This is a genomic window from Amphritea sp. GJ51-11, from assembly GCF_055808735.1.
Map to the genome: position 1 here is coordinate 4016923 of NZ_CM147881.1, position 57343 is coordinate 4074265.

The 57343-nt window shown below is 50.6% G+C and carries 58 protein-coding genes and 1 pseudogene (1 of these 59 cut by a window edge); 37 read left to right on the plus strand and 22 right to left on the minus strand.

Features of this window, described 5'->3' with window-relative positions; translation table 11 throughout:
• Positions 1-12 precede the first annotated feature (12 nt).
• Both ppnP and serA read left to right on the plus strand, forming a co-directional pair.
• Complete coding sequence (ppnP, locus tag AC0L4K_RS18130) at positions 13-294, plus strand: pyrimidine/purine nucleoside phosphorylase (RefSeq protein WP_417226473.1); 282 nt, start codon at positions 13-15, stop codon at positions 292-294.
• A 221-nt stretch (positions 295-515) separates the two neighbouring features.
• On the plus strand, positions 516-1748 hold the full coding sequence (gene serA / locus AC0L4K_RS18135; protein ID WP_417226471.1) for a phosphoglycerate dehydrogenase: 1233 nt from the start codon (positions 516-518) through the stop codon (positions 1746-1748).
• A 51-nt stretch (positions 1749-1799) separates the two neighbouring features.
• Here serA and AC0L4K_RS18140 read toward each other — a convergent pair whose 3' ends face one another.
• A complete protein-coding gene (locus tag AC0L4K_RS18140) occupies positions 1800-2759 on the minus strand; it encodes an alpha/beta hydrolase (RefSeq protein WP_473267452.1) in 960 nt (319 codons plus the stop codon).
• A gap of 139 nt (positions 2760-2898) precedes the next feature.
• Here AC0L4K_RS18140 and AC0L4K_RS18145 point away from each other — a divergent pair, with 139 nt between their 5' ends.
• The 4 genes and pseudogenes from AC0L4K_RS18145 to AC0L4K_RS18160 all read left to right on the plus strand — a co-directional run bounded on the left by AC0L4K_RS18145 (position 2899) and on the right by AC0L4K_RS18160 (position 9383).
• Positions 2899-6084 carry a mechanosensitive ion channel domain-containing protein gene (locus AC0L4K_RS18145; protein ID WP_473267453.1) on the plus strand — a complete coding sequence of 1062 codons (3186 nt, stop codon included), beginning with the start codon at positions 2899-2901 and terminating at the stop codon, positions 6082-6084.
• 43 nt (positions 6085-6127) lie between these two features.
• The gene (locus tag AC0L4K_RS18150) at positions 6128-6541 is read left to right on the plus strand and encodes an acyl-CoA thioesterase (RefSeq protein ID WP_417226465.1); all 414 of its coding nucleotides are present in this window, start codon (positions 6128-6130) and stop codon (positions 6539-6541) included.
• A 17-nt stretch (positions 6542-6558) separates the two neighbouring features.
• The gene (locus tag AC0L4K_RS18155; RefSeq protein ID WP_417226463.1) at positions 6559-6909 is read left to right on the plus strand and encodes a DUF4870 family protein; all 351 of its coding nucleotides are present in this window, start codon (positions 6559-6561) and stop codon (positions 6907-6909) included.
• 297 nt (positions 6910-7206) lie between these two features.
• Positions 7207-9383 (plus strand): annotated as a pseudogene (locus AC0L4K_RS18160) (malate synthase G).
• Between the two features lie 63 nt (positions 9384-9446).
• Here AC0L4K_RS18160 and AC0L4K_RS18165 read toward each other — a convergent pair.
• Entirely contained in the window at positions 9447-10055 is a 609-nt protein-coding gene (locus AC0L4K_RS18165; RefSeq protein WP_473267454.1) for a DJ-1/PfpI family protein, read from the minus strand.
• 133 nt (positions 10056-10188) lie between these two features.
• On the opposite strand from AC0L4K_RS18165, the gene AC0L4K_RS18170 reads away from it, so the two are divergent.
• The 5 genes from AC0L4K_RS18170 to AC0L4K_RS18190 all read left to right on the plus strand — a co-directional run bounded on the left by AC0L4K_RS18170 (position 10189) and on the right by AC0L4K_RS18190 (position 14508).
• Positions 10189-11523, plus strand: coding sequence for an aminotransferase-like domain-containing protein (locus AC0L4K_RS18170; protein ID WP_473267455.1), 1335 nt, complete (start codon positions 10189-10191; stop codon positions 11521-11523).
• Positions 11524-11593: 70 nt separating this feature from the next.
• Positions 11594-12472 (plus strand): NAD-dependent protein deacetylase, encoded by an 879-nt coding sequence (locus AC0L4K_RS18175; RefSeq protein WP_473267456.1) that lies wholly within the window; start codon positions 11594-11596, stop codon positions 12470-12472.
• Positions 12473-12579: 107 nt separating this feature from the next.
• Positions 12580-13962 (plus strand): ATP-dependent RNA helicase DbpA, encoded by a 1383-nt coding sequence (gene dbpA, locus AC0L4K_RS18180; protein WP_473267457.1) that lies wholly within the window; start codon positions 12580-12582, stop codon positions 13960-13962.
• A gap of 33 nt (positions 13963-13995) precedes the next feature.
• A complete protein-coding gene (locus AC0L4K_RS18185) occupies positions 13996-14274 on the plus strand; it encodes a peptidylprolyl isomerase (protein WP_473267458.1) in 279 nt (92 codons plus the stop codon).
• A 42-nt stretch (positions 14275-14316) separates the two neighbouring features.
• Entirely contained in the window at positions 14317-14508 is a 192-nt protein-coding gene (locus AC0L4K_RS18190) for a hypothetical protein (RefSeq protein ID WP_126157184.1), read from the plus strand.
• 243 nt (positions 14509-14751) lie between these two features.
• On the opposite strand, the gene AC0L4K_RS18195 is transcribed toward AC0L4K_RS18190, so the two are convergent.
• The 4 genes from AC0L4K_RS18195 to AC0L4K_RS18210 all read right to left on the minus strand — a co-directional run bounded on the left by AC0L4K_RS18195 (position 14752) and on the right by AC0L4K_RS18210 (position 17108).
• Positions 14752-15198: a GNAT family N-acetyltransferase gene (locus AC0L4K_RS18195; protein WP_473267459.1), complete on the minus strand. Its 447-nt coding sequence runs from the start codon at positions 15196-15198 to the stop codon at positions 14752-14754.
• A gap of 125 nt (positions 15199-15323) precedes the next feature.
• Complete coding sequence (locus AC0L4K_RS18200) at positions 15324-16040, minus strand: NYN domain-containing protein (RefSeq protein WP_417226445.1); 717 nt, start codon at positions 16038-16040, stop codon at positions 15324-15326.
• Between the two features lie 218 nt (positions 16041-16258).
• A complete protein-coding gene (locus AC0L4K_RS18205) occupies positions 16259-16519 on the minus strand; it encodes a hypothetical protein (RefSeq protein ID WP_473267460.1) in 261 nt (86 codons plus the stop codon).
• Positions 16512-17108 (minus strand): uracil-DNA glycosylase family protein, encoded by a 597-nt coding sequence (locus AC0L4K_RS18210; protein WP_473267461.1) that lies wholly within the window; start codon positions 17106-17108, stop codon positions 16512-16514. Before AC0L4K_RS18210 ends, AC0L4K_RS18205 begins: the two co-directional genes overlap by 8 nt.
• Positions 17109-17323: 215 nt before the next feature.
• Here AC0L4K_RS18210 and AC0L4K_RS18215 point away from each other — a divergent pair, with 215 nt between their 5' ends.
• The 3 genes from AC0L4K_RS18215 to AC0L4K_RS18225 all read left to right on the plus strand — a co-directional run bounded on the left by AC0L4K_RS18215 (position 17324) and on the right by AC0L4K_RS18225 (position 19848).
• Positions 17324-18115, plus strand: a complete 792-nt coding sequence (locus tag AC0L4K_RS18215; protein WP_417226440.1) for a UDP-2,3-diacylglucosamine diphosphatase — start codon at positions 17324-17326, stop codon at positions 18113-18115.
• 177 nt (positions 18116-18292) lie between these two features.
• Positions 18293-19444 carry a cytochrome-c peroxidase gene (locus AC0L4K_RS18220; protein WP_473267462.1) on the plus strand — a complete coding sequence of 384 codons (1152 nt, stop codon included), beginning with the start codon at positions 18293-18295 and terminating at the stop codon, positions 19442-19444.
• 164 nt (positions 19445-19608) lie between these two features.
• The gene (locus tag AC0L4K_RS18225; RefSeq protein WP_473267463.1) at positions 19609-19848 is read left to right on the plus strand and encodes a Rho-binding antiterminator; all 240 of its coding nucleotides are present in this window, start codon (positions 19609-19611) and stop codon (positions 19846-19848) included.
• A gap of 27 nt (positions 19849-19875) precedes the next feature.
• Here the strand turns inward: AC0L4K_RS18225 and AC0L4K_RS18230 are convergent, their stop codons facing one another.
• A complete protein-coding gene (locus AC0L4K_RS18230; protein WP_473267464.1) occupies positions 19876-20733 on the minus strand; it encodes a LysR family transcriptional regulator in 858 nt (285 codons plus the stop codon).
• 107 nt (positions 20734-20840) lie between these two features.
• Between AC0L4K_RS18230 and AC0L4K_RS18235 the strand changes: the two genes are divergently transcribed.
• Entirely contained in the window at positions 20841-21482 is a 642-nt protein-coding gene (locus AC0L4K_RS18235; RefSeq protein WP_473267465.1) for a glutathione S-transferase family protein, read from the plus strand.
• Between the two features lie 69 nt (positions 21483-21551).
• On the opposite strand, the gene fba is transcribed toward AC0L4K_RS18235, so the two are convergent.
• The 5 genes from fba to AC0L4K_RS18260 form a co-directional block, all read right to left on the minus strand.
• Complete coding sequence (gene fba, locus AC0L4K_RS18240; RefSeq protein ID WP_473267466.1) at positions 21552-22592, minus strand: class II fructose-bisphosphate aldolase; 1041 nt, start codon at positions 22590-22592, stop codon at positions 21552-21554.
• Positions 22593-22723: 131 nt separating this feature from the next.
• On the minus strand, positions 22724-23884 hold the full coding sequence (locus AC0L4K_RS18245) for a phosphoglycerate kinase (RefSeq protein WP_473267467.1): 1161 nt from the start codon (positions 23882-23884) through the stop codon (positions 22724-22726).
• A gap of 64 nt (positions 23885-23948) precedes the next feature.
• On the minus strand, positions 23949-24965 hold the full coding sequence (locus tag AC0L4K_RS18250; RefSeq protein ID WP_473267468.1) for a glyceraldehyde 3-phosphate dehydrogenase NAD-binding domain-containing protein: 1017 nt from the start codon (positions 24963-24965) through the stop codon (positions 23949-23951).
• 58 nt (positions 24966-25023) lie between these two features.
• Positions 25024-27018: a transketolase gene (gene tkt / locus AC0L4K_RS18255; protein ID WP_473267469.1), complete on the minus strand. Its 1995-nt coding sequence runs from the start codon at positions 27016-27018 to the stop codon at positions 25024-25026.
• Positions 27019-27022: 4 nt separating this feature from the next.
• The gene (locus AC0L4K_RS18260) at positions 27023-27280 is read right to left on the minus strand and encodes a hypothetical protein (protein WP_417226422.1); all 258 of its coding nucleotides are present in this window, start codon (positions 27278-27280) and stop codon (positions 27023-27025) included.
• A gap of 66 nt (positions 27281-27346) precedes the next feature.
• Here AC0L4K_RS18260 and metK point away from each other — a divergent pair, with 66 nt between their 5' ends.
• Positions 27347-28537, plus strand: coding sequence for a methionine adenosyltransferase (gene metK, locus AC0L4K_RS18265; RefSeq protein ID WP_417226421.1), 1191 nt, complete (start codon positions 27347-27349; stop codon positions 28535-28537).
• Positions 28538-28597: 60 nt separating this feature from the next.
• Here the strand turns inward: metK and AC0L4K_RS18270 are convergent, their stop codons facing one another.
• Positions 28598-28732 carry a hypothetical protein gene (locus AC0L4K_RS18270; RefSeq protein WP_417226420.1) on the minus strand — a complete coding sequence of 45 codons (135 nt, stop codon included), beginning with the start codon at positions 28730-28732 and terminating at the stop codon, positions 28598-28600.
• Between the two features lie 75 nt (positions 28733-28807).
• Here AC0L4K_RS18270 and AC0L4K_RS18275 point away from each other — a divergent pair, with 75 nt between their 5' ends.
• The 8 genes from AC0L4K_RS18275 (at position 28808) to AC0L4K_RS18310 (ending at position 35556) form a co-directional block, all read left to right on the plus strand.
• Positions 28808-29536: a 16S rRNA (uracil(1498)-N(3))-methyltransferase gene (locus AC0L4K_RS18275; RefSeq protein ID WP_473267470.1), complete on the plus strand. Its 729-nt coding sequence runs from the start codon at positions 28808-28810 to the stop codon at positions 29534-29536.
• A gap of 98 nt (positions 29537-29634) precedes the next feature.
• On the plus strand, positions 29635-30597 hold the full coding sequence (gene gshB / locus AC0L4K_RS18280) for a glutathione synthase (RefSeq protein WP_473267471.1): 963 nt from the start codon (positions 29635-29637) through the stop codon (positions 30595-30597).
• Between the two features lie 36 nt (positions 30598-30633).
• Entirely contained in the window at positions 30634-31584 is a 951-nt protein-coding gene (locus AC0L4K_RS18285; protein ID WP_417226415.1) for an energy transducer TonB, read from the plus strand.
• Between the two features lie 74 nt (positions 31585-31658).
• Positions 31659-32240, plus strand: coding sequence for a YqgE/AlgH family protein (locus AC0L4K_RS18290; protein WP_473267472.1), 582 nt, complete (start codon positions 31659-31661; stop codon positions 32238-32240).
• 37 nt (positions 32241-32277) lie between these two features.
• Positions 32278-32754, plus strand: a complete 477-nt coding sequence (ruvX, locus tag AC0L4K_RS18295) for a Holliday junction resolvase RuvX (protein WP_473267473.1) — start codon at positions 32278-32280, stop codon at positions 32752-32754.
• The gene (gene pyrR, locus AC0L4K_RS18300; protein ID WP_417226409.1) at positions 32735-33250 is read left to right on the plus strand and encodes a bifunctional pyr operon transcriptional regulator/uracil phosphoribosyltransferase PyrR; all 516 of its coding nucleotides are present in this window, start codon (positions 32735-32737) and stop codon (positions 33248-33250) included. Before ruvX ends, pyrR begins: the two co-directional genes overlap by 20 nt.
• Positions 33251-33269: 19 nt before the next feature.
• A complete protein-coding gene (locus tag AC0L4K_RS18305; protein ID WP_473267474.1) occupies positions 33270-34271 on the plus strand; it encodes an aspartate carbamoyltransferase catalytic subunit in 1002 nt (333 codons plus the stop codon).
• 4 nt (positions 34272-34275) lie between these two features.
• The gene (locus tag AC0L4K_RS18310) at positions 34276-35556 is read left to right on the plus strand and encodes a dihydroorotase (RefSeq protein WP_473267475.1); all 1281 of its coding nucleotides are present in this window, start codon (positions 34276-34278) and stop codon (positions 35554-35556) included.
• Between the two features lie 301 nt (positions 35557-35857).
• On the opposite strand, the gene AC0L4K_RS18315 is transcribed toward AC0L4K_RS18310, so the two are convergent.
• From AC0L4K_RS18315 to AC0L4K_RS18325, 3 genes are all read right to left on the minus strand, one after another.
• The gene (locus AC0L4K_RS18315) at positions 35858-36853 is read right to left on the minus strand and encodes an IS110 family RNA-guided transposase (RefSeq protein WP_473269250.1); all 996 of its coding nucleotides are present in this window, start codon (positions 36851-36853) and stop codon (positions 35858-35860) included.
• Between the two features lie 151 nt (positions 36854-37004).
• Positions 37005-38270, minus strand: a complete 1266-nt coding sequence (locus AC0L4K_RS18320; protein ID WP_417226798.1) for an inorganic phosphate transporter — start codon at positions 38268-38270, stop codon at positions 37005-37007.
• A 47-nt stretch (positions 38271-38317) separates the two neighbouring features.
• Entirely contained in the window at positions 38318-38998 is a 681-nt protein-coding gene (locus tag AC0L4K_RS18325; protein WP_417226796.1) for a TIGR00153 family protein, read from the minus strand.
• Positions 38999-39286: 288 nt separating this feature from the next.
• Between AC0L4K_RS18325 and glnE the strand changes: the two genes are divergently transcribed.
• Positions 39287-42184 carry a bifunctional [glutamate--ammonia ligase]-adenylyl-L-tyrosine phosphorylase/[glutamate--ammonia-ligase] adenylyltransferase gene (glnE, locus tag AC0L4K_RS18330; RefSeq protein WP_473267476.1) on the plus strand — a complete coding sequence of 966 codons (2898 nt, stop codon included), beginning with the start codon at positions 39287-39289 and terminating at the stop codon, positions 42182-42184.
• A 95-nt stretch (positions 42185-42279) separates the two neighbouring features.
• Here glnE and AC0L4K_RS18335 read toward each other — a convergent pair whose 3' ends face one another.
• Entirely contained in the window at positions 42280-43446 is a 1167-nt protein-coding gene (locus AC0L4K_RS18335; protein WP_417226792.1) for a PilT/PilU family type 4a pilus ATPase, read from the minus strand.
• A 15-nt stretch (positions 43447-43461) separates the two neighbouring features.
• On the minus strand, positions 43462-44496 hold the full coding sequence (locus tag AC0L4K_RS18340) for a type IV pilus twitching motility protein PilT (RefSeq protein ID WP_417226790.1): 1035 nt from the start codon (positions 44494-44496) through the stop codon (positions 43462-43464).
• Between the two features lie 376 nt (positions 44497-44872).
• On the opposite strand from AC0L4K_RS18340, the gene AC0L4K_RS18345 reads away from it, so the two are divergent.
• From AC0L4K_RS18345 to AC0L4K_RS18395, 11 genes are all read left to right on the plus strand, one after another.
• Positions 44873-45577, plus strand: a complete 705-nt coding sequence (locus AC0L4K_RS18345; RefSeq protein ID WP_473267477.1) for a YggS family pyridoxal phosphate-dependent enzyme — start codon at positions 44873-44875, stop codon at positions 45575-45577.
• Between the two features lie 49 nt (positions 45578-45626).
• Positions 45627-46451, plus strand: coding sequence for a pyrroline-5-carboxylate reductase (gene proC, locus AC0L4K_RS18350; RefSeq protein ID WP_473267478.1), 825 nt, complete (start codon positions 45627-45629; stop codon positions 46449-46451).
• Between the two features lie 127 nt (positions 46452-46578).
• Positions 46579-47136, plus strand: a complete 558-nt coding sequence (locus AC0L4K_RS18355; RefSeq protein WP_473267479.1) for a YggT family protein — start codon at positions 46579-46581, stop codon at positions 47134-47136.
• 8 nt (positions 47137-47144) lie between these two features.
• Complete coding sequence (locus AC0L4K_RS18360; RefSeq protein WP_215952080.1) at positions 47145-47438, plus strand: DUF167 domain-containing protein; 294 nt, start codon at positions 47145-47147, stop codon at positions 47436-47438.
• A 138-nt stretch (positions 47439-47576) separates the two neighbouring features.
• The gene (gene metX / locus AC0L4K_RS18365) at positions 47577-48743 is read left to right on the plus strand and encodes a homoserine O-succinyltransferase MetX (protein WP_473267480.1); all 1167 of its coding nucleotides are present in this window, start codon (positions 47577-47579) and stop codon (positions 48741-48743) included.
• Positions 48743-49333, plus strand: a complete 591-nt coding sequence (gene metW / locus AC0L4K_RS18370; protein ID WP_215952078.1) for a methionine biosynthesis protein MetW — start codon at positions 48743-48745, stop codon at positions 49331-49333. Before metX ends, metW begins: the two co-directional genes overlap by 1 nt.
• Positions 49334-49344: 11 nt before the next feature.
• Entirely contained in the window at positions 49345-49824 is a 480-nt protein-coding gene (locus AC0L4K_RS18375) for a DUF4426 domain-containing protein (RefSeq protein ID WP_417226780.1), read from the plus strand.
• Between the two features lie 45 nt (positions 49825-49869).
• Positions 49870-50469: an RdgB/HAM1 family non-canonical purine NTP pyrophosphatase gene (gene rdgB, locus AC0L4K_RS18380; RefSeq protein ID WP_417226778.1), complete on the plus strand. Its 600-nt coding sequence runs from the start codon at positions 49870-49872 to the stop codon at positions 50467-50469.
• 1 nt (position 50470) lies between these two features.
• Positions 50471-51613: a radical SAM family heme chaperone HemW gene (hemW, locus tag AC0L4K_RS18385; protein ID WP_473267481.1), complete on the plus strand. Its 1143-nt coding sequence runs from the start codon at positions 50471-50473 to the stop codon at positions 51611-51613.
• 215 nt (positions 51614-51828) lie between these two features.
• Complete coding sequence (locus tag AC0L4K_RS18390) at positions 51829-52722, plus strand: DMT family transporter (RefSeq protein WP_473267482.1); 894 nt, start codon at positions 51829-51831, stop codon at positions 52720-52722.
• Complete coding sequence (locus tag AC0L4K_RS18395; protein WP_473267483.1) at positions 52715-53596, plus strand: methylated-DNA--[protein]-cysteine S-methyltransferase; 882 nt, start codon at positions 52715-52717, stop codon at positions 53594-53596. Before AC0L4K_RS18390 ends, AC0L4K_RS18395 begins: the two co-directional genes overlap by 8 nt.
• A 78-nt stretch (positions 53597-53674) precedes the next feature.
• On the opposite strand, the gene AC0L4K_RS18400 is transcribed toward AC0L4K_RS18395, so the two are convergent.
• The 4 genes from AC0L4K_RS18400 to AC0L4K_RS18415 all read right to left on the minus strand — a co-directional run bounded on the left by AC0L4K_RS18400 (position 53675) and on the right by AC0L4K_RS18415 (position 56956).
• On the minus strand, positions 53675-54301 hold the full coding sequence (locus AC0L4K_RS18400) for a response regulator transcription factor (RefSeq protein WP_473267484.1): 627 nt from the start codon (positions 54299-54301) through the stop codon (positions 53675-53677).
• Between the two features lie 39 nt (positions 54302-54340).
• Positions 54341-55867, minus strand: a complete 1527-nt coding sequence (locus AC0L4K_RS18405) for a PAS domain S-box protein (RefSeq protein WP_473267485.1) — start codon at positions 55865-55867, stop codon at positions 54341-54343.
• Positions 55868-55964: 97 nt separating this feature from the next.
• Complete coding sequence (locus tag AC0L4K_RS18410; RefSeq protein WP_473267486.1) at positions 55965-56510, minus strand: hydrolase; 546 nt, start codon at positions 56508-56510, stop codon at positions 55965-55967.
• Positions 56511-56515: 5 nt separating this feature from the next.
• Positions 56516-56956, minus strand: a complete 441-nt coding sequence (locus AC0L4K_RS18415; protein ID WP_417226766.1) for a MaoC family dehydratase — start codon at positions 56954-56956, stop codon at positions 56516-56518.
• Positions 56957-57164: 208 nt separating this feature from the next.
• Here AC0L4K_RS18415 and AC0L4K_RS18420 point away from each other — a divergent pair, with 208 nt between their 5' ends.
• Positions 57165-57343, plus strand: the 5' portion of a protein-coding gene (locus AC0L4K_RS18420) for a malonyl-CoA decarboxylase (protein ID WP_473267487.1). The gene runs 1201 nt beyond the window's last position; the window shows 179 of its 1380 coding nt (coding positions 1-179); its start codon is at positions 57165-57167; the stop codon falls past the right edge of the window.

The following is a 57343-nucleotide window of genomic DNA, read 5'->3' on the forward strand; positions in this document are numbered from 1 at the left end:
AGGAGTAATAACATGCTAACCGTGAACGAATACTTTGATGGTGCGGTAAAATCTATCGGCTTTGAAAATGCGGAAGGCAAAGTAACTTCCGGGGTGATGGCTGCGGGCGATTATGAATTTGGCACCTCTGAAAACGAACTGATGAAAGTGATCAGTGGCGAACTCGTGGTCAAACTACCCGGCAGCGATGCGTGGCAATCCTTTCCAAGCGGCAGCGAATTTCGCGTAGCAGCCAATCAGACATTCCAGCTGCAGGTCGCGCAACCGACCGCATATCTGTGTATTTATAGCTGATAGCACGCTTTAATCGGAGGCAAAACATGAATCCGAATCACTCTTTATTTCACTAAGTGATTTTGATTCATGTTTGGTTGAATAAAAATTCACCATCGCGCCGTCCCCAGCCTCACCCTTTTGCGCTAACACTGTGTTAACATAGCGCCCTTTCTTTTATCGGCTAATCCGGGGATACCTGCCACACACAGGGTTATCCCACTTAAAAAGAGATCCATACCATGAGCCCAAAAACCTCTCTGGAAAAAAGCAAGATCAAGATTCTGCTGCTGGAGGGCGTGCACCAGTCAGCACTGGATACCCTGAATGCGCACGGCTACACCAATATCGAATATCTGACCGGCTCCCTGCCTGAAGAAGAACTGCTAGAGCGAGTGAAAGATGTTCACTTTATCGGTATCCGTTCTCGCACCCAACTGACTGACAAAGTATTTGATGCGGCTAAAAAGCTAGTCGCGGTCGGCTGTTTCTGTATCGGCACCAATCAGGTTAACCTAACAGCGGCCACCATGCGCGGTGTAGCGGTATTCAACGCCCCGTTCTCAAATACCCGTTCAGTCGCGGAACTGGTCATCGCTGAAGCGATCCTGCTACTGCGCGGCGTTGCTGAGAAGAACGCTAAAGCACATCGGGGTGAATGGCAGAAATCAGCGAAGAACTCTTACGAGATTCGCGGTAAAAAGCTGGGTATCATTGGTTATGGCAGCATTGGCTCTCAATTGAGTGTAATCGCTGAAGCCATGGGAATGCATGTTTATTTCTACGACATCATCACCAAACTACCACTGGGTAACGCAACTCAGTTGGGGACGATGAAAGAGCTGTTAGCAACCTGTGATATCGTCACTCTACACGTGCCAGAAACCCCATCAACCAAAGACATGATGGGCGCAGCACAGTTCGCAGAGATGAAACAAGATTCAATCTTCATCAATGCGGCGCGCGGTACCGTTGTGGTGATCGATGAACTTTGTAAAGCACTGGCTGATAAACGCCTATTAGGTGCCGCTATCGATGTATTCCCCGTTGAGCCTCGCTCAAATGATGATGAGTTCATCTCTCCTCTGCGCGAATTCGACAATGTTATCCTGACCCCTCACGTGGGTGGATCAACCTTGGAAGCTCAGGAAAATATCGGTTATGAAGTCTCCGAAAAGTTGATCAAATACAGCGATAACGGTTCTTCAATCACCTCTGTTAACTTCCCTGAAGTGGCGTTGCCAGAATATCCTGATGTTCACCGTCTGCTACATGTTCATGAAAATATTCCCGGCGTCATGAGCGCTATTAACAACGTATTTTCTGAAAACGATATCAACATTAGCGGTCAGTACCTACAAACCAACGAAAAAGTGGGTTATGTGGTCATCGATGTAAATGCTGAAACGTCTAAGGTTGCGCTGAGCAAACTAAAACAAGTTAAAGGCACTATCCGCTGCCGTCGCCTTTTCTAATGACATAACGGGTATTCGGATTGATCAAAAGGCAGCCTTAAGCTGCCTTTTTTAATGCGCCTCTGATGGGCTAATCTTCTGCTTAATCAGATCAAACACCTGCAAACGAATATTGGCATCCTCATTGACGAGATGGTGCCTCGCTTTCTGCAATAGCTTAATTTCCAATCCAGGATAAAGTCGCCCGATCACCCCTAAGTTATGCCGCCATTCAACGGTGTCATCATCCACCCCCTGAATACACAACGGTTGCGTAGGCAAACTACCGGACTGCTCTACCTCATTAATCCAGCGCAACATCGCGCCGATCCAGCGCACCGGAATCCGTCGATGCTGTAGCGGGTCTTCATAACGCACAAAATGCAAAAAGGCTTCATCCGCCGAGCTAACCCCATAGGTACGCGGCACCGAACGCAAAACAAACCGTAACCAGCGATATTTACTCACGATCTGCAACCAACCACAGGGACGCACCAACGGTGCTAAAAAAACCTGATGCTTCACTGGCCAGTCACGATGGCCGAATTTTAGTTGTTGCTCCATCAAGATCGCCGCGCCAGTGCTTTGACCTAACAACGCCCAAGGCCCGACTAAGCGCTCCTTGCGACTATCGAGCAACTCGGTTAATTGTCGAGCATAGGTGGTAAAACTATCGATCGATAGAGGCGGCCCTTGCGACAAACCATGCCCCGGTAAATCATAGATCAACACATCCCAACCGATCTCCAGCAGATAGGAGATAAGATGGCGATATAAGCCACTGTGATCAAAATAACCATGCACCACCACCGCCGTCCCTTGGCTTACATCACGACAACAATAATGCTGCACAAACAACGTACACCCCAGCACCGTTTGCCGCGACGCAAATAACTTATGACCAGCATGAATGATCGAGTTTAATTGATAGCCATTGAGATACTCTTCTAGCAACTCACTGCTATTAGCGCCATCTTCATGGTTATACACAGGCAGTCTGCTACGTAAGCATTTAGCATCTAACATCTGCATAATAGATTTCCTTCTGAACCATCGGCCCAGCGCATTTAACATGCGTTACTGCCTATAATTTAGGTCATATTTACAACTTATTCCTTGTGCTAAGGCAATTGCTGTATATAGTAAACTTCATCACCTGAAGGTAAGACCCATGCGACTGTTAATTGTTTTTCTTATCCTTTTCAGCCTTAAAGGGTTCGCCGAAACACCGGACCTTAATGCCGATTTAGATCGTCTTCAGAGCCAATTACAGCAGTTCGATAATGATCCGGACAATCCGCTCAAAGAAACCTATCAGCTCACACTGCAACACTTACAAGACGTTATCTCGCTGAGCCAGCAGGCGCAAAACCTGCGCGCCGAGATAGAAGCGCAACCGCAACAACGAGAACGGGCCCGTCAGCAAACAGCGGCAGCCGACTCACTGCTGTCAAATGCCCCCTTACCTAAAGACGAGCTACAGTCATTACTAGTCAAGGTAAAAGCCCGCCTGATTGACCTGGAAAAAAACCAAGATGAGCTGCGGCAGACGATTCGTGACAACGATAAATTACTGCTGAATCAACGCACCAAACGAGCCTCGCTGGAACAACAACTCAACGGCCCCAGTAAATTGATCGCTACACCGTCCACCGACCTACAGAAGGCTCGCGCCAAAGCCAGCGAATATCAACAAATGGCATTGGAACTCGCACTGGAAGTCAGCGAACTGGAAATCCTTGCCCTACCGGGCCGGGCAGAATTAGCCAGCCTCAATCTCACCAATCTACAAACTCAGATTCAACACTACAATACGTGGATTAACAGCGCAGAGGAACGTCTACAGCAGGAAAACCGTGCCGATGCAGAAAAGACCCTGAGCCAGGTAGAAACCGCCGACACCGACAGCAACCCGATCCTACAGCAGGCGCTAACCCGCAACAGTGAAACCGCCAACCTGATCCGCCAAGGCTTTGTCGAAGCCGAACAAACCAACCAGCAACGCAAGCAGCTAGAACAGCAACTACAGGTCATTCGGCAAACCTATCAAGCCATTCAGGCACAGTTAGAACTCGGCTTTGGTTATACCGGCTCAGAAATTCGTAGACATATCCAAAAGCTACCGAAAACGCTGACATTAGACGGCACAAAAGACCGCCTCAAAGCGTTACGCTTGAGCCAACTTAGCCTCAGCCAACCCATCCTTCAACCGGCCGGCATTGTCGAACTATCACCGGCACAACAGAGCAAACTCAACCAACTCAATCAAAGCTATGTCGAGCTGATTTCTGAACAACGCTCACTGCAACAAAAGCTCATTAGTGAACTGTCACAACTGCTGTTGATGCAGGATCAATTTAACGCTCAGATTATTGATAGTCGGGCACTGTTTAACAAACATCTACTGTGGTTACCTAGCGCTGAACCGATATCGTTCCAATGGCCAGGGGTGATCATTAAAGGTTTTATCGCACTGTTCGATGAACTGCCCCAATTACTGCAGCCCTACCTTGCGCAGTTGAGTAGCAAAATAGAACTGCCACTAGGATTATTCATCCTCTCGCTACCGTTCTCGGTGCTCTGTCGACGCTACCTCACACAGCGCCAGCCCCAGTGGTGCAAACAGATCGGTAATGTCACCCTCGACCATATTCGCCACACCCTTCGCCCACTGCTGTATCAACCAGTGGTTACACTGCCGATCCCGTTATTCATCTATGCTCTCGGTAGGCAGTTTGGTAGCGATGCCCCCTCGATCAGTAACCTATTGTATATTATTGCCTTTATCAGTTGGCTCTACCTAACTGTGATGCGCTGGATGCAGCGCTCCTACGGGTTGATACAGGGGCAGTTTGGCTTACCTGAACAGCTCACCACTACATTGCGCAAACGGCTGCGGATGCTCTTCTGGACCAACACCCCCTTAATTGCGCTGTTATTTATTCTCGACCCCAGCAGCAATGACATGGTGATTGCCGGCCCCACTCGACTCACTCTGTTATGTATTACCCTCACCTTTATCCTATTCTGGCTGAGTCTTTGGCGTGCCATACCCCAACCAAACCTGAATCAGCAACAACCGCGATTCTGGAGTAACACCCGTGCCTGGATCGGCCTGATCATCGGTTTCAATATCGCCATGCTCGGGCTGACCCTATGGGGTTATATGCTCTCCGCCGGCATTTTAACCGGGCTGATGTTCCTGCTGATCTGTATCGCCATCCTCGCCTACCTGATCTTTAGTTTGGGAAGACGCTGGCTATTAATAGAGGAACGTAAACTCTACTTTAATCGGACACTCGCCCGCAGAGCCGAGATTGTTTCCGCCCGGGAAGAACAGAAAGATACTCCGCCGGTAAAAGAAAACTTCATTGATATTCAAACGATCTCTGAACAGGGCCACATGCTCATTAAAACCGTGACCGCCTTGGTGTTTATTAGCCTCGCCTGGCTGGTTCTCGGCTGGACCCTACCAGCCCTCGATGTACTGGATTCGGTGACCCTCTGGTCAACTGGCAGCAGTGATAGTGGCGTGCTCAGTTTTATCACCCTCAAGCAGGTTGTTTTTGCCCTCGCGGCACTCACCATCACCTTTATCGCCGCACGTAACTTACCAGGACTCTTCGAGCTGCTGGTACTGAACTATCTACCCCTAGCGCCCGGCACCGGCTTTGCCATCTCCACCCTGCTGAAATACACCCTGTATATTATCGGCCTTATCAGCTTCCTGAACTTCCTTGGTTTGGAATGGGGCAAACTGCAGTGGTTAATCGCCGCTATGGGCGTCGGTCTTGGTTTTGGTTTGCAGGAGATCGTCGCAAACTTTGTTTCAGGCCTGATTATTCTATTTGAAAAGCCCATCCGTATTGGTGACACCATCACCATCGGTGGTGTCACCGGTAATGTCAGCCGAATTCATATCCGTGCGACCACCATTACCGATTGGGATCGTAAAGAGGTGATTATTCCCAACAAAACCTTTATCACCGACCAGTTGATCAACTGGTCCCTGACCGACCCTATCACCCGTATTATTGTACCGGTGGGGGTAGCCTATGGTTCCGATACCGGATTAGTCACCCAGTTGCTCCTACAGGCCGCGGCGGGCAACAAGAACGTGCTTAGCGAACCGCAACCCTTGGCGTATTTTTTATCTTTCGGCAACAGCACCTTAGATTTCGAGCTGCGAGCCTATATCAGTTCGATGGATAAACGTAATCAGGCCACCCATGACCTACACCGCACCATTGATCTGCTGTTTCGTGAACACGGCATCGAGATCGCTTTTCCCCAGTTGGATCTGCATCTAAGAAGCAACGACAGCGATAAAAACGCCGACCATGATGCGCCAAAATAAGTTAATATCCATCGCTAACCATGACAATTGAGGGAGCTTTGCAATGAGTGACAACCAGAACCGCCGACAACTACATGAATGTCAGATAGCCGTTCGCTGGGGCGATATGGACGCCTACGGTCACGTCAACAACGCACTCTATATGCGCTATTTAGAAGAAGCGCGGGTTCAGTTTCTCGGCGCTATTGGCGCAGCGGTTGATGGCAACGGCACTGATCCGGTGGTCATCAATGTGGGCTGCACCTTTCTCCGACCCATCAGCTATCCGGCTACCGTTAATATTAAAATTTTTGTTGGCGAGATTGGCCGCAGCAGCTTTATGACCTGGTATGAACTCAGTACCACCGATGAGCCTGATTTGATCTGCAGTGAAGGTTATTCCAAAGTCGTCTGGATGGACCATAAGACAGGCCGCTCCGTTCCCCTGCCAGACGCTATCCGTAATAGCATTTCATAACGAGGACCTTTTTCACCATGAACAACGTTACACAACAATCCACAGATAAAGGCAGCAACGCTAAGATTGTCTATATTCTCTATCTGGCCAGTCTCGTCTTCGGCATTACCGGCCTCGTCGGCTTGATCATGGCCTATGTCTATAAAGGCGATGCCCCAGATTGGTTAAAAAGCCATTATCAATGGCAGATCCGCACCTTTTGGATCGCTCTGCTCTATACCGTGATTGGTATCATCACGACCTCGTTCCTGATCGGCTTTCTGATCTTACTGTTGAATGTTGTGTGGTTTATTGTCCGCTGCATCAAAGGCCTGAGTGCGCTGGACAAACAGCAGCCTCTGCCGCAACCCACCAGCTGGCTGTTTTAATAACGGCACTCACAGCCCACTATTAAAGCTGCCGTTGGCAGCTTTTTATTTATTAGCACCCACCGTAGCAGTAACTTTGCGGTGGCCATCCCACGATGTGAAATGAATACCTCGCCTTAGCTTCATACTTTAGCATTGCTATAGGGGACAGGCTTTGCAAAGTGCGATATTGTTGCGACGCACAAGCCGAAATACCAGTTGCGCTGATAGGAGCCACTGGATTGCGGCATACAAAAAATCACCTGTTCCGGTTGCCTCGCACCGGAAGCTGGACGATTACAAATGAGGCAGTACATTATGAGTCAACGGATACAAACAGGCGGCCTGCAGGTTGCTGAAGTTCTCTACAATTTTGTTAACCAGCAGGTTATTCCAGGCACCGGCGTTACCGAACAGCAGTTCTGGTCTGGCCTAGATGCCATCGTCCACGACCTGGCCCCCGAAAACCGTGCCCTGCTGGCAAAACGAGATGCCATTCAAGAACAGATCGACAACTGGCACCGCGAAAACCGCGCCAACGGCTTTGATCTGGCTACCTATAAAGCATTTCTGCAGGAAATCGGCTATCTGCTACCGGAAGGCGAAGACTTCAGCGCCACCACCAGCAATGTTGACCCAGAAATGGCCACCATGGCCGGCCCACAGTTAGTGGTACCCGTCATGAATGCCCGTTTCGCTCTTAATGCGGCGAATGCACGCTGGGAAGCCTATACGATGCCCTCTACGGCACCGATGCTATCGCCGAAGATGATGGCGCAGAGATCACCGCAAGCTACAACCCGGTGCGCGGCGCTAAAGTCATCGAATTTGCCCGTAATGTATTGAATCAAGTGGCTCCGCTAGCCAACGGCTGCCATAAAAACGCGGTCCGTTATAGCATCGACAACGGCAAACTGATCGTCACCCTGACAAACGGTGGCGAAACCGGTCTACAGGATGAATCCCAACTGATCGGCTACAACGGCGAAACCACTGCGCCGGACGCTATTCTGCTAAAACACAACGGCCTGCACCTCGATATCAAAATCGATCGCAATAGCCAAACCGGTGCCACCGATGCAGCTGGCGTGAGCGATATTATCGTCGAAGCCGCTCTTACAGCGATCATGGACTGTGAAGACTCCGTTGCCGCCGTTGACGCGGAAGACAAAGTAGTCGCCTACAAAAACTGGCTGGGACTGATGAAAGGTGACCTCACCGAGGCCGTCACTAAAGGCGGTAAAACCTTCACCCGCCGCATGAACCCCGATCGTCAATATACCGGCGTTGATGGCTCTCAAGTGAGCGTCAAAGGCCGCAGCCTGATGTTTGTGCGTAACGTTGGCCATCTAATGACCAACAATGCAATTCTCGACAAAGACGGTAACGAGATTCCTGAAGGCATCCTCGATGGCATGCTGACCAGCCTGATCTCAATTCACGATGTTAAGGGCACGGGGCAGTTCAGCAACACCACCACTGGCTCCATCTATATCGTCAAACCGAAAATGCATGGCCCCGAAGAAGTTGCCTTTGCCAATACCCTGTTTGGTCGGATAGAAACCGCCCTAGGATTGCCAAACTTCACCATCAAAATGGGCATCATGGATGAGGAACGCCGCACCACGGTTAACTTGAAAGAGTGTATCCGCGCAGCCAAAGACCGGGTGGTCTTTATTAACACCGGCTTCCTCGACCGTACCGGTGACGAGATCCATACCTCAATGGAAGCCGGCCCCATGATCCGCAAAGGTGAAATGAAAGCCGCGGCATGGATCGGCGCGTATGAAGACTGGAACGTCGATAACGGCCTCGCTTGCGGCTTGCAAGGACGCGCACAGATTGGTAAAGGCATGTGGGCTATCCCCGATCAGATGGCCAACATGCTAACCGCTAAGATCGCGCATCCGATGTCCGGCGCCAATACCGCTTGGGTACCATCACCAACGGCTGCTGCACTGCACGCATTGCACTACCATAAGGTTGATGTTTTCGCCCGTCAGGAAGAACTGAAAAGCCGCCCTCGTGCCAGCTTAGATGATATTCTGACTATCCCAGTCGCAACCGACACTAACTGGTCAGCAGAAGAGATTCAGAACGAGTTGGACAACAATGCTCAAGGTATCCTTGGCTATGTGGTGCGCTGGATCGATCAAGGTGTGGGTTGCTCTAAAGTACCGGATATCAACGATGTCGGCCTAATGGAAGACCGTGCAACACTGCGGATCTCCAGCCAGCATATCGCTAACTGGCTACATCACAATATCTGTACCGAAGCGCAGGTCATGGAAACCATGCAGCGCATGGCGGCCGTGGTTGACCGTCAGAATGAAGCTGATCCACTGTACCAGCCGATGGCACCGAACTTCGATGAGAGTGTCGCCTTCCAAGCGGCATTAGAACTCGTCATTCAAGGCCGGATTCAGCCAAATGGTTACACCGAGCCCGTTCTGCACCGTCGCCGCTTAGAAGCGAAGGCCAAGCAGAACGCGTAAGCTCTAGCCCTTCACCGACTAAAAACCGCGCCCCGCGCGGTTTTTTATTGCCAACAATTAAGATTATTCACCCATGATATAAGGGCTGATATTAGCCATTGCTCGGGCAACATAGTCATCTTTTTCTGACACCGGCGCAACATAATGCAATGCCTCTTGCGCCACCTCTATTCCTTCCAACCTAGTCAGCACCCAAGCAGCTAAGTACTGCGAGGCCAAGCAGCCACCGGCAGTGGCGATATTATGCTGTGCAAAAAAGGCCTGCGGTAACACCTCAATCCCCGCCTCTTTAACCCAAGGGGTAGTGGTCAAATCAGTACAGGCGGGTATCCCATTCAATAATCCAAGCGAAGCTAACAGCAACGCTCCAGAGCATTGCGCACCGATTAACTGGCGCGTTGGGTCTAACTCGAGCTGCGACATCAAATCAGCATCGGCCACCACCTCGCGGGTTTTCATGCCACTACCGATTAAGACGACATTCGCCTCGCTGGCTTCACTCAAATCGATATGTCGTTCCAATATGACACCGTTCATCGACTCAACCCTTAATGTCGGGCTGGCGATAGACACTCGCCAACCGGGTCGCTTAACCCGGTTTAAAATTCCCAGTGCGATCAAGGAGTCAAGTTCATTAAAACCATCAAAGGTTAGAATAGCAATATGCATCATGGGATTCCTTCTAGATATGCAGCCGGCATAAAACCCTACTATTTAACCGGTTAAGCCTATAAGATCAGTTGCGTTAACCGATTATATGACCTAAATTCATGACGATAAAATTATTGTCATGGATACAATGTAGATGGTGCAGGCCCGTTACAAGCAACTAGTTGATAACCTCGCGGCAGATATCCACAACGGACTTCTGTCCCCCGGCACTCAGCTACCAACCCATCGCCAACTAGCTCGCCAAGAAAAAATTGCCCTAGTCACCGCCTCAAGGGTTTATACCGAACTCGAGCGTATGGGGCTGGTCAGCGGTGAAACGGGCCGTGGTACTTTTGTCAGAGAAACCGCGCTACCGCCTGGGCACGGTATCGACCAACTCGCTCCACGCGAAGGTATGATCGACCTTAACTTCAACTCACCGGCACTACCCCGGCAAACAGAAATGCTGCGTAAAGCGCTGCGTCAAGTAGCGATCTCCGGCGATATCAATGCCCTATTGCATTATCAACCCCACGCTGGACGTACCCATGAACGAGCGATTATTGCCCACCACCTTGATGCCCGAGGCCTGAATGTCCGTGCCGACAATATTGTTATTGTTAGTGGCGCCCAACAGGGGCTAGCGGCCACCGTTATGTCACGCTTACAGCCCGGCGATGTCATTGCTGTGGATGCCCTCACTTACTCTGGATTTAAAGTACTGGCTGAACTTCATCATCTCGAGTTAGTACCCATTCCTATCAATGATGACGGGCCTAACCTGACAGCCTTAGCCCAACTCTGCCAACAGCGGCGGGTCAAGGCAGTTTACTCAATGCCAACACTACATAATCCGCTCGGCTGGATAATGACGCAGGCACAGCGACAGCAGCTGGTTGCCATAGCCCGGCAACACCAACTATTAATCATCGAAGATGCTGCCTACGCCTTCCTCGCAGACAATCCGCCACCGCCATTACAGACGCTAGCGCCAGAACGCACATTCTATGTTTCGGGGTTATCGAAAAGTGTGGCCACAGGCCTGCGCATCGGTTTTATTGCTGCCCCACTGGCGGATGTACCGTTGCTCGAACGCACCATCAGAGCGATCGCTTGGAATACCCCAGCACTGATCACCGCTATCGCCTGTGGCTGGATCGAAGATGGCACTGTCGCGCAACTCGAAACGGATAAACGCCAAGATGCCGCCATTCGGCAAGCACTGGCCCATAAAGTGTTTAAAGGGTTACATCAGGCCAGCCACCCTAACGGATATTTTATCTGGCTCTATTTGCCAGAAGAGGCCCGCGCCGATCAAGTCGTGATGGCCCTCAGTAATGCCAATATTTCCGTCTCAACGGCCGACCCTTTCTCCACCAGTGAGCATGTACCCCATGCTATTCGCTTAGCACTCGGGTCGGTTTGCCTAGAACGCTTACAGAGCGCCTTAGAAACCGTCAGACAGGTCATCGACGAACATAGCTATTAGTTAACGCGCAAGCACGGCCACTATGGATTACACTATCCCTATGCCATCGATTCCAAAACAAGTTACGCCTATGCCATCTACCCCTATGCCGACACTTAAACACTCGTCTGTAAACGCTGTGGCTATCAGCCAGCCCCTCAGTGATTTTATCCACCAGCATCCACGTCTGTTTATCCTGACCGGTGCCGGTTGCAGTACTCAATCGGGCATTCCCGACTACCGCGATAGCAATGGTCAGTGGAAACGCCAACCGCCGGTGCAGCATCGTGACTTTCTCACCAGCCACGCTACCCGCCAACGTTTCTGGGCTCGCAGCCTGATAGGCTGGCCGTTAATGGCCAATGCCCGGCCCAATAGTGTGCATAACAGCCTGCAGCAACTGGAACAAAAAGGCTATTGTCAGCAACTGGTCACACAGAACGTAGACCGGTTACATCAACTGGCTGGCCAGCAACAGGTCATTGACCTTCACGGCCGTTCTGACCAAGTCATCTGTATGGACTGCCAGCAACTGCATGATCGCAACCAGATACACCAACAGATGGCGGCTGAAAATCCAGCCTTTGCTCACTATACCGCCAGTGCCGCGCCGGATGGCGATGCCGACTTAGAAGGCGTCGACTTTAGCCGTTTTAACGTCACCGGTTGCGTGGTCTGTGGCGGCATGCTCAAACCCAATGTGGTTTTTTTTGGTGATAATGTCCCTAAAGAACGGGTATTTAGCGCCCTCGATAGCTTAGAACAAGCCGATGCGTTACTCGTTATTGGCTCTTCGCTGATGGTGTATTCCGGCTTTCGCTTCTGTAAACAAGCCGCGCAACGAAACATCCCCATTGCCGCCATCACCCACGGAAAAACCCGCGCCGATGAACTCCTTAGCTTAAAACTCGATGGCGATATCAGCGCCTTTCTGACACCCAGCGTGAGCGCGTTAGATCAGCGCCTTTAGCCTCAACTTTACTGCTCATTAAGTGAACAACCCGCTTAACAAAGCAGCGATAGCCGTACGTATCAGGTATACTGGCGGCCAATTGAATCCTGATTCCGAGTACAACTGTGTCTGATACCGCTTTTTCCTCCCTGAACCTACCTCCTACCATGCTTAGCAACCTTGCTGACCTTGGCTATAACGAGATGACCCCCATTCAGGCCCGCAGCCTGCCGCATGTGCTAGACGGCAAAGATCTCATTGCCAAAGCAAAAACCGGTAGTGGTAAAACCGCGGCCTTTGCTATCGGCTTACTGCTAAATATTAATCAGCGGGATTTCGGCACTCAGGCGCTCGTTATCTGCCCTACGCGGGAACTCAGCACCCAGGTGGCGCAGGAGATTCGTCGGCTAGCACGCTTTAAAGACAACCTGAAACTGGTGATTCTCTGTGGTGGCCAATCCGTCGGCCCACAAATTGGTTCACTGGAACATGGCGCGCATATTATCGTTGGCACACCCGGCCGGATTCAGGATCTGATCCGCAAAGGCAAACTCGACCTATCCCGTTGCGGCACCGTGGTGCTCGATGAAGCCGACCGCATGCTCGACATGGGTTTTTATGAGCAGATTGAAGGAGTGATCAACCACACACCTAAGCAGCGTCAAACCCTGCTGTTTTCGGCCACCTATCCCGACGGCATTAAGAAGCTCAGCGCCGACCTGCAGCGTGATCCGGTGGAGGTGACCGTCGAAGCGGTACACAGCACCAGTCAGATCGAACAATCCTTCTATGCCCTCGAGCAAACCAAAAAACCTGAAGCATTGACGCGCATTCTCAGCCATTTCAACCCTGAGTCCACAGTGATCTTCTGTAACACCAAAGATCAGTGCCGTGAAGTGTCCGAACACCTGCGCAATCTGGGCTATTTTGCCGCCGCGCTCCACGGCGATCTCGACCAACGCGACCGTGATCAGGTATTAGTGCAGTTTTCCAACCGCAGTAACACCATTCTGATCGCCACCGACGTGGCCGCCCGTGGACTGGATATCAGTGATCTATCACTGGTGATCAACTACGACCTACCCCGTGATCCTGAGATCTACGTTCACCGTATCGGTCGTACTGGCCGCGCCGGCAAAGAGGGTATGGCCATCAGCCTGTTCCGAGATTCTGAACAGTACAAGATGGATATCATCAGCGAATACCTGTCGCAGACGCTCGAGACTAAATCCCTCAGCAGCCTGAAAAAAACCAGTTCTGAAGAGCCCGTTAAGCCGGTTATGCGAACTCTCTGCATTGCAGGTGGTCGAAAGGATAAGATACGTCCAGGCGATATCCTTGGCGCGCTCACCGGTGAAGCCGGTATTGATGGCAGTGCGGTGGGTAAAATCAACATTTACGATTATGCCGCCTATGTCGCCGTTAAGCGTGAAGAAGCCCGTAAAGCCCACAGCCGCTTACTCGAAGGCAAGATCAAAGGCCGTCGTTTTAAAGTAAGAATGCTATAAAACGTTTTACTGTGTTAACAAAGGTATTTTAATATGGCGGTAGCATCAGCGCGGCATATTCTAGTAAAAACCAAAGTCGAAGCTGACAAGCTGAAGCAACAACTGGAAAAAGGGGAGGATTTTGCCCGCTTGGCAAAAAAACACTCTCTGTGTAACTCGGCCAAACGGGGTGGTGATCTGGGTGAATTTCGGCCTGGCACCATGGTAAAAGCATTCGACAATGTGGTTTTCCGCAAGAAAGTATTGGAAATCCACGGACCGGTGAAAACAAAGTTTGGTTTTCATCTTATACAGACACTCTATCGCAGCTAACCGTTAGCACGATACAGTCGTCAACTTAAGGAGGTAGTTCCTATGAAACCGGCCAAGAAGCAGAAACAACACCCCAAGTTTGTGGAAGCGATGCAGAAACTCTCTGCGATGAACGAAGAAGAGCGCCTCTCCGAGGAAAACAAAGAACTCTTCGATCAAGCCATCGCCTACGCACCACTGGAAGCCCAGCCTGCGTTGGTGGCGATACAACGCAAATATGCGGAAGTGCATTAAGCATCAAGAACGGAGACTTGGCTTGAAAAAACATAAAATCAAAAAATTAAAGAGGGCCCTATGGCTCTCTTTTTTTAGTTCTCTACCTGAGAATACGCATCTTCATCTGAGATACTTAACTACCTACTCTGCTATCTTGAAAACAACAACGTCGTATTTATAAAGTGCTTTGCTTATATGCACCTTCTGTTGACCCACTTCAATCCGATCCAGCACTGATTCATATGAGCATCAATCAACGTACTATTCCACAGCCAAGCTATATGAAAAGAATTCGGTATCCTTAACGAAGCCCATTTTTTCATATAACGATTGCGCTGAATAATTATCCTTCGCAGTTCCTAAATCGACTCGAACGGAACCCGTGCTTTTGGCTAGCTGAATGGAGGAATCAATTAAGCCGTTGGCAACGCCTTTTTGGCGCTGAGAGGGTAATACGAATAAGTCATTCAGCACGATCACTTTTCCAAGGGAAACTGACGAAAATGAGTGATAATTCAAAACAAAACCAACGGGATCGCTCTCTGCACTATAAGCAATAAAGACGGTTGCTTCGTTATTTGATAAACGCTCATGCAAGTACTTGCTATATTTTTCAGGCGCCGAAGGTTGCTGATAAAAAACCATATATTGGTCAAAAAGTGTGACTAAATCATCTAACGCTTCTATTGATATTCTTTTTATATTCATAACGACTCAATAATTGATAATGAATTAACAATATTGCAGCTTAATAGCTAACCCTCACCTCAAGATATAGCCTATAAAGCGACCCGCTCAATTTCTCACTGTTCGACTAACCAACGCTAATAGCCTCAGCCTTTCTTACTCTTACGCACATCCCGCACCAGAAACGAGCGGCCTTGACCGCGCTTAAGTTCAAACAGGTCGACCGCTTTAAACAGGCTGCTTAAATTCTTAAAACCGTAGTTACGGCAATCAAACGAAGTTCTGTTGGAAATATTGGCTCCCACTGGTCCCAGAGGCGCCCAGCCATCCTCATCTTCGTTAGCTTCAATGGCTTGTCGCAACAAGTTAACCAGCTTGGTATCTGATTTAATATTTTTAGGCTTGGTGTTATTGGCGCTTTCCACCGCTTCAGGCTGATCCAGAAAGAGGAATTTTGAACAGGCATTCACAAACGGCGAGGGGGTTTTACGTTCACCAAAGCCTAGCACCATTTTGCCTTCGGCTAGGGCACGGGTCACCATTGGGGTAAAATCACAGTCAGATGAGATAAAACACATTACATCGATATCTTTGGTGTACATCACATCCATAGCATCAATCACCAAGGCGATATCCGAAGCGTTCTTTCCTTTGATTAAATCATATTGCTGTACCGGCTGAATCGCATACTCATGCAGTAGCTCTTCCCAAGACTTTAGGGTCGGCGACTTCCAGTTGCCGTAGGCTTTACGAATAGTGACCACACCATATTTAGCCACTTCACTGAGGACATCCTCAAATTTACTGGCGGGTGCGTTATCCGCATCAATAAACAGGGCTATCTTTTGCTTTATCTCGTTCATCTTCATTCCATCGTTCACTCGATCAATTAAGCGGTTGATCGAAGCCTTTCATATTATCGCCAAGCCGTTTAACTATAGCGAGGCCTGAGCCATGCAACCATGGTTATCCACAGACAGTGGCAATCCACTACGTATGTCTCACTCAACACTCGATTGGATGCCGTAGAGTGTGCCTGAAGCCGAAAAACCATTCAATTGCCACACCCTGATCATGATCACTAGCCCCAAATCCAGACTAAGCTGGCGACAGCCACAATGATGCAACTCCACCAAACAGTCTTTAGCCGCTGAATACCACCAGAATAACTCCAAACAAGGCCACCGACACCTAACAACAACAGCGGCAACGCCAACATCGCCAAAAACACCACCCAGCCTGAAGCGGCCTGCACACCAACCGAGTAATAACCAAAACACATCACCATTGGTAGCAGCACCACAATCACTAGCTTTATTAGCCCTTCGGGCATGCTATTCACCGGTCAACACCGTTTGAACCCGTTGCTGTAACGCAGGCACTAATTCCGCTTCAAACCAAGGGTTCTTGCGCAACCAGATGTTGTTACGCGGACTAGGGTGGGGCATGGGAAATACGGCGGGAGACTGGCCTGAACAACTGTAATCTCGCCAATGAGATACGATATGTGTTACCGACCCTTTTTCATGCAGATGCCAAGCCTGAGCATACTGTCCGATCACCAATATCAGTTGCAAATTAGGGAGGCGATCTAATAACAGCTGTCGCCATTGCGGAGCGCACTCTTTCCGGGGAGGTAGATCACCAGATTTGCCGGTGCCGGGGTAACAAAATCCCATCGGCAGAATCGCTAACTGCTTGGCATCGTAGAAAGTCTCGGCGGTGATCCCCATCCATGCGCGTAAACGCTCACCGCTAGGATCATTAAAGGGAATGCCCGTTTCATGCACTCGACGACCCGGCGCTTGAGCGGCAATCAGAATGCGCGCGGCAGGATCGAACTGAATCACTGGCCGTACGCCATCGGGCAGAAAGGGAGCGCAGATATCACAGGCTTTCACCCGTGCAATCAACTGCTGATCAGATTCCATCTTCCATTCCCTCACTTAAACCGGGGCTTGATGGGTTGCGGATAACCCATCACGACCTAACAGTGTACTGATTCAACCTCGGATCAGCTAGTTCGTCCCCAGCAAAACCGGCATCACGAATAATCACCGCCGCTGTAACCATCTGTTCATCTATTTTAAAAGGCGCTGTCATCAAGTCACAGCATACTGCTCTAAACTGAATATTGGGCAGCATTATGCAAAATATCCACACCATGTTTATCTCAGATGTACATCTGGGAACGCCGGATTGTCAGGCCAAACTGCTTAGTGATGCGCTGAAACAACTTGCGCCGAAAAAGCTCTATCTGGTTGGGGATATCATCGATCTAGCAGCCATGCGCCGTAAAGCCATCCTACCTCAGGATCAGCAATTACTGATTGGACAATTATGGCAGATGGCCAGAGAGGGCTGCGACATTATCTACATTCCGGGTAATCATGACGCCCCTCTGCGCAAAATTTGCGGTTTGAAACTAGGCACCTTGCAGATCCGCCGTAAAGCGATTCATAAAACCCGCGATGGCCGCCGCTTTTTAGTTTCTCATGGGGATGAGTTTGATGGTCATGTACGTATTCATCCATTGATGCTACTGCTGGGCGATCATGGGCATCAATTGCTGCTCTGGTTAAACCGCAGCTATAACCGAGTACGCCAATGGCTGAAGATGCCCTACCGTTCTCTAGCGGCGATGATTAAACAGCGCTTTAGCAGCGCCCAGCGCTATATCGAACACTTCCAAGATGCCGCCTGCACCGAAGCCCGACGACAATCGCTAGATGGGTATATTGGCGGGCATATTCATCAGGCTGGATTTACCCACCGCAAAGGCGCGCTGTATTGTAATGATGGTGACTGGGTCGAACACTGTACGGCACTGGTCGAAACTGACAGCGGTAAACTACAGTTACTCGAATGGCCTACCATGACCATCGTCAGCGAACCTGCAGCACCGCTACAGCTGTCCGGCGAGCTAGTGAACAGCTAAACCTCATTATCACTCTCTGGCGTACTGGCAGCCGGACAAAGACTGCTCAATTGGTGTATCCAGCAGAATTAGGCTGACTCAGGTCAGTTAATGGGATGATCTGACTGAAAAAATTCCCGTAACACCAAACGATTCTGATAATATTGCAAATACGATTCACTATCATTTGCATTTGCCATGAAATACACCGCACTTCTGCTTAGTTTAACCACCATGATTACCGGCTGCACCCTCTCTGATACGCCGCCGGATCAACCTTTGCTGAATAAAGCCGAACTGGGGCAACAGCTGTATTTTGATACCAACTTATCCGCCAACCGCAGTGAAAGCTGCGCCAGTTGTCATGCCCCAGAAGCAGGCTTTGTCGACCCGCGCGGCAACGCTGCCCAGGGGGCGGTATCCTTGGGTGATAATGGCCATTCATTAGGGGATCGCAACGCCCCAACGGCCGCTTATGCGATGTTCAGTCCCGATTTTCAACGCAGCGATAAAGGGGTCTATAAAGGTGGTCAATTTCATGATGGCCGCGCCAAAGACCTACAAGAACAAGCCGGCGGACCACCCACTAACCCGATTGAGATGGGTATGCCATCGGCCGCTGCATTAGTGGCACGTCTGCAAGAGAACCCGCTCTACCGGAAAAATTTCACGGTGCTTTACGGCAAGGATATTTTTAATCAACCGGATAACGCTTACAGCGCTATGACCGACAGCATCGCTGCCTTTGAACGCACCGAGCTGTTTGCTCCCTTTGATTCTAAATATGACCGTTTCTTACGCGGCGAATATCAACTCAGTCAGCAAGAAGAGCTCGGTCGCACACTGTTTTTCTCGCAACAGTTTACCAACTGCAACCAGTGCCACCAGCTAAAAACCAGCCAGCGAGCTGAAGGCGAAACCTTCAGTAATTATGAATACCACAATATCGGTGTGCCGATTAACCACGCGGCTCGGGCAGTCAATGGTATTGCCAGTGATCATATCGACCGGGGATTACTGGAAAACCCCGCCGTTTCCGATCCAACTCAAGCGGGTAAATTTAAAGTACCGACACTGCGCAATGTCGCCGTCACCGGCCCCTATATGCATAACGGTGTGTTTAAAGATCTGCGAACCGTGGTGTTGTTTTACAACAAGTACAACAGCCGTAGCCGCGCCCGACAGATCAATCCGGAAACAGGACAAGCGTGGCAAGCGCCCGAAGTGAGCCAGAATTTATCCCTTAAAGAACTCGAAAGCGGCCCAGCACTGACCGATCAGCGGATCGACGCACTGGTTGCCTTTATGAAAACCCTCACCGATAAGCGCTACGAAGCCCTGCTTAACTAGCCAATCGGCCTACAACTCGCTCAACAGTGCAAAAGTCACCTAATGAGGGCCACCATCATGGCCCCCATTGCCACAAAACAGTGCTCAGAGAGTGTTAACTACCCGACGTTATCTGCTATGGTGTATCGCCTTATAAAAATAAGAGAAACGATAAGAGTGGTGCTATGACTGATTACAAACCGATTCAATGCGAGCTGCATGATGGTTTTGAGCTAGCCTGTATGCGTAGACTGGTCGATCAGGTGATCTGGCAGGATGAGAAAGGTCAGCTACAACGGGATAAACTGCGCTTTATTAATATCGATATCCGCGACGGTGAAGAGTGCCTGATTGCCGCCGATCATAATGGTAAGCAGTTACGCATCCGGCTCGACCGGATTCAGTCAAAACCGCCGGGTTGCTAGCCTCGGCGGCTACACACCCACAGCGGCTCAAACACTCAGCCGTAGGGCTGTTTCCTCCACCAGTGAGACAATACGATCAGAGCCTAACGCTTTATGTGGCCTAGCCGCCGATTGCAATACCACCGCCACCGTTGCCAGTTCCGGCAATCCTAATTCTGCCGGCAGGCGATACAGATCTGCGGGCACACAACAAGACGCCAAAGTCGTCATCGCTTCACCCCGCCTAACCAGCTCAATCAACAATGCACAACTACCGCTAATACAGATCACTTCAAAATTACGCCCCTGCTTGCTCAAACCATCCACGGCGGTACTGTGAAATTTACAATCAGCGTCCACCAGCGCTAGCCGAAGCGGCTGATCCGGTTTCATAAAATCCGCCGTGGGTGCTACCCAAACGCCCTGATCCTGTAGTAACAGATAGCCCTCCTCGGTTTCAGGGCGACGAGTAAGAATTGTCAGATCCAACTCCCCCTGATCAATCAATGCCCTTAGTTGTGCCGACGTACCAGTGCGCACCTGTACCTGCAAACCGGGAATCTGTAGCTGGATCTCAGACAACAACTGCGGCAATACACCGGTGACATAATCATCCGGACAACCTAACATCAAAGGACGAGATCCCGTCTCTGATGACATAACCCCTAGCGCTTCATCATGCAGCTTCATAATCCGTCGTGCATAACTCAGCAGCTTTAAGCCATCATCACTCAGTTGTAGTTCACGGCCATCCTTTAGGAACAGCTTTTTATCCAGCTGCTCCTCCAACCGTTTCATCTGCATACTCACCGCCGACTGAGTACGAAACAGCTGGGCTGCAGCTCGGGTGAAGCTGCCGCTATCGACTACCGCGATAAAGCTGCGAAGCAGTTCATTGTCTAACATCAAGGGTATTGATACCTGTTATCAGATTTATTCGTTTGAGAGCGCTCACATTAAACGCCAGACTGGTCTCTAAACTAATCGACTTAGCAGAGAAAAGGAATCTAGAGATGCAACTGATTATCGGTAATCATAATTATTCAAGCTGGTCACTACGCGCGTGGCTGATGCTACGCCACTTTGATCTAGCCTTCGATACTATCCGCATCGCCCTATTTACTCCTGGCTCTGCTGAACAGATTGAAGCCTACAATCCAGCGGGCAAAGTGCCGGTGCTGTTAGATAATGGGACAACCGTCTGGGATTCTCTCTCAATTTGTGAATATATCAGCCAGATGCACCTGCAAAATAAAGGCTGGCCAAGCGATCCGTCACTGCGCGCCCATGCCCGTAGCGGCTGTGCCGAAATGCATAGTAGCTTTATGGCACTGCGCCACGCCATGCCGATGAACTGTCGTCGCCACGTAGATAATTTTACTGTGTCGGCTGACGTTCAGCAGGATATCGAACGTATCCATACTTTATGGCGTGAAGCCCTAACCCAAAGTGGTTCAGAGCAGTTTTTATACGGAGATTTTTCCATCGCGGATGCTTTTTATGCACCGGTCGTTTTCCGCCTGACCGGCTATGGCGTGAAGTTGCCCACACAACTGCAAGCATACTGTGATCGTATGCTCGCCCTACCCGCCTGCCAAGAATGGCTATCACTGGCACAACAGGAAAGCGAAGTGATCGAGGCAGAAGAAGTTTAAACAATCGCTGTGATAAAAAAACGCTCCGCAGCAAAAGCTGGGGAGCGTTTTTTTCGCTAAATACCGTTATTACAAACCGTATTTATCCGCCATACCTTCCAAAGAAACAGGCACGATCTTATCCGCGTGACCCGCGGTACCGAACGCTTCATAACGAGCGATACAGATTTCACTCATCGCATCCATCGTTACCTTGAGGAATTTACGTGGATCAAATTCCGATGGATTTTGCGCCATAAAGCGACGTACCGCACCGGTAGAGGCCAGACGTAAGTCAGTATCGATATTTACTTTACGCACGCCGTGCTTAATACCTTCAACAATCTGCTCAACCGGCACACCGTAAGTTTCAGGGATCTCACCACCAAACTCATTGATAATCGCCAGCCACTCCTGCGGTACAGAAGAGGAGCCGTGCATTACCAAATGAGTACCTGGAATACGGTCATGGATCGCCTTAATACGATCGATTGCCAGGATATCGCCGGTCGGTGGGCGGGTGAACTTATAAGCACCGTGAGAAGTACCACAAGCAATCGCCAGCGCATCAACGCCAGTCTTCGCCACAAAGTCAGCCGCTTCATCAGGGTCGGTCAACATCTGGTCGTGGGACAGAGTGCCCGCTGCACCAACACCATCCTCTTCACCAGCTTGTCCGGTTTCAAGAGAACCCAAGCAACCCAATTCACCCTCAACAGAAACACCGCAAGCGTGCGCCATTTCAACAGTACGACGGGTTACATCGACGTTATATTCATAATCAGACGGAGTTTTACCATCCGCCATCAATGAACCATCCATCATGACAGAGGAGAAGCCCATCGCGATAGAACGCTGACAGATCGCCGGCGTGGTGCCGTGATCCTGATGCATACAAACCGGGATATGCGGGAATTCAGCAATCGCCGCTAGAATCATATGGCGCAGGAAGTTAGACCCTGCATATTTACGCGCGCCGGCAGATGCCTGAACAATAACTGGAGAGTTAGTTTTGTCCGCCGCTTCCATAATAGCGCGCATCTGTTCCAGGTTGTTGACGTTAAACGCTGGGATACCGTAGTCGTTTTCTGCTGCGTGATCCAGCAACTGACGCATACTGATAAGAGCCATATGTTCACCTTTTTAAATTAAGCCTGTGCGGCTATAAATTCTATTTTAAGCAGCTATAAAGCCAGCTACTCAACTATAAATTGCAACTGTTTAAATCCCCTTTGCATAAAGATTAAAACGCTCGGCTTTAATTATGCGCGGGATTCCAGCATTGCCACGGCCGGTAAAACCTTGCCTTCAACAAATTCAAGGAAAGCACCGCCGCCGGTCGAGATGTAAGACACCTGATCAGCGATATTGTACTTATCCACAGCGGCTAACGTGTCACCACCACCGGCAATAGAGAAGCCTTGGTTAGCCGCAATGGCCAATGACAGTGTTTTGGTACCTTCACCAAACTGATCAAACTCAAACACACCGACGGGGCCATTCCAAATAATGGTGCCGGCGCTTTTCAGTAATTCCGCCAGATTAGCCGCTGATTGTGGGCCAATATCCAAAATCATGTCATCTTCAGCCACATCATCCACCAACTTCACGGTGGCAGTAGCGGTTTCAGCAAACTCAGTGGCCACAACAACATCGACCGGCAATGGAATATTTACTTTTTCCATCAACGCTTTAGCAGTTGGCACGAGATCATGTTCACACAGTGACTTACCGACCGGCTTACCGGCAGCAGCAAGGAAGGTATTGGCGATACCGCCACCTACAATCAACTGATCAACCTTATCAGACAGTGACTCAAGCACTGTTAGTTTAGTCGAAACTTTAGAACCACCAACAATTGCTGCCATCGGGCGTGCTGGATTACCTAGGGCTTTCGCTAAGGCTTCCAGTTCACCGGCGAGTAATGGCCCGGCACAGGCAACTGCCGCAAACTGAGCAACCCCGTGGGTCGAAGCCTGCGCCCGATGAGCCGTGCCGAATGCATCCATCACGTAGATATCGCACAGTGCTGCCATTTTTTTGGACAAGGCTTCATCATCTTTCTTTTCGCCGACATTAAAGCGGACGTTTTCCAGCAACACGACATCGCCTTCAGCCACATCAAAATCGCCTTCGAGCCACTCTTTAATCAGCGGAACATCGCGGCCTAACAGACCACCCAGATGACGGGCTACCGGCGCCAACGAACTGGCTTCATCATAAACGCCTTCCGTCGGACGACCCAAATGCGACATCAGCATCACCTTGGCACCCGCGTCAAGCGCAAGCTTAATAGTGGGCAGTGAAGCACGAATTCGGGCATCACTGGTCACCTGGCCATCCTTGACTGGCACATTGAGGTCTTCACGGATCAGGACACGCTTGCCCTGCAGATCCAGCTCGGTCATTTTCAATACGCTCATACTTATTCCTGCTTCTCAATACTAAAAATTTCAACAACAGCCTGTGGCAGCCTATCGCCTTCAATTACTTAATGTTTAACCAGCCTTGCGCCACATCGAGCATACGGTTGGCAAAGCCCCACTCGTTATCAAACCAACACATCAGCTTAATCATCTTGCCACCGCTGACACGAGTCTGCGTACCATCGACAATGCCTGAACGGGCATCACGATTGAAATCCACCGATGCATGGGCCTCTTCGGTATACCCCAGCAAGCCGCGCAGAGGGCCTTCGGCCGCCATCCGCAGAATCTCATTGACCTGCGTCGCCGAGGTCGACTCACTCACGTTTAATGAGATATCCAACAACGACACATTGATGGTCGGCACCCGCACATGCAGGGACTCAAAGCGCCCCGCCAATTCGGGCAACAGACGATCAATACCGCGATTCAAACCCGTATTCACCGGGATAATGGATTGCATAGCGCTACGGGTCAGACGCAGATCGGTCTGATTATAACTATCAATCACCGGCTGATCGTTCATTGCCGAATGAATCGTAGTAGTTACACCGCTAATAATATTCAGTTCACGGTGCAATAAATTCAGTATTGGCACGATACAGTTGGTGGAACAGGAACCCGCTGCCACAATGGTTTGATCGGCCGCTAACAGTTGCTGATTAAAGCCATAGATAATAGTGGCATCAACATCAGCTTCGGCGGGCTGAGAAAATAACAACCGTCGTGCACCACTATCGAGATGTTTCTGAGCGGTTACACGGTCGCTGAAGGAACCCGAACATTCGAGTACCAGATCAACGTCCATCTCCTGCCACGGCATCGCCTCGGGATGGGACTGGTTAAGCACCCGGATTGCGTCGCTATCGATCAATAAATCGCGGCCATTATGTTCTACCGGTAACGGAAAACGACCGTGGGTCGTATCATAACGAGTCAGGTAGGTGACCGTTTCGATATCCGATAATTCATTGATCGCGACCACTTTTAATTGATCTCGATAGCCACACTCATAGATCGCCCGCAGGACACTCTGTCCAATCCGGCCATAACCATTTATTGCAACCCGGAAAGCCATATCACCTCGTCAAACAAAAAAAGCCAACTGAATCAGCTGGCCTTTCGAACCGTCTGTTTTATAGAACAGACTTCACTTTCTCAACGACATTGTCGACGGTAAAGCCGAACAATTTAAACAGATCACCCGCTGGCGCCGACTCACCGAAGCTGGTCATACCAACAATCGCACCATCGAGACCGACATATTTATACCAATAATCCGCTTGTGCTGCTTCTACTGCTACCCGTGCCTTCACAGCGGCTGGCAGTACCGATTCACGGTAGGCCGCTTCTTGTTTATCAAACAGGTCGGTACATGGCATTGACACCACACGCACCTGCTTACCTTCCTCTTCAAGAGTCGCCGCTGAATCCATCGCCAGACCCACTTCAGAACCGGTCGCGATCAGAATCGCATCGGGAGTGCCAACAGTATCTTTCAAGATGTATCCACCGCGAGCAACATTCGCCAGCTGTTCAGCGTCACGCGCCTGATGTGGTAAGTTTTGACGGGAGAAGATCATCGCGGTCGGGCCATCGGCACGCTCCAGCGCTGACTTCCAAGCGACAGCAGACTCAACCGCATCCGCTGGACGCCAAGTGCTCATATTTGGTGTATGGCGCAGGTTAGCGATCTGTTCGATCGGCTGATGGGTCGGACCATCTTCACCTAGACCAATAGAATCATGGGTATACACATGAATAGCGCGGATCTTCATCAACGCCGCCATCCGCAGTGCATTACGGGCATATTCCATAAACACTAAGAAAGTTGCACCGTAAGGGATAAAACCACCGTGCAACGCGATACCGTTCATAATCGCTGACATACCAAACTCACGTACGCCGTAGAACATGTAGTTGCCGGAAGCATCATCTTTCGTGATCCCCTTGCAACCAGACCACAGTGTCAGGTTAGAACCTGCCAAATCAGCAGAGCCACCTAACAACTCAGGCAACAGTGGGCCATAAGCATTCAGTGCATTCTGAGACGCTTTACGTGAAGCGATCGTTTCGCCTTTCGCTTGCAGCTCTTCGATATAGGTATCGGCTTTCTCAGAGAAGTCAGCTGGCAATTCGCCAGTATAACGACGGATCAGCTCACGGGCTTCAGCGGGGTACTCTTTGCTGTATTCGGCAAAGCGCTCTTCCCAATCATTTTCCAATACCGCGCCGCTTTCAAGGCCGTTCCACTGCTCAGCAATATCTTCAGGAATAACGAAAGGTTCGTATTCCCAACCCAGCTGTTTGCGAGCCAAGGCGATCTCATCATCACCCAGCGGCGCACCGTGACAATCTTCTTTACCCTGTTTGTTAGGCGAACCAAATCCGATAATAGTTTTGCAGCAGATCAGAGTAGGCTGATCTTCATTATCCTGTGCCGCTTCGATGGCAGCTTTAATCTGTTCAGCGTCGTGACCATCAACATTCGGAATAACGTGCCAGCCATAAGCTTCAAAACGCTTCGGCGTATCATCGGTAAACCAACCCTCAACCTCACCATCGATAGAGATGCCGTTGTCATCGTAGAAGGCGATCAACTTACCTAAACCTAAAGTACCGGCCAGTGAGCAAGACTCGTGGGAGATACCCTCCATCAAACAGCCATCGCCAAGGAAGGCATAGGTGTGGTGATCGATAATCTCATGGCCTTCACGGTTAAACTGCGCCGCCAAGGATTTTTCGGCAATCGCAAAACCGACCGCATTGGTAATACCCTGACCCAGTGGGCCAGTCGTGGTTTCAACACCCGGTGCATAACCGTATTCCGGGTGACCAGCGGTTTTTGAATGCAGTTGACGGAAGTTTTTCAGATCATCGATGGACAGATCATAACCGGTCAGGTGCAGCAGGCTATAAATCAACATAGAGCCGTGACCGTTCGACAGAACAAAACGGTCGCGATCCAGCCAATGCGGATTCGCCGGGTTGTGTTTCAGGAAATCATTCCATAGTACTTCAGCGATATCAGCCATTCCCATCGGCGCACCAGGGTGACCAGATTTAGCCTTTTGGACAGCATCCATACTGAGGGCACGAATTGCATTGGCAAGTTCTCTACGCGAGGACATTTATTCACTCCAGGGCCGAAGAAGCCCAAGTTGAGATTAAAAAGTGTTTTGATGCAGAGCCATCATCTCTTATCGAAGAGCTGAGGTTGGGCACCGATGAAAAATAGGCCGCTATTTTCTCGTAACCGTCCGTCAGCTTCAAACCTATTTCAGAGAAATTTAATGAAAATGAGCCGTTTTCATCTAAAAAAGTAAAAAAATCATCTAAAACAGGAACGCCGGCCATGCAATCAGGTCTCAACACGATTAAAATAGCGTTCATTCTTATACCCGGGCCATCGGTCCGATGCCATACATAATTCTCATAAGCTAGGATTGAAGACGCGTAATGAGCGAATACAGCCTGTTTACTTCGGAATCTGTTTCCGAAGGTCATCCTGACAAGATCGCCGATCAGATCTCTGACGCGGTTCTTGATGCAATTATTGCTGAAGATAAATACGCCCGTGTGGCATGCGAAACCATGGTTAAAACCGGTGTCGCGATTGTCTCTGGCGAGATCACCACGTCAGCGTGGGTCGATCTAGAAGCGCTCGTTCGTGGCGTTATCTGCGATATCGGTTACACCTCGTCCGACGTTGGCTATGACGGTGCGACCTGCGGTGTTCTTAACATCATCGGCAAGCAGTCACCGGATATCAACCAAGGTGTTGACCGCGCCAACCCGGAAGATCAGGGTGCCGGCGATCAGGGCTTGATGTTTGGTTATGCCAGCAACGAAACCGATGTGCTGATGCCCGCGCCAATCTGCTACGCTCACCGTCTAGTTGAACGTCAGGCCGAAGCGCGTAAGTCCGGCCTGTTGCCATGGTTACGCCCGGATGCCAAGAGTCAGGTAACGTTCCGTTATGAGAACGGCCAGCCAGTCGGCATCGATGCGGTTGTACTGTCCACACAACACAACCCAGAAGTCTCCATGGCGGATCTGCAAGAAGCCGTGATGGAGTTGATCATCAAGCATACCCTGCCCGCTGAGTGGATCGACAAAAGCACTAAGTTCCACATCAACCCAACCGGCAACTTCGTTATCGGCGGACCTGTGGGCGACTGTGGTCTGACGGGTCGTAAGATTATCGTTGATACCTACGGCGGCATGGCCCGTCATGGTGGCGGCGCATTCTCCGGCAAAGACCCATCCAAAGTTGACCGTTCAGCGGCTTACGCAGGACGTTACGTGGCTAAGAATATCGTTGCCGCGGGTTTAGCTGACAAGTGTGAGATCCAAGTCTCTTACGCTATCGGTGTAGCAGAGCCAACCTCCGTATCGATCAACACTTTCGGTACTGGCAAAATTTCTGACGCAAAAATCATCGAACTGGTCAACAACCACTTCGATCTGCGGCCACATGCGATCACCCGGATGCTAGATCTGCTACACCCAATGTATCGCCCAACCGCGGCTTACGGTCACTTCGGTCATAACCCTTATGAGATGACATCCGGTAACGAAACCTTTACCGCTTACTCTTGGGAAAAAACCGATAAAGCCGACGAACTGCGCGCAGCAGCCGGTCTGTAGGTATTGCTTTAAAGGCTTATCGCGATTGTTAATAGCGCTAATCAAAAAAGGGCGGAGTATTTATTTACTCTGCCCTTTTTTATGTTCTTCATTTAAGCATTCATCTTTATGATGCCGAATGATGCCGACAGCGCAAAAACCACCCCAAAACACCTCATTCGACTCGACACCGAGCGCCACAATGGCCTTCAGCATCAATATCCCGCTAACTGATCTCTTTTCTCCGTGGCATAATAGCGCCTTAAACCGCAGATCTGATTGATATACACCATGAGAATTCCACGTTTTTATGAGCCTCAAGCTATCACCGAAGGCAGTGAACTTTGCCTCAGCGATAGCGTCGTTCAGCATGTCTGTCGGGCACTGCGTATGCGCCCCGGCGATTCACTCGCGCTGTTTAATGGCGATGGCTTTGAATATACCGCCGAACTGACTGAAGTAGCTAAACGCAACGCCACTGCCCGTATCACTCAAGCATCACAGCCACACCGAGTATCACCGTTAAAGGTGACGATTGGCCAAGCGGTCTCCCGCGGCGAACGGATGGATTATGCGGTACAGAAAGCCACCGAACTCGGCATGAATCAGCTGGTGCCCCTGTTTACCGAACGCTGCGAGGTACGCTTAAACAGCGAACGTCAAGACAAACGCCGGCAACATTGGCAACAGGTGGCCGTCAGCGCGTGCGAACAGAGCCTGCGCTGCGATCTACCTGAAATCGGCGAGCCCCAATCCCTTAATGACTGGATCAATACAGTTGAAGCCGATTTAAAATTGGTGCTGCATCACCATACCGAACAGCCCCTAGGCGATTTCGCCAAACCAAGCTCTATTGCTCTACTCATTGGGCCTGAGGGCGGATTAAGTGAACCCGAAGTGGAACTCGCGCTAGCAAATGGGTTCAAACCCGTAGCCTTTGGTCCTCGAGTATTTCGTACTGAAACCGCTCCGGTGGCGGCCCTTTCGGTATTACAATACCTCTGGGGCGACCTAGGCTAAGCTGAACCAACCATAGTAAGGCTGGTGATGACCGGAACAGGCGGGTAGAATCCTTCTACATTAACGACAGCTAATTTATAGATAAACAAGGCGCATCAATGACAGTTAAAATCGGCATTGTGATGGATCCCATCGAGTCCATCAGCTTCAAAAAAGACAGCTCTCTCGCCATGCTTTGGGCCGCTCAAAGCAAAGGCTGGGAGATCTGGTACATGGAGCAGAAAGATCTTTATCTGCGTGATGGTAAGGTGTTGGCGAAAATGGCATCGATGACCGTCGACATGAACCCAGATAAATGGTTCGATCGTGGTGAATATAAAGTGCAGGAAGTAAGTACTCTCGATGCCGTGCTGATGCGTAAAGATCCGCCCTTCGATAATGAGTTTATCTATTCAACCCACCTCCTCGAAATGGCCGCGATGCAGGGCAACACCCTGATGGTCAACCGACCTCAGGCGCTGCGGGATTATAACGAGAAAATCTTTGCGACCCATTTTCCACAATGCTGCCCACCGGTACTGGTTACCCGTCGTGACGACCTGCTGCGCGAATTCCATGCGGAATTCAAAGATGTCATCTTCAAACCTCTCGATGGTATGGGAGGCACCTCTATATTCCGCATTCAGGAAGAGGGCGTTAACCTAGGGGTGATTATCGAAACCCTAACCAAGTTCGGCACCGAGACTATTATGGCGCAGCAATATCTGCCTCAAATTGTCGATGGCGATAAACGTATCTTGATGATCGATGGCGAGCCGGTACCTTATGGTCTCTCGCGTATTCCAACCAATGGCGAAACCCGAGGCAACTTAGCCGCCGGTGGCCGAGGCGAAGGCCGCCCTCTTACCGAACGGGAACTATGGATCGCGGCACAGGTAGGACCCACACTGAAAGCACAGGGCATTTTATTTGCCGGGTTGGATGTCATTGGTGATTACCTCACCGAAGTCAATGTCACCAGCCCAACCTGTATCCGCGAACTGGATAATCAATTCGGTTTAGATATCGGGATGCAATTAATGGATGTTATTGAAGAAAAACTTAAGCAGCGCCATGCATAATCACGCCCTTAACTCCCTGCCTGTTAGGCACTTCAGATGAGCCAAGCCGTCGCCGCTGTTTCCGCAGCCGACCGCCTCGGCTTTACTCTGTTTTTAGCCGTAGCGGTGCATGCCGCCGCTATTCTTGGCATTGGCTTTGCCATCACGCCCAAAGTGCCTCCGGCTCAGACGCTGGAAATCACCTTGGCGCAGTTCAAAAGCGACAAACCGCCGGAAGAGGCGGATTTTCTCGCTCAGGTTGACCAGCAGGGCAGCGGCCAGCTTGACAAGAAAGCGCTGCCATCTACCCGTGAACAGGCCGACTTTCAACATCAAGATATTCAAGAAACCGCCGCGCTGCAACCACTGACAGAACCCGCGCAGATGGTGCCGCTTCCCACCCCGGCGAAAGCCCCGGCCCCAGCGGATATTGCCGAAAGCGTTGAGCAAAACATTAACAGTGCGCCGGAACAGCAGGTGATTATCACCCACGCTAAACAAGATAAAAAACGCTCTACCCTATTGGAGCAGCGCCATAAATCGGCACCACCCCCTCCGCCGCCCGGCAGCTCTCAGTCACTGCTATCCCGCAGCCTTGAGATCGCCAGCCTTCAAGCACAGTTAGATTTTGAGCGGCAGACATACGCCAAGCGTCCACGGGTGAAACGACTGACTTCAGCGGCCACCAAAAGCCATAACGATGCCGTTTATCTGGCCAACTGGCGACGTAAAATTGAATCGGTGGGCAACCTGAACTACCCCAAAGAAGCTCAAATGAATCAGCTGTACGGCAGCTTACGGATGATGGTTAGCGTGTTGCCCGATGGTAGCGTCAAAGATATTCGTATTTTACACTCATCCGGCAACAAGGTACTCGATGATGCCGCCGTGCGGATCGTGCAACTGGCCGCACCGTTCCAAAAATTTCCTATTGAGATGCGCAAAAATACCGATGTCTTGGAGATTATCCGTACCTGGAAGTTTGAGAAATCGACCCGGGTATACTAAAACCTTACTAAACTGAGCATAACAGACCTGATGACTTACTCACCGTCTGCACAACTCAAGGGCAGGTATTCATTATGACAACAGAGGCCTCTTCACTCTACCTGCCCGGCAGCCTGCAGGGGCATTTCCTATTCTCTATGCCCCACTTAGACGATCCGGGCTTCGCCCAGAGCCTGATCTATATCTGCGAGCACAACGAATCCGGGGCGATGGGGATTGTCATTAACCGACCCACCGAGATGAACCTCAACGAGCTATTCCAACTACTCGAACTCAACCATAATGTACCCGCCAACATTACTGTGTATGCCGGCGGACCAGTACAGAATGATCGCGGTTTTATTCTCCATAGTCCCACCATAGCGAAATGGGATTCCAGCTATAAAATCACCGCAGATGTGACCCTTACCACCTCGGTAGATATTCTCCGAGCAGTCAGTGAAAACCATGGACCAGACGCCTTTCTGGTGGCCCTTGGCTATGCGGGGTGGGGTCCAGGTCAATTAGAACAAGAATTGTCTGCCAATGCATGGTTAAGTTGCCCGGCTAATTTAGATATAATGTTCCGCACTCCGGCCGAGGAACGACTTCAGGCGGCAGCGGCAACGATGGGGATTAATCTTAATCTATTAACCTCCCAAAGCGGCCATGCCTAATCAGCTTCCTCGCCATTCACCCACTCAAAGAAGCGGAATGATCACACTCTCAGGTCCAGTAATAGGCTTTGATTTCGGCACCACCCGGATTGGCATTGCCGCCGGTCAGGCGATCACCGGCACAGCCACCCCCTTAGCGCCGATCAGCGCCCGCGATGGCATTCCCGACTGGCATGTGATTGAAGCACTTATCACCGAGTGGCAGGCCGCTGCCATTGTCGTCGGCATCCCTCTGAATATGGATGGTAGTATCAGCGATATGTCTCGCCGGGCACGAAAATTCGCCAACCGTCTCAAAGAACGCTGCCAACTCCCCTGCTATCTGATCGATGAGCGGCTCACGACTCGTGAAGCCAAACAGATCAGTCTGTCTCGGGGCGGCAGCAGTAATTTTAAAGAAAATTCCGTTGACGGCATTGCCGCTCAACTGATTCTGGAAAGCTGGTTTGAATCAGACCAACTGATATCCAGTGAAACCCGACTGGAGGACCTTTATGGTATCGGGCGTAATTAAAGTCGATCACCTGTTAACTAAAATGGCGACCGAGCTAACCACCCTCATCAAGGCGCGACAACTTGATGATCCGATGATGATCGGCATCCGCACCGGCGGCGTTTGGCTAGCGGAACACCTACATCAGCAACTCAACCTCGACAGTCCGCTAGGCACCTTGGATATATCATTCTACCGGGATGATTTTACCCGCGTCGGCTTGAACCCCAAAGTACAGCCCTCGGCCCTGCCTAGTGCGACTGAAGACCGCCATATCATTCTGGTTGATGATGTCATTATGAGCGGCCGAACCATTCGTGCCGCCATGAATGAGCTGTTTGATTATGGCCGTCCAGCATCCATCACACTGGTCACCCTACTCGATCTAAATCGGCGCGAACTACCGATTCAGGCGGATGTCACCGGCGACACGCTGCTATTAGCCGATGATGAGCAGGTCAAACTCACCGGGCCGGAGCCGCTGGCACTGGAAATCCGCAAGAAAGCTAACTTATAACCCATCGTCGGAATCTGCCATGTTTGTACAACAAGATCCCAATCTGATCCAGCTTAACAGCGCCGGTCAGTTGAAACACTTTCTGACCACCGAAGGGCTAAGTCGGGAGATGCTAACCGAGATTCTCGATACCGCCGACTCCTTTGTGGATATGAACGCACAGCAGGTTAAAAAAGTGCCGTTGCTGCGAGGCAAAACCGTTGTTAACCTGTTTTTCGAGGCCAGCACCCGCACCGCCAGCACCTTTGAGCTGGCGGCTAAGCGTCTATCTGCCGATGTGCTTAACCTGAATATTAAAACGTCATCAACCTCTAAGGGCGAAACCCTCAAAGACACCCTAATGACGATGGAAGCGATGCACTCCGATATGTTTGTCGTGCGTCACTCAGACAGCGGCGCTGCCCACTACATCGCTAGCAATGTTACCCCCCATGTGGCGGTGATTAATGCCGGCGATGGACGTCATGCCCATCCGACCCAAGCGATGCTAGACATGCTAACCATTCGCCAGCATAAAGGCGCTTTTGAACCGCTTAAAGTAGCGATCGTCGGCGATATCCTCCACTCTAGGGTAGCCCGATCACAGATTCATGCATTGCGTACCTTAGGCGCGGCTGAAGTACGTGTGATTGCGCCGACCACCCTGCTCCCCCGACATATCGAAGCACTCGGCGTTACCGTGTTCACCGATATGAAACAGGGCCTCAAGGAGGTCGATGTGGTAATGATGCTGCGGCTGCAGAAAGAGCGCATGCAGAGCGCTTTACTGCCCAGCGAATCAGAATTCTATACCCTTTACGGTCTCACTGAAGAGAAGCTAAAGCTCACCCACCCCGATTCAATTGTCATGCATCCAGGCCCCATTAACCGTGGCGTTGAGATCGAAACCTCCGTTGCGGATGGCCCCAAATCGATGATATTGAAACAGGTAACCAATGGTATTGCCGTGCGCATGGCGGTTATGTCGATGGCGATGGGCGGACAGATGACAGAACATCAGGCCCGCCGGGAGAGTGAGTAACGTTATGAGTATCAATATTGCAATCAAGAATGGCCGGGTCATCGACCCTGCTAACAAGATCGATACGATCACCGACCTGTTTATCAGCGATGGCAAGATCTCCGCCTTAGGCCAAGCCCCAGACGGCTTTGTCGCAGACCAACAGATCGATGCCCGTAATCTGGTCGTCAGCCCAGGACTGATCGACCTGTGCGCGAACCTGCGCGAACCCGGCTACAGCCGTAAAGGCACAATCGCTAGCGAAACGGCTGCGGCTGCAGCTGGCGGGATTACCACCCTCTGCATGCCACCACTGACCAAACCGATCGCGGATAACTCAGCGGTAATTGATCTCATCGAAGATCTAGCCAAGCAAGCGGGTAATGCCCGAGTACTGCCGATGGGTGCCCTGACTCAGGAACTGAAAGGCGAACAACTTAGCCCGATGTATGGCCTAAGTAAGTCCGGCTGTATCGGCTTTACCAACGCTCGGCAGCCGATCCGTAGCTCGCTGACACTGGTGCGCTGCCTAGAATACGCAGCTACCCACGATCTGTTGGTGATTTTCCAGCCAATGGACGCTGACCTAGCCGCCGGCGGCACCATGCACGATGATATCACCTGCACCCGGCTGGGCCTGAGCGGCATTCCAGAAAGCGCTGAAACCATCGAAGTGGCCCGTTGTCTGTTACTGGTTGAACAAACCGGCGTGAAGGCGCACTTTGGTCAACTATCCTGCGAACGTTCCGTCAAAATGGTCATGGATGCCCGCGATAGAGGACTGCGAGTAACCGCGGATATTGCCATCCAGAATTTGCTACTGACCGATGAAAACGTCAATGGCTTCGACCCGAGCTTCCACCTGATTCCACCACTTCGCAGCCAACTTGACCGCGCCGGTTTGCGCCACGCGCTAGTCACCGATGGCTTTCAGGCGATCTGTTCCGACCACCAGCCCCATGAATTAGCTGCTAAGCAAGCACCTTTTGCCGCAACCGAACCGGGCATGACAGGGCTTGAGACGCTGCTGTCGCTGTCGTTAATGCTGGTAGAGCAAGAGCTTATCTCTCTGCCGCAAATGCTGGCTAAGCTAACCTCAGGGCCTGCCAGCGTGCTAGGTATTGAACTAGGGACACTCTCAGTCGGAAGTACGGCGGATATCTGCATCTTCGATCCACAACAGGAGTGGATGCTGACCGATGAAAATCGCCGCTCGGCAGGGGCAAATACGCCATTTATGAATTTTCCACTGAAAGGCGTCGTACGCTACACCCTTTTGGATGGTGCGCTGGTGTTTCAACAATAGTTTCAATAATCACTTCACAATAGCAACTGGCATAGTCGCAGCTGATAGTTCGACAAATGCCAGACATAAAAATGTATGGTTCCCCTCATGATTGCAACATAGATTTGTGATCGTGAGGTGGTTTTGCGCTAATGTATTCGGAGTCTTAAGTTGGGAAGCTTTTATTCCCGCTCCACGATGAGCATCCGCGCCAGATAGCCCTTAAAAAAGCCGACAGCTTATAACAGCTGTTTTTTGTGACAGGTTTACTACCCAGACGGTCAACCGTTTTCATCATCACGCTCTATTATTGCAAACCCGATTAAACTTGTTGCACCTGATAAGGCTCATTCTTACTTAAAATGGCATAGGCTATTCTCGATAGCTTATTCGCTAAGGCAATGCACACTGTATTAAATGATTTTTTTGCGCGTAGCTTTCTTAGCCAGTCGTACATTACGCCTCGATAACTGTCTAATCGCGATAAGATCGCTCTCGCACCATGTACCAGTAAACACCTGAGGCGCTTATTACCTCGTTTACTAATACCTAATAATGTCGGTTTTCCTCCTGTTGAATATTGCCGTGGCACCAACCCTAACCAGGCAGCCATTTCCCGACCGTTTTTAAACTGATGCGCATTGCCTACTTCTGCCGCTAACTGGCTTGCTGTCATGTCACCAATGCCTGGAACCGTTTTTAATAGCTGACAACGACTACTTTCCTTAACCTGTTTAACGATTTTTGCGTCCTGAGCGGCGATTTTTTCATTTAAATAACAGTAGTGCTCATGCAGCACCTGAAGCTCACCAATGATGGCTGGGCATAGTGTTACTTTTTGCATACTTAACCATGAAAACAGTCTTTTCATGGCCGAGTGCCCACGCGGGAAAGACAATCCAAACTCTAATAATAACGCACCTATACGTGACATACAGGCGGTACGATCGGCGACAAAGCCTTCACGCACTCGGTGTACGATAAGCTGACTTTGTGACTCAATCGACTTAACGGCGACAAAACGCATGTCAGGACGACGGGCCGCTTCAGTAATCGCCAATGCATCGATAAAGTCATTTTTGTTGCCTTTAACGAAAGGTTTAACGTATTGAGGTGGGATTAATCGAACGTCATGGCCATGACCCAAGCAGAGGCGACCTAACCAATGAGCACCGCCGCAGGCCTCAAATGCAATGAGACATGGTGGGAGTTGAGCGATAAACGTAATGAGTTTTTGACGAGAGAGTTTCTTTTTGCAAACTTGCTGATCTTGGGCGTCACGACCCATTAAATGAAAAGAAGACTTGCCTAAATCGATTCCAAGGACTTAGATATACATGAGATGGTTCTCCTTGTTGGTTTCGTCACCTTTCCAACATAGCTGGTTAAAAGCGAGGGGAACCATCTCATTAAGGCGATCATCGGATGATCGCCTTTTTTGTATTCAATGTTTTAGCGCATGGTTAACCTTAGCCGAAGATACCCTTCAGGCTAAAGAAGATCACAATAGAGAGCAACGCACCGGCCGGTAGTGTCACAATCCAAGAGACAAAGATAGTCCCAACAACCTGTAGGTTCAGTGCTGAAAGGCCACGGGCCATACCTACACCTAACACCGCACCCACCAAGGTATGCGTTGTCGAAATAGGCAAGCCAGTACCCGACGCAAAGACCACGGTGGAAGCCGCCGCCAGCGTCGCAGCGAAGCCACGGCTAGGGGTCAACTCAGTAATATTATTACCCACGGTGGCGATCACTTTATGTCCATACATCACCAGACCGGCCACAATACCACTACCTCCGAGTAACAGGATCCAGACCGGCATTGATGATTCCTGAGCCACTTCGCCCGCAGAAGCAACAACCCCAACAACCGCCGCCAGAGGTCCGACCGCATTGGCAACATCGTTAGAGCCATGGGCAAAAGCCATGGCACAGGCGGTGAACATCATCAACACACCAAAGACTTTCTCAACACTGGTGAAGTGATAATCAACGTTTTCTTCTGCCTTCACATGGATCTTACGCAGCATCAGCACGCCTAGCCCCATCGTGATCAAACCGATACCAACCGAGATCAACGCACTCATACCGAAGCCAGGGTTTAAGCCCACATGCTTTAAGCCCTTAGTAAAGGTCACCATCGAGATCATAAAGCCGACCACAAAGATGTACATCGGCACATATTTTTTGGCGTTGTTAAAGGGATGTTCGGTATCGAGGATGAGCTTTTGGACACTGCGGAAGAGGAAGAAAGCGATAAAACCGGCGGTTAACGGGGAGACTACCCAACTGGCGACGATCTTGCCTACCTTGCCCCAGTGTACCGCATCAACCGAGATACCGACCGCAGCAAAGCCGACAATCGCACCCACAATGGAATGGGTGGTCGACACCGGCCAGCCCATCGCAGTAGCGATCAACAGCCAGATACCGGCGGCTAGTAATGCCGAGAGCATGCCATACACCAGCAGTTCCGGCGAACCGGATAAGATCGCCGGATCAATAATACCTTTACGAATGGTTGCGGTTACCGCACCACCCGCCAGATAAGCCCCCGCAAATTCAAAAATGATAGCGATAATAATCGCTTGTTTCAGGGTTAATGCTTTGGATCCCACCGAGGTGCCCATCGCATTCGCCACATCATTCGCGCCCACACCCCAGGCCATGAAGAATCCAAACACACATGCCATGATGACCAGGATATTGCCATACTCTGCAATGATGCTCATGATAACTACCTAATTTTAAAGATTCAGAGAAAGTTTGTTCGCAACGTTTACTTAGCCAGCAACAACTGCAGGCGACTGCCTACCTGTTGTGCTTTATCAGCGAGATCGCCGATCCAAGTAATAATTTGATAAAGGAACATTGCGTCAATAGGATGCAGCTCTTTCTCTACATCAAACAGGGATGAGCGAACTTCACGCTCCATCTCATCAGCATCGTGTTCCATATCATCCAGATCGTGGATCATTTTTTCGACGACATCGACTTCATGGCCGCGGAATCCCGCCGTGATCAGTTCATCGAGCTCATTGAGCGCGATCAATGCCTGTCCGGAAGTCTTAAGCGAAGAACGAATATATTCGGCAATCGCCGGTTGTATCTGAACCGGTACCGACATCTTGCGACCCAACATCAAACCGGCAATATCTTTAGCTCGGTTGGCGATCTTGTCCTGCATACGCAGCAGTTCGAGTAGATCGGTACGGGGAACGGGCAAAAATAAGCTATTCGGAAGATTCATACGAATCTCTTTTTTCATTGAGTCTGCTTCACCTTCAAGCACAGCAATACTGTGTTGAACTTCAGCTGCTTTTTCCCAATCTTCAGCCATCACTGCATCAAAAAAAGGGATCAGCTGGATAGCACAGGAATGAGCCTTAGCAATATGCGCTTGCATGGGCTGAAATGGAGATCGTGCAAACATCTGCAAAATCGGGTTATTAGTAACCATAAAACCACCGGCGTTAGTGCAAATTTTGCGCGAGTATACGTGGGCTTTACTTCTATTTGTAGTCAAAATGAAACATAAGTGTAACCATTGTAAGGTTAAGGGAAATAGTCACGCCCATGCTCAAGCTGCTATTTCTTTATAACTATTTGTTTTATCAGTTTTTTATCATTCGCCTTTGGCATTATTAATTTTTTATGACGCACTTATCGTTATTAAACCTATCGAGACAAAAAGTGCTTTTTGGTAAGCTGAAACGATCAATCGGTCACCGGACAGAGTACCTCGATTATGCTCAGCCAATTAATTCAACAACTTCCCCCTCTAATTCAAGCCAATACCTCGCTAAATCTCGACAAAGCCTCAGAGGCGGTGAAACAACTCCCAAATCAGAGTGCTGACTTCTATAACGACCTAATACGGGTGCTGGCCGGGAGTGATTATGTAGCCGACCAGCTTAGCCGCACCCCTGCCCTGTTGACCGAATTACAGCAGACCAATGACCTTTATCGTGACTACGCCGATTCCGAGTATCCGCAGCAGCTCGCACAGCGCATCACCGGGGTCGACAATGAACCTCAGCTACATAGCATTCTAAGACAGTTTCGCCAGCGGGAAATGGTCCGCATTATTTGGCGTGACCTTACCCGATCGGCCGATATGTCTATGACCACCTCGGACCTATCCGCTTTAGCCGATGCCTGTATCGATCAAGCCTTAAAGTGGCTCTATAACGATTGTTGCGCAAAGTGGGGCACACCTCATGCATCACCGGAAGATGGCGCGCCAAAAAAACCACAGCAACTCGTGGTGCTGGGTATGGGCAAACTCGGTGCCCACGAACTCAATCTATCATCCGATATTGACCTGATTTTTGCCTATCCCGAAAAAGGCATGACCGAAGGTGGTCGGCGTGTACTGGCAAACCAGGATTTCTTTAGTCGTTTAGGCCAGAAACTGATCCAAGCACTAGATAACATCACTGCCGATGGCTTTGTGTTTCGTACTGATATGCGCTTGCGCCCCTACGGTGCTAGCGGCCCATTGGTTTGCAGCTTTCCCGCCATGGAAGATTACTATCAAACCCAAGGCCGGGATTGGGAACGTTATGCCATGATTAAAGCGAGGGTGGTCGCGGGTGACCAACAGGCCGGTGCCGAACTACAGGAAATGCTGCGCCCCTTCGTGTATCGCAAATATATCGATTTCAGTGCCTTCGACTCCCTCCGCTCAATGAAGGAGATGATCAATAAAGAGGTGCGCCGCAAAGGCCTACAAGGCAATGTGAAATTAGGTGCCGGCGGGATCCGTGAAGTGGAGTTTATCGGCCAAGCCTTTCAGCTTATCCGTGGCGGACGAGACCCGCGTTTACAGCAACGGGAGCTGCTAACAATTTTACCGCTACTGCCGGAAACCGTTGGCATCCCGGAACAGGCGGTCGCAGAGTTAGCCGAAGCCTATATCTTTTTACGTAATGCCGAGCATGTGATTCAGGCGGTGGCCGATCGCCAAACCCAAGAACTACCGATGGAAACCATCGACCAGGCGCGTATGGCTTATAGCATGGGCTTTGACGACTGGGATACTTTTATGGCCGCATTACAACGGCAGCGTGACCGAGTCACGGAGCATTTTGCAGATGTTATTGCACCCGCAGAGACGCACCTACAACAGGACGACCATCACAGTGACTGGCTGCTGCTATGGAACAGTGAGTTCGAAGCCGAAGAAGGTGAAGCCTTCTTCGCCAAGCATGGCTTAGATAACCCGCAGCAGGCGTGGCAAGCGTTCAACCACCTAAAATCCAGCCGTTCGGTTCAGGTGATGCAAGCGGTTGGCCACGAACGCCTCTTAGCGGTGTTGCCGAAGCTGATGAGCGAAGTCTCGACAGTGGATAACGCCAGCGAAACCCTCGAGCGGGTATTACTGCTAATTCAAGCGATCATTCGCCGCTCATCCTATTTGGTATTGCTAGCAGAAAATCCCGATGCGATGAAACAGCTGGTGCGACTCTGTTCGGCGAGCGCTTGGTTCAGTGAAACGCTGACAAAACAGCCGGTGCTGCTAGATGAGTTAATCGATCAGCGCAGCCTCTACTCCCCGCCCTCGAAAGACACTCTACAATCTGACCTACGGCAACAGCTGCTACGTATTCCCGAAGAGGATGAAGAGCAACTAATGGATACCCTGCGTTATTTCAAGAGTGCTCATGTGTTAAGCGTGGCAGCATCAGATATTACCGGCGCGCTACCGCTCATGAAGGTCAGTGACTATCTCACCTGGCTGGCGGAGGTGATTTTGGATGTCGTCCTCGACATCGCATGGCGGCAGTTATCGGAAAAGCATGGCGTACCGTTGAAATCACCGGGCATTGCCTGTGATCCTGACTTTATTATTGTCGGTTACGGCAAGCTGGGGGGCATTGAGCTATCCTACGGTTCGGATCTCGACCTAGTGTTCATACATGATGCCGATGCTAGCTTATACACCGAAGGTAAAAAGCCAATTGCTAACTCGGTCTTTTTCACCCGCTTAGGTCAAAAAATCATTCATATTCTCAACACCTTTACCACCGGTGGCGACCTCTACGAAGTGGATATGCGTCTACGCCCCTCCGGTAAGTCGGGGCTACTGGTCAGTTCGCTGAAAGCCTTTGCCGAATACCAAGAGAAGGAAGCCTGGACATGGGAACATCAGGCGCTTGTCCGAGCCCGGGTAATTACCGGATCCGCCTCATTAAAGGCTAAATTTGAACAGGTTCGCAGTGATATCCTCAGCCAGCCGCGAGATCTGACGCTGTTATCCACAGAAGTGGTTCAAATGCGTGAAAAAATGCGCAACCACCTCGGCACCGCCGAAAAAGATAGCGATGCGTTGTTCAATTTAAAACAGGATCGCGGCGGTATTGTCGATATTGAATTTATTGTGCAGTACAGCGCCTTGGCCTTTGCACATCAATACCCTGAATTGATCGAATATACCGATAACATTCGTATTCTAGACGCCATGGAGAACACCGGTGTGATGGCTGAAGAGGATACCCAGATACTCCGAGAAGCCTATAAAGATTATCGTTCGGTGGGACACCGGCAGGTACTGCAAGGCCGAGCAAATAGTGTTAGCGCAAACGAATTAGAGGAGTATCGACAAGCGGTAACCCGTATCTGGACAGCACAGCTAAATCTCTGATACTCGCCAGAAAGGGCTCCCAGTACAAATGCAGCCCTAACAAAAAACCCCGCCTGATGGCGGGGTTTCAGTAACGCAAGCGCTATAAACCGCTATTACATCCCCTTAACATCGAGGATACCGTCATTCTGCAGGAAATCTTCATCATCTTGCAGGAAGAAGCCGGAATCTTCAGTACCGCCATCGAGTTCAGGGTTTGTTTCAGCGTTAAGCTTAATCATCAAGCGCAGATCGTTAGGTGAGTCCGCATGAGCAATCGCCACATCATAATTGATGGTGCCGGCTTTATACTCATTGAACAATGCCTGATCGAAGGTTTGCATACCTAAGTTAGTGGACTTGCTAATCACCTCTTTCAGCTCATGCACCTCACCTTTACGGATAAGATCCTGCATCAGCGGCGTATTGATCAACACTTCGACCACTGCCCGACGCCCCTTGCCATCTTTGGTCGGCAGCAACTGTTGAGCGACGATCGCTTTCAGGTTAAGCGACAGGTCCATCCAGATCTGGGCGTGATGCTCTGGCGGGAAGAAACTAATAATACGGTCTAACGCTTGGTTAGCATTATTAGCGTGCAGCGTTGCCATACATAGATGACCGGTCTCAGCGAAGGTCAAGCCGTAACCCATGGTGTCGGAACTACGAATCTCCCCCATCAAAATCACATCGGGAGCCTGACGCAGGGTATTCTTCAGAGCTATCTCGAATGATTCCGTATCCAAGCCCACTTCTCGCTGAGTAATCACACTCTGCTTATGCTCGTGGATATACTCAATCGGGTCTTCAATGGTAATAATATGACCGGCGCTGTTGGTATTACGATAATCGATCATCGACGCCAAGGAGGTCGATTTACCGGTACTAGTGCCACCCACAAACAGGATCAGCCCCCGTTTGGTCATGGATAGATCTTTCAACACCTGTGGCAGGTTAAGCTCTTCCATTGATGGAATATTGGTATTAATACGTCGCAATACCATGCCAGGCGAGTTTCGTTGGAAAAAGGCGCTAACCCGAAAACGGCCAATGCCATGGGCACTAATAGCAAAGTTACACTCGTGTGTGCCTTCATATTCAGCCAGCTGCTTATCATTCATGGTGCTATACGTCAGCGCCCGTGCCTGAGCAGGCTTCAATGCTTCTTTGGTTAATGGCTTCATTGTGCCATCAACCTTAATACTAGGACGTGCTCCGGCAGTAATAAACAGATCGGAGGCCTCCCGATCGGTCATAACCTTAAGTAGCTGGGTAATATCCACAATAACAGCCCCGTGTTAGAAATTCTTAGAGTTCATGGCTTTAACACGCGCAGTTTCGCGAGTAATGATACCTTTTTTAACTAGGTCCGATAGGGACTGATCCAACGTCACCATACCAAAGCCAGCACCAGTCTGAATCGCGGAATACATTTGCGCGACCTTATCTTCACGGATGAGGTTACGTATCGCCGGTGTCCCCACCATAATTTCATGCGCTGCTACTCGGCCACCTTTGGGCTTTTTCAACAACGTTTGAGAGATAACCCCCTGTAGGGATTCCGACAGCATAGAACGCACCATCGATTTCTCTGCCGCCGGGAACACATCGATAATACGGTCAATGGTTTTAGCTGCTGAGGTGGTGTGCAGTGTACCAAATACCAAATGGCCGGTTTCAGCGGCGGTTAACGCCAGGCGGATGGTTTCCAAATCTCGCATCTCACCCACCAGAATAATATCCGGGTCTTCACGTAGCGCCGAACGCAGCGCTTCATCAAAGCCTAGGGTATCCCGATGCACTTCTCGCTGGTTAACCAGACACTTCTTGCTCTGATGGACAAATTCGATCGGGTCTTCAATGGTTAGAATATGTTCGTTGCGAGTGTCATTGATGTAATCCACCATCGCTGCCAGCGTGGTACTTTTACCGGAACCTGTCGGCCCCGTCACCAGCACCAATCCACGAGGATTATCGGCAAGGGTACGAAACACCTGTCCCATGCCCAGATCGTCCATGGTCAGTACCCGACTAGGAATGGTCCGGAAGACGGCTGCGGCACCCCGGTTCTGGTTAAAGGCGTTAACACGAAAACGCGCCAGTCCGGGCACTTCAAATGAAAAGTCGGTTTCAAACCGTTCTTCATAGTCCTTACGCTGCTTATCGTTCATGATGTCGTAAATCAGCGTATGAACCTGCTTATGTTCCAGAGAAGGCAGCTTAATCCTACGGACTTCGCCATCAACCCGAATAACCGGGGGCATCCCCGCGGTGATATGGAGGTCGGATGCTCCCTGCTGAACAGTAAAAGATAAGAGTTCTGTAATATCCATGGCTTCTCAGGTGTTTAGGGAACCGACCAGCAGCTCCATTGGTTATCTGTAAGCGTCACAGCCTTAATATGAAAGGCTTAACAAACCGCGCATGACCCTTTTCCATAATAAAAGCACTCAGCAAGCTTATAAAGGCCTTATTCTGCCTATTTTGCTCAGTGGCGGGGATGATTTACCATAAAACCCTGAAAAAGCACCCCGATATTGATCTGAAAACCCTTTTCGCAACGGCAAATATTCGCGGGTTACGTTAGGTTCTCTGGTATTATAGACGCCTGACCCTAACGGGTTGCTCGCTATAATGAAACTATTGTAGTTCCATTGTAGTTCCGTTTTATCAGAATCATTCATTATAGCCAATCGCTAGTTTTACAATATGACACAGATAACAGACCGTCTCGACCAACTACGTGTACAAATTGCGACGGCGGCAGAACATGCCAAACGTCAACCTCAGAGTATAAACCTGCTGGCCGTAAGTAAAACACGGCAAGCCGATGAACTGCGTCAAGCGTGGTCGGCCGGGCAGCGAGATTTTGGCGAGAATTACCTCCAAGAAGCACTGGATAAGATCGATGCCCTCAGTGACTTGGATATTTGCTGGCACTTTATCGGCCCAATACAGTCGAACAAAACGCGGCCCATTGCTGAAAATTTTAGCTGGGTACACAGTGTTGACCGTTTTAAGGTCGCTCAACGGCTCAATGATCAACGTCCAGCGAGCCTGCCGCCATTAAACATCTGTTTACAGGTCAACATTAGCGAAGAAGTGAGCAAGTCCGGCGTCCTTCCCGCAGAATTAACCGCGCTGGCCACCGAGGTCGCTAGCCTGCCTAACATTCGCTTACGAGGACTCATGGCGATTCCGGCCAGTGATGCTGACCCGCAGCGCCAACGCGCTCCCTTTGCGCAGCTCAATGTACTCTTGCACGGTTTGCAACAACAGCTGCCCAATACCCCCCTCGATACGCTGTCGATGGGTATGTCAGGTGATATGGAGGCCGCTATTTTAGAAGGCGCTACTATCGTGCGAATAGGCACCGCGCTGTTTGGCCCACGCGACTATAGCCAGCAGCAGTGAAAATTGACAGACTAACTTTGACAACTCTTTTTAAGATTAGGAATGTAACGTGAGCACACAACCAACACTGGCATTTATCGGCACAGGTAACATGGCTCGGGCGATCATCGGCGGACTCCTCAGCAACGGCTACCCAGCCGCTAGTATCTGGACCACCGGCACTCAGCTGGAAAAACTGGCTGACCTTAAACAGCAGGGGTTGCATACCACAACCGATAACAACGCCGCCGTCGCCGCTGCAGATATCGTCATTTTCGCCGTTAAGCCGCAGATCTTAAAAACCGTCGCTCAGTCAATGGCTGAAGCAGTACAGCAACATCAACCACTGATCGTGTCAGTAGCCGCAGGTGTGCTTTGTAACAGCTTAGAACAATGGCTCGGCGGCAACATTGCACTGGTACGCTGCATGCCAAATACGCCGTCACTGGTACAAAAAGGCGCCTGTGGTCTCTATGCTAACCCACAGGTTTCAGATAGTCAGCGTCAACAGACTGAACAGGTGATGCAAGCGACTGGGCTGGCCCTATGGGTTGATAACGAACCGCAACTGGATGCGGTGACAGCGGTTTCCGGTAGCGGCCCGGCTTACTACTTCTTAATCATGGAAGCGATGGCTGCTGCCGGCGAAAAACTCGGACTTAGCCGCGAAGTTGCACAACAGCTGACGATTCAGACCGCCTTAGGTGCCGCAGAGATGGCGCGCCAAAGCGATGTTGAGCCCGCCGAGTTACGCCGCAGAGTCTGTTCACCGAACGGCACCACCGAACAAGCGATTAAAACCTTCATCGAGCAAGGACTGCCAGAGATCATCGATAACGGCATGCAAGCCTGTAGCAATAGAGCACAAGAGATGGCTGAAGAACTGGGTAAATAACCAGATGATATAAAAAGCCTTTCTTCGGTTCATAGTCACCGGGAAAGGCTCTATACTCTGGGTCAGTCTTATTGCGGCCCAGAGCCCATAAAAATTCAACTAGATACAGGTAACAGGAACAGAGACAATGGGATCCGATCCGCTCAGTTCAATCATTCAGCTGTTCGGCCAGCTATATGCGTTTATTGTAGTGCTACGCTTTTTACTACAGGTCGCGAAAGCCGATTATTACAACCCGATTTGTCAGGCTGTCGTTAAAATTACGGCAGCGCCTTTAGCGCCGTTGCATCGTATCTTGCCACGCCCAGGCAATATCGATATGTCTCCGCTGGTGTTGGCATTTGTTATCAACATCGCTACTTGGGCCGCTATCCTGTTGTTTAAGGGGCAGAGTATTGGCGATAACTTCACCGCCATGTTGGTGCTGTCGGGTGTTGGCGTGCTAGACACCATCTTAACCATCTATTTTTATGCGGTAATCGGTTCCGTGATTATCAGCTGGGTTGCTCCAGGAAGTTACCATCCAGGGCCACAACTGATTACGCAACTGACCGAGCCGGTATTTGGTCTGGCCCGTAGGGTTATCCCCTCGCTGGGCGGCCTTGATCTATCACCGATTTTGATCTTTTTCGTGATTCAGATCGCCCGTTCACAGCTCAGCAGCCTGACCCACTTCCTACTCTGAGGTCGGTCATGGCAGACTTTTATAGCTGGCAGGATGATAGCTTAATTCTTCGCTGTCACCTGCAACCGAAAGCCAGCAATGATGCGATTGTTGGCCTACACGATGATAGTGTTAAAATACGCATCACGGCACCGCCGATAGAGGGCAAAGCTAATGCCCATCTGATAAAATTCCTCGCGAAACAGTTTGGCGTAGCAAAGAGTTCTGTCACCATCCTCAAAGGTGAGCTGGGCCGGCAGAAGCGGGTAAAGATCGAACAACCCAAAAAATTCCCTGAAACACTAACGATTGAGCACCACTGAAGTGATACTGATATCTCTGCATAATGACCGCCCGACAGGCTATCTGATCTTGGATAGCAAGGCGCTGTTGTACGAAATGTGAAGCTCGACCGGGTCTGTCAGCAACATTTTTTCAGTTATCTGCGTTAAGAGAACATTATGCCTCAATCATTTCCTGAAGATTCTGTCGGTATCGTCACACCGCAAACGATCTGTTTTGACCAACCGTTACCATTAGCCTGTGGTCGCCAACTCGACCGCTATGAACTCATCATCGAAACCTACGGCAGCCTCAATGCCGATGCTTCCAACGCTATTTTGGTCTGTCATGCACTGTCCGGCAATCAACATCTAGCCGGCTATAACAGCGCCGACGAAAGTAAACCCGGCTGGTGGGATTCGGCGATTGGACCGGGCAAACCGATCGATACCAACACCTTTTTTGTTATCGGCCTGAATAACCTTGGCGGCTGTCATGGCTCCACCGGCCCTCAGAGTATCAACCCAGAAACCGGCAAACCCTTTGGGCCTGATTTTCCCATTATGACCGTTCCCGATTGGGTCGAGAGCCAAGCCCGCCTTGCCGATCACTTCGGTATCAAACAGTGGGCCGCCGTCGTCGGCGGCAGTCTCGGCGGTATGCAGGCGCTCCAATGGGCAATCAACTACCCAGAGCGGTTACGTCACTGCCTGATTATTGCCGCAGCGCCTAAACTCAGCGCCCAGAATATCGCTTTTAATGAAGTTGCCCGGCAAGCGATCACCCGTGATCCCGATTTTAACAATGGCCACTTCTATGAAAACGGCAAGGTACCCAAAACCGGTCTGATGCTGGCGCGCATGCTCGGACACATCACCTATCTGTCCGATGATGGCATGCGGGAGAAATTTGGCCGGGAACTGAGAGAGGGGAAACTCAGCTACGACTTTAACCCTCAGTTTGAAGTGGAAACCTACCTGCACTATCAGGGGGAACGTTTCTCCACCGCGTTTGACGCCAATACTTATCTGCTGATGACCAAGGCGCTGGATTACTTCGATCCCGCTGCCGATTATGGTGATGATCTGGCCGAAGCCGTCCGCAACGCCCGCTGTAAATTTATGCTCATTGCGTTTACCTCTGACTGGCGCTTTGCCCCTCAACGCTCGCGCGAAATTGTCGATGCACTGGTGGCCGCCGAAAAACAGGTAAGCTATGCCGAAGTAGACTCCGATCACGGCCATGATGCGTTTTTGATTCCAACCCCTCGCTATATGGATATTTACGCCGCCTATATGAAACAGGTCGCAAACGATATTCCCAGCACCGCTAAGGAGAACAACTAATGCGCGCTGATCTGGAAATTATTCAAGAGTGGGTCAAGCCCGGCAGTAAAGTACTCGACCTTGGCTGTGGTGACGGTGAACTGCTGTCCTACCTGCACCAGCAGAAACAAACGCGCGGCTATGGCGTGGAAGTGGATCATGACAATATCACTGCCTGCCTCGAAAAAGGGGTCAATGTTATCGAGATCAATATCGACGACGGCCTTGCCAGTATCGATGACCATAGCTTCGACACCGTCATTATGACCCAAGCGCTACAGGTGATGACCCGCCCAGATCAGATAGTCGATGAAATGCTGCGAATTGGTAAAGAGTGCATTGTCACCTTTCCTAATTTTGGTCACTGGCGCGCCCGAGGCTATCTGGCATTTCGCGGCAGAATGCCGGTTTCAAAGTTCCTGCCCTATACTTGGTACAACACGCCCAACATCCATTTCTGTACCTTTAAAGATTTTGAACAACTGTGCGTCGAACGAAACGTCCATATCCTTGACCGCACCGTTGTGGATAATCAACATAAACATCACTGGTCGATCCGACTCTGGCCCAACATGCTAGGCGAAGTCGCCATTTACCGGATCACCCGCTAGGGAGAATGACAATGCAACAACGCTTCAATCACAGAATTTTTACCAAGCTATCAGCCGCTCTGATTATGATGGCGGCGCTATTAAGTACCACGATGAGCAGCACCGCCAGTGCCGAGCAGATGGTCACCCATGGTGACTATATGATTCACTACAACGCCTTTAACAGCAGTTTTATCCAGCCAGATATCGCCGCGTCCTATGGCATTCAGCGCAGTAAAACCAAGGGGTTATTGAATATCTCTGTGCTGCAAAAACAAGCGGATGGCAGCACCAAGCCGGTAACAGCCGTAGTCGCTGGCGATGTGATCAGTCTGACCTCACAAAAGCAGACACTGAATTTTCAAACGATCAAAGAAACCGGCGCGCTGTACTATATCGGTGAGTTTGTCTTTACTGATGATCAAGTACTGCGATTTGACCTGAAAGTGCAGCCAGATCCTAATCTGCCGGCTTACAGCATCAAATTTGAGCAACGTTTTTATATCGACTAAACCGTCGGCTCATCTATTTACAGCATCTACATAAAAAGGTTTTCCATGACCCGCCAAATCGTTCTTGCCAGTGGTAATAAAGGCAAACTGAAAGAGTTTAATCAGGTATTGGGCGACTTAGGGGTTGAAGTCGTCCCTCAATCACAATTCAATGTGCCGGATGCCGACGAAACCGGCCTCAGCTTTGTTGAAAACGCCATTATTAAAGCCCGCCATGCTTGTCAGCTAACCGGACTGCCGGCGCTAGCTGACGATTCTGGGCTTGAAGTAGATGCCCTTAATGGCGCACCGGGCATCTATTCCGCCCGCTTTGCTGGCCTCGGTGCGAGTGACGCCGACAATAATCAAAAACTGTTACAGCAACTAGAAGGTACATCACCCGAGCAGCGTAGCGCCCGGTTTCGCTGTGTCCTCGTGTTTATGCGCCATGCGGAAGACCCAACACCGCTCATCTGTCAGGGTAGCTGGGAAGGACAAATCCTGCCGCTGCCTCAGGGCGATAATGGCTTCGGTTATGACCCTCTGTTTTTAGTGCCAGGGCTGGATATCGCTTCGGCTCAGCTGCCCCCTGAGCAGAAAAACAAAATTAGTCACCGAGGACAAGCCGTACAGCAACTTATCCAGCTAATCCCGGCCTACCTCTAAGATGCTCAGCCTGCCGCCGCTATCGCTCTACATCCATATTCCTTGGTGTGTACGCAAATGTCCCTATTGTGACTTCAACTCCCACGCGGTAACGGGCGAAATTCCGCAGCAGCGCTACATCGATGCGTTGATGCGCGATCTCGATCAAGAACTCCCCGGGGTGCAGGGGCGAGAGATCGAAACCATTTTTATCGGCGGCGGTACCCCCAGCCTCTTTGATGCCGCGGGGATTCAACAGATCCTTAGCGGCATTGCCGCACGCACGCCCCTCGCGGCCAATGCCGAAATCACCATGGAAGCCAACCCTGGCACCTTCGAACAGCAACGCTTTGCCGGCTTTCGAGCCGCCGGCGTCAACCGCTTATCCATCGGTGTACAGAGCTTTGATAGTGCCCGCTTGCAACAACTAGGACGAATTCATAACAGCCAAGATGCCATTCTCGCAGCCAGCAAAGCACGGGAGATCGGCTTTGATAATTTCAATCTCGATCTGATGCATGGTTTGCCACAGCAAACACCCGAAGCGGCACTGGCCGACCTACAGCAGGCGATCGATCTACAGCCAACCCATCTCTCTTGGTATCAACTGACGATCGAGCCGAATACCGAGTTTTTCAGCAAGCCACCAAACCTGCCTGAAGATGAAGCCCTCTGGGCCATACAAGAGCAGGGCCAAGCGCTGCTACAGCAACACTGCTACCACCAATACGAGATCTCCGCTTACAGTCAACCGAACCGACAGTCGCGCCATAATATGAATTACTGGCAGTTTGGTGATTACCTCGGCATCGGTGCCGGTGCCCATGGTAAAATCAGCTGGGCCGATCAAAACCGTATTACACGACGCTGGAAACAGCGTCAGCCTAAAGCCTATATGAACGCCCTTGAGCCACTCTCCGGTGAACAGGATATTAGCCTGCAGGAACGTCCGTTTGAGTTTATGATGAACGCGCTACGACTCACTGACGGGGTCGCCGCCGAACTATTTAGCCAACGTACCGGGTTAGCATTAGATAGCATCGCGCCCTTGTTACAACAAGCCCACCATCAGGGTTTGTTGCTAGACGAAACCGAGCAACTAGCCCCTTCTCCCCGGGGCCGACTTTTCCTGAATGATCTACTCGAACTCTTTCTCGACGACTAAACACCTCGATTACCGTTAATCACTCAGCAGCGCAAGAATCGGGTAGCCTCCACAAGAAAAATCACCGACACTAAGTTGACCAAGCAATGATGTAACCGGGACTTGCCTGATTGCTAAGCCTCGGGCACTTCTCGCCACGGCATTAGCCCTTGCGTTTTACGGGGTTAATCCAGCGAATCAGCGAACTAAACGATGGTGAAACATGGATAAGGCATATGCCACTTAAGAGTTTACTGCAACTGCTGTTGCTCGCCGCCCTTTGGGGAGGCTCCTTTCTGTTTATGCGAATTGCTGCACCGGTCATCGGTCCCGCCGTTATGATTGAACTGCGGTTATTCTTAGCTGCGCTGTTTCTCTTACTGATCGCCCGGTTATTGCGTCGTCACCTGCAAGCAGGCCAACACTGGAAGCATTTTTGTATACTCGGCTGGTTTAACACCGCCCTGCCGTTTCTGCTGTTGGGGTTTGCCGCGCAGACATTATCCGCCTCACTCTTATCCATTCTCAACGCTACCGCGCCTATCTGGGGCAACCTACTGATTTCGCTACGTTATCGTAAGCCCTTAACGATCAAGACCCTCTGCGGCCTGAGCGCTGGGATAGCCGGAGTCGGCCTGATCCTTGGCTTTGATCCGGTGCTGGTTCAAGAAGGTTCCACTGTGGCTATTATCGCTGTTTTGGCCGCAGCGCTCTGTTATGGTATCGCTAGCTGTTATGCACAGGGGGCCGATCATGTTGAGCCTTTTACTAATGCCCATGGCAGCATGTGGGCAGCGACTTTTCTGCTGTTACCACTGCTGCCCTTTTTCCCGGCCCAAGCAAGCGGAGATCCACAGGTTATCGGTGCAGTTCTATTGTTGGGCATCTTCTGTACCGGCTGCGCTTATCTGCTGTATTTCAGACTGATCGCCGATGTTGGCGCATCCTCAGCCATCACCGTGGTCTTTCTCGTACCAGTGTTTGGTGTTTTATGGGGCCATCTCTTTCTTGATGAGCAGATCGGCTGGCACACTATTGTCGGCGCCTCGATAGTGCTCTGTGGGGTCGCCCTGGTGACGAACTTTAATCCGCTCGCACTGCTGCGCAAGAGGCGACCTACCGATGTCTAGTCCCCTGTCTACTGAGAATACCCGCACCTATGAGACGATTGCTGCAGCAATTCGCTATATCCGCCAGCATGCCAAACATCAGCCATCGTTGACTGAGGTCGCAACAGCGGTCGATTTAAGCGAACATCACCTACAGCGGGTATTCAGTGCTTGGGCAGGTATCTCTCCTAAGCGCTTCCTGCAATACCTGACCAAAGAACACGCCCTGCAATCCCTAAAAAGCTCTGCCGACAGCCTGACCGCCGCTTACACTGCGGGCTTATCCGGTGGTAGCCGATTACACGATCTGATGATCAGTTGCGAAGCGCTAACTCCCGGCGAGATTAAAGCCGGAGGTGCCGGCGTCGAGCTACGTTATGGCGTAGCTCTTTCGCCCTTTGGGCTGACACTGCTCGGCTGGACCCAGCGAGGCTTGTGCTATTTAGCATTTCTCGATGATGATGCCACCGAGCGCTATACCGAGCTCTGCCAGCAATGGCCTAACGCGATTATGCTGCAGGATAAACCGGGCGCTGATGCGTTATTAAAGAGGATCTTTCCCTCCCACCCACAACCGCAAAAACTGCATCTGCTGTTACGGGGTACTAACTTTCAAATTAAGGTATGGGAAGCATTATTAAATACCCGTTCAGGGCAGTTTTATTCATACTCGCAACTGGCTACCGCGACCGGTTCGCCGAAAGCACAACGGGCGGTGGGCAGTGCCGTAGGGGCAAACAATATCGGCTATCTAATCCCCTGCCATCGAGTGATCCGTGAAAGTGGCGAAAGTGGTCACTACCGCTGGGGGGCTGAACGTAAGCAGGCGATACATGGCTGGGAATATGCTCAAGCGATGCGAGAGTCAGAAGATGATGAAAAGCAAAGCCCTTAATCACTTTGCTCTTAATATAGCTACCTAATGATCAGCAGCTAACTTTAAGCCTTTGATCCTAAACGTTAGAAGCAAGGGTTACTGATCGGCATAGCCACTCATTAAACCGAGACTGATCGCCATCTGAATGAGTTCCGACAGTGATTGTGCCGCCATCTTACTCATCAGATTTGCCCGATGACCCTCAACGGTTTTACGACTAATGCCCAACACATCGGCAATATCCTGATTACCCAACCCTTGAGCGACCTGTTCGAACACCTGCCGCTCACGCTTAGTCAACGTCGCATAATGCTGCTGTACCGCTTGGCGTTTCTGTTGACTGCTGCGCTGGGCGAGATCCTGCGCCAAGGCTTGCTGCACATGATCGAGCAATAACTGATCATTAAAGGGTTTTTCGATAAAGGTGCGGGCCCCTTGGGTCATGGCGGTAACAGCCATATTCACGCTGCCGTGACCCGAGATCATAATAAGGGGAAGATCGACCTGATAATCAGGCAGTTGTTTCTGCGCACTGATACCGCTCAAGCCGGGCATCCGCACATCCATGACAATACAACCACTGGTGCCGGGCACAAAGCTATCTAAAAACGCTTGGGCATTATCAAACGCGGCGACCGTCAGCCCGACAGATTCGAGTAACCATTGCAGTGAATCTCGCACATCGACATCATCATCTACTACATATACCGTCTGTTTAGCCATATTGCTCTTATCATCGATTCATCATATTGTGACAGGGTTCTACTCGGCGGTTGGCAGTGTAAAACTAAATTTTGCGCCACCCGCCGGACGGTTTTCCGCTTGTAATTGGCCACCATGACGCTCTATCAGGGTTCGGCTGATCGCCAAACCCATACCGAGCCCATCCGCCTTGGTAGTAAAAAACTGCTCAAATAACTGTTCTGGATCGGCGGGTAAACCCGGCCCCTGATCCAGCACCGAGATTATAACCTGACCCGCTTGATCCGTTGAAGCCTCCAGCCACACCTTGAGTGGTGACTGATGACCTTCACGATGGCAAGCTTCGATGCCATTGAGCAGCAGGTTAAGTAGTATCTGTTCCAACTGAATCCGATCGGCATAAACCTCCGGAAGCGCCCTCGGCAGATTATTTTCCAGCTGCACATGGTGTTTTTTCGCCGCGCTGGCACAAAAACCAAGCAGATCATTCACTAAAGTAGTGAGCGACAGCAACTCCCGCTCTGGTTCGCTTTTGCGAGTAAAATCCATCATCTGTCGGACAATCTCACCGGCCCGCAGCGCAGTATTGGCAATTTTCTCCAGAGGTTGTTCAATCGCCTCCAAGGCGGATTCTCGATCCGTCTGCAGGCGTCGCTGAATCCCGCGCACGTAATTAACCACCGCGGTTAAGGGTTGGTTGATCTCATGGGCCAGCCCCGTGGCCATCTCACCCATGGTAATCAGCCGGGCGGCATGATCGATCTCTTGCTGATACTGCTGCTGTTTGGCTTCGGCCTGTTTAATTGCCGTCATATCACGTGCGACGGTAGAGAAATATTCCAGCTGATTATCCAGTGTGCGATGTGCCAGCACCTCTAGCATGACGGGAATCGCCCGCTGCTGTCGCCGACTAAACATCTGCGCCTCACCTCGCCAACTGCCCCGATCCCGCGCTTGCGGCAAAGCTTGTTGCTGTAACACCGCATAACTATCGGGGGTAAAGAGCCGGTTTAAGGGCAGATCATAGCCATCGACCTCTAATCCTAAGGCATCTCTGGCAGCTTCATTTAATTGGCTAACCCGGTGATCCGGTGTCACGAAGGCGACTAAATCACTACTGTGTTCCAGCACTCGCGCCAAGCGGCGATTCGCTTGTTCGGTATTAATACGCTGACTCACATCCCGCGAGACCACTAAGATCTCTTTTAGCTCATCGGTGTGCGGATCACGAATCGTGCGGCTGGTGCTTTCTAGCCAGGTATAATGGCCATCTTTACAGCGGAACCGGTAGGTATGGGTATATAAGCCCCGCTCATAACTCACACTGGGCGCGCGACGTTTAAAGTTTTCAACATCGTCGGGGTGATATAGCTCATAGGCCGACATCCCGACAATTTCATCGACACTGTAACCCAGCAAGTGGGTAACCGCGGGGGAAACATCGATAAAACACCAGTCGTCTGGGCTATGCCGCGAGATCATATCGGTCGACTGTTCCGCCATCTCGGCCAAAAGCCGGTTCCGCTCGACCTCCGCAGGCGACATCAGGATCTCCGGCGCAGGCTTATGACGATCTGTGGTTTTCATCCCGACAGGCTCCGATAGTTGTTAGGCATATGATCGCTACCTGACCAAGCCCTACCGGACCCGGCCAATCTGGTAGCAATACGAGATAGACGCTGAATTAGCGTAAGAACTTCATGCTAAAGTCTTTAAATTCAGGCACATCCGAACGCCTCATCCACTCGAAACCAACCATCTCCCGCGTCACGATTTTAACCCCCTCATCGCGCATCCGAGCAATCGCATATTCAGTATCCACAGGATTGCGAGCGGAGATTGCGTCGGCGACAACAAAGACGGTTTTACCTAGCTCCCGTAAGCGCAGTGCGCTCTGCATCACGCAGGCATGGGCTTCCATACCGCAGATCACAAACGTGTCGCAATCCATCGCATCGATACGAGCGCTGCACTCCGGTGAGTCTACACAGGAGAAAAAAGTCTTGGCGATAAAATCATCCGCAGGCAGTAGTGCTTTCAACTCTTCAGTGGTTGGCCCCACACCCCGTGGATATTGCTCTGTGCCCAACACCGGCACATCAACCAATTGCGCCAATTCCATTAACCAACGGCAGCTTTTCACCAACGCTTCACTCTGATGTACGCCTGGCAACAATTTAGCCTGAACGTCAATAACCAACAGAGCGCATTTTTCTTTATTAATCAGCATCTTGTTTATCCTTTTTGAACTGGACGACGATCGACCATATTAGTCGCCACGCCTTCAGCAACCACCTTGCCTTTCACGCTACAGACCGTTTCCATCACCACTCGGCGACGCGCCTCATTAATTTCTATCACCGTTGCCGTTGCCGTCACCGTGTCCCCAATATAGACCGGTGCTTTAAATTTTAACTGCTGATCCACATAGATTGCACCCGGTCCTGGCATGCGTGTCCCCAATACTGCAGAGATCAGAGCCGCACTAAACATACCATGGACGATACGCTGACCAAACATCGTTTGAGCAGCATACTCGGCGTTAATATGCACCGGGTTATCATCGCCAGACACGCCTGCAAACAGCACCACATCCGCTTCAGTCACGGTTTTGGCATAGCTCGCCGTTTGTCCTACCACTAAATCTTCCAAGTAAAACCCGTGTAAATCATCCATCGTTTCGTCCTCAATCATTGTTATTCTGGCCTTTAAAACAGGCGATGAGATAGCTCTCTGGACCCAACAGTAATGGTTTTCACTTATAAAACCAAGTAAAAACCCTTGGTTTTATTATTCAATCCTGCTACTTTTACTCGAAACAGACCCTGATTCACCGTTAAAAACACAGCGCCCTTAACAATATTAGCGCCGGGAGAAAACGATAATGACCCAGACCACGCTCACCTCAGAGGAAGCTCCATCATTGCTGGGACGCACTATTGGCCACCTGCGACGCATTTGGCGAACCTCCTCGAGTAACGCCCTCGCTGATGAGCTACAACTCAGTCCCGCATTAGAGCCGGGCGACTCTGAACAGCTAATTCAATGGATGGATAGTTGCCT

Bases quoted from the DNA above. Each gene is read 5' to 3' on its own strand.
- ppnP (WP_417226473.1), top strand. From the start codon at position 13: ATGCTAACCGTGAACGAATACTTTGATGGTGCGGTAAAATCTATCGGC.
- serA (WP_417226471.1), top strand. From the start codon at position 516: ATGAGCCCAAAAACCTCTCTGGAAAAAAGCAAGATCAAGATTCTGCTG.
- AC0L4K_RS18140 (WP_473267452.1), bottom strand. From the start codon at position 2,759: ATGCAGATGTTAGATGCTAAATGCTTACGTAGCAGACTGCCTGTGTAT.
- AC0L4K_RS18145 (WP_473267453.1), top strand. From the start codon at position 2,899: ATGCGACTGTTAATTGTTTTTCTTATCCTTTTCAGCCTTAAAGGGTTC.
- AC0L4K_RS18150 (WP_417226465.1), top strand. From the start codon at position 6,128: ATGAGTGACAACCAGAACCGCCGACAACTACATGAATGTCAGATAGCC.
- AC0L4K_RS18155 (WP_417226463.1), top strand. From the start codon at position 6,559: ATGAACAACGTTACACAACAATCCACAGATAAAGGCAGCAACGCTAAG.
- AC0L4K_RS18165 (WP_473267454.1), bottom strand. From the start codon at position 10,055: ATGATGCATATTGCTATTCTAACCTTTGATGGTTTTAATGAACTTGAC.
- AC0L4K_RS18170 (WP_473267455.1), top strand. From the start codon at position 10,189: ATGGTGCAGGCCCGTTACAAGCAACTAGTTGATAACCTCGCGGCAGAT.
- AC0L4K_RS18175 (WP_473267456.1), top strand. From the start codon at position 11,594: ATGCCATCTACCCCTATGCCGACACTTAAACACTCGTCTGTAAACGCT.
- AC0L4K_RS18185 (WP_473267458.1), top strand. From the start codon at position 13,996: ATGGCGGTAGCATCAGCGCGGCATATTCTAGTAAAAACCAAAGTCGAA.
- AC0L4K_RS18190 (WP_126157184.1), top strand. From the start codon at position 14,317: ATGAAACCGGCCAAGAAGCAGAAACAACACCCCAAGTTTGTGGAAGCG.
- AC0L4K_RS18195 (WP_473267459.1), bottom strand. From the start codon at position 15,198: ATGAATATAAAAAGAATATCAATAGAAGCGTTAGATGATTTAGTCACA.
- AC0L4K_RS18200 (WP_417226445.1), bottom strand. From the start codon at position 16,040: ATGAACGAGATAAAGCAAAAGATAGCCCTGTTTATTGATGCGGATAAC.
- AC0L4K_RS18210 (WP_473267461.1), bottom strand. From the start codon at position 17,108: ATGGAATCTGATCAGCAGTTGATTGCACGGGTGAAAGCCTGTGATATC.
- AC0L4K_RS18215 (WP_417226440.1), top strand. From the start codon at position 17,324: ATGCAAAATATCCACACCATGTTTATCTCAGATGTACATCTGGGAACG.
- AC0L4K_RS18220 (WP_473267462.1), top strand. From the start codon at position 18,293: ATGAAATACACCGCACTTCTGCTTAGTTTAACCACCATGATTACCGGC.
- AC0L4K_RS18225 (WP_473267463.1), top strand. From the start codon at position 19,609: ATGACTGATTACAAACCGATTCAATGCGAGCTGCATGATGGTTTTGAG.
- AC0L4K_RS18230 (WP_473267464.1), bottom strand. From the start codon at position 20,733: ATGTTAGACAATGAACTGCTTCGCAGCTTTATCGCGGTAGTCGATAGC.
- AC0L4K_RS18235 (WP_473267465.1), top strand. From the start codon at position 20,841: ATGCAACTGATTATCGGTAATCATAATTATTCAAGCTGGTCACTACGC.
- fba (WP_473267466.1), bottom strand. From the start codon at position 22,592: ATGGCTCTTATCAGTATGCGTCAGTTGCTGGATCACGCAGCAGAAAAC.
- AC0L4K_RS18245 (WP_473267467.1), bottom strand. From the start codon at position 23,884: ATGAGCGTATTGAAAATGACCGAGCTGGATCTGCAGGGCAAGCGTGTC.
- AC0L4K_RS18250 (WP_473267468.1), bottom strand. From the start codon at position 24,965: ATGGCTTTCCGGGTTGCAATAAATGGTTATGGCCGGATTGGACAGAGT.
- tkt (WP_473267469.1), bottom strand. From the start codon at position 27,018: ATGTCCTCGCGTAGAGAACTTGCCAATGCAATTCGTGCCCTCAGTATG.
- AC0L4K_RS18260 (WP_417226422.1), bottom strand. From the start codon at position 27,280: ATGAACGCTATTTTAATCGTGTTGAGACCTGATTGCATGGCCGGCGTT.
- metK (WP_417226421.1), top strand. From the start codon at position 27,347: ATGAGCGAATACAGCCTGTTTACTTCGGAATCTGTTTCCGAAGGTCAT.
- AC0L4K_RS18270 (WP_417226420.1), bottom strand. From the start codon at position 28,732: ATGCTGAAGGCCATTGTGGCGCTCGGTGTCGAGTCGAATGAGGTGTTT.
- AC0L4K_RS18275 (WP_473267470.1), top strand. From the start codon at position 28,808: ATGAGAATTCCACGTTTTTATGAGCCTCAAGCTATCACCGAAGGCAGT.
- gshB (WP_473267471.1), top strand. From the start codon at position 29,635: ATGACAGTTAAAATCGGCATTGTGATGGATCCCATCGAGTCCATCAGC.
- AC0L4K_RS18285 (WP_417226415.1), top strand. From the start codon at position 30,634: ATGAGCCAAGCCGTCGCCGCTGTTTCCGCAGCCGACCGCCTCGGCTTT.
- AC0L4K_RS18290 (WP_473267472.1), top strand. From the start codon at position 31,659: ATGACAACAGAGGCCTCTTCACTCTACCTGCCCGGCAGCCTGCAGGGG.
- ruvX (WP_473267473.1), top strand. From the start codon at position 32,278: ATGATCACACTCTCAGGTCCAGTAATAGGCTTTGATTTCGGCACCACC.
- pyrR (WP_417226409.1), top strand. From the start codon at position 32,735: ATGGTATCGGGCGTAATTAAAGTCGATCACCTGTTAACTAAAATGGCG.
- AC0L4K_RS18305 (WP_473267474.1), top strand. From the start codon at position 33,270: ATGTTTGTACAACAAGATCCCAATCTGATCCAGCTTAACAGCGCCGGT.
- AC0L4K_RS18310 (WP_473267475.1), top strand. From the start codon at position 34,276: ATGAGTATCAATATTGCAATCAAGAATGGCCGGGTCATCGACCCTGCT.
- AC0L4K_RS18320 (WP_417226798.1), bottom strand. From the start codon at position 38,270: ATGAGCATCATTGCAGAGTATGGCAATATCCTGGTCATCATGGCATGT.
- AC0L4K_RS18325 (WP_417226796.1), bottom strand. From the start codon at position 38,998: ATGGTTACTAATAACCCGATTTTGCAGATGTTTGCACGATCTCCATTT.
- glnE (WP_473267476.1), top strand. From the start codon at position 39,287: ATGCTCAGCCAATTAATTCAACAACTTCCCCCTCTAATTCAAGCCAAT.
- AC0L4K_RS18340 (WP_417226790.1), bottom strand. From the start codon at position 44,496: ATGGATATTACAGAACTCTTATCTTTTACTGTTCAGCAGGGAGCATCC.
- AC0L4K_RS18345 (WP_473267477.1), top strand. From the start codon at position 44,873: ATGACACAGATAACAGACCGTCTCGACCAACTACGTGTACAAATTGCG.
- AC0L4K_RS18355 (WP_473267479.1), top strand. From the start codon at position 46,579: ATGGGATCCGATCCGCTCAGTTCAATCATTCAGCTGTTCGGCCAGCTA.
- AC0L4K_RS18360 (WP_215952080.1), top strand. From the start codon at position 47,145: ATGGCAGACTTTTATAGCTGGCAGGATGATAGCTTAATTCTTCGCTGT.
- metX (WP_473267480.1), top strand. From the start codon at position 47,577: ATGCCTCAATCATTTCCTGAAGATTCTGTCGGTATCGTCACACCGCAA.
- metW (WP_215952078.1), top strand. From the start codon at position 48,743: ATGCGCGCTGATCTGGAAATTATTCAAGAGTGGGTCAAGCCCGGCAGT.
- AC0L4K_RS18375 (WP_417226780.1), top strand. From the start codon at position 49,345: ATGCAACAACGCTTCAATCACAGAATTTTTACCAAGCTATCAGCCGCT.
- rdgB (WP_417226778.1), top strand. From the start codon at position 49,870: ATGACCCGCCAAATCGTTCTTGCCAGTGGTAATAAAGGCAAACTGAAA.
- hemW (WP_473267481.1), top strand. From the start codon at position 50,471: ATGCTCAGCCTGCCGCCGCTATCGCTCTACATCCATATTCCTTGGTGT.
- AC0L4K_RS18390 (WP_473267482.1), top strand. From the start codon at position 51,829: ATGCCACTTAAGAGTTTACTGCAACTGCTGTTGCTCGCCGCCCTTTGG.
- AC0L4K_RS18395 (WP_473267483.1), top strand. From the start codon at position 52,715: ATGTCTAGTCCCCTGTCTACTGAGAATACCCGCACCTATGAGACGATT.
- AC0L4K_RS18400 (WP_473267484.1), bottom strand. From the start codon at position 54,301: ATGGCTAAACAGACGGTATATGTAGTAGATGATGATGTCGATGTGCGA.
- AC0L4K_RS18405 (WP_473267485.1), bottom strand. From the start codon at position 55,867: ATGAAAACCACAGATCGTCATAAGCCTGCGCCGGAGATCCTGATGTCG.
- AC0L4K_RS18410 (WP_473267486.1), bottom strand. From the start codon at position 56,510: ATGCTGATTAATAAAGAAAAATGCGCTCTGTTGGTTATTGACGTTCAG.
- AC0L4K_RS18415 (WP_417226766.1), bottom strand. From the start codon at position 56,956: ATGGATGATTTACACGGGTTTTACTTGGAAGATTTAGTGGTAGGACAA.